The 54733-nt window shown below is 66.8% G+C and carries 57 protein-coding genes and 2 tRNA genes (2 of these 59 only partly in view); 21 read left to right on the top strand and 38 right to left on the bottom strand.

From position 1 onward, the window contains the following. The 6 genes from ACORJG_RS05125 to ACORJG_RS05100 form a co-directional block, all read right to left on the bottom strand. Positions 1-324, bottom strand: the 5' portion of a protein-coding gene (locus ACORJG_RS05125; RefSeq protein WP_427792138.1) for a DUF192 domain-containing protein. 153 nt of this gene lie to the left of the window's left edge; the window shows 324 of its 477 coding nt (coding positions 1-324); the start codon lies at positions 322-324; the stop codon falls past the left edge of the window. Positions 325-362: 38 nt separating this feature from the next. Then, entirely contained in the window at positions 363-887 is a 525-nt protein-coding gene (locus tag ACORJG_RS05120; protein ID WP_427792968.1) for a cold-shock protein, read from the bottom strand. 187 nt (positions 888-1074) lie between these two features. Next, positions 1075-1149, bottom strand: a tRNA-Glu gene (locus ACORJG_RS05115). A gap of 183 nt (positions 1150-1332) precedes the next feature. After that, a tRNA-Glu gene (locus ACORJG_RS05110) sits at positions 1333-1407 on the bottom strand. 116 nt (positions 1408-1523) lie between these two features. Continuing rightward, complete coding sequence (gene recJ, locus ACORJG_RS05105) at positions 1524-3326, bottom strand: single-stranded-DNA-specific exonuclease RecJ (RefSeq protein ID WP_427792136.1); 1803 nt, start codon at positions 3324-3326, stop codon at positions 1524-1526. Between the two features lie 196 nt (positions 3327-3522). Continuing rightward, complete coding sequence (locus tag ACORJG_RS05100) at positions 3523-3984, bottom strand: hypothetical protein (RefSeq protein ID WP_427792134.1); 462 nt, start codon at positions 3982-3984, stop codon at positions 3523-3525. 77 nt (positions 3985-4061) lie between these two features. Between ACORJG_RS05100 and phaC the strand changes: the two genes are divergently transcribed. Both phaC and ACORJG_RS05090 read left to right on the top strand, forming a co-directional pair. Then, positions 4062-6041, top strand: coding sequence for a class I poly(R)-hydroxyalkanoic acid synthase (gene phaC / locus ACORJG_RS05095; RefSeq protein ID WP_427792133.1), 1980 nt, complete (start codon positions 4062-4064; stop codon positions 6039-6041). Further along, a complete protein-coding gene (locus ACORJG_RS05090; RefSeq protein WP_427792131.1) occupies positions 6038-6418 on the top strand; it encodes a hypothetical protein in 381 nt (126 codons plus the stop codon). Before phaC ends, ACORJG_RS05090 begins: the two co-directional genes overlap by 4 nt. Before the next feature lie 150 nt (positions 6419-6568). On the opposite strand, the gene argC is transcribed toward ACORJG_RS05090, so the two are convergent. From argC to ACORJG_RS05040, 10 genes are all read right to left on the bottom strand, one after another. After that, the gene (gene argC / locus ACORJG_RS05085) at positions 6569-7504 is read right to left on the bottom strand and encodes an N-acetyl-gamma-glutamyl-phosphate reductase (protein WP_427792129.1); all 936 of its coding nucleotides are present in this window, start codon (positions 7502-7504) and stop codon (positions 6569-6571) included. A 106-nt stretch (positions 7505-7610) separates the two neighbouring features. Further along, on the bottom strand, positions 7611-8099 hold the full coding sequence (gene rpsI, locus ACORJG_RS05080) for a 30S ribosomal protein S9 (protein WP_427792127.1): 489 nt from the start codon (positions 8097-8099) through the stop codon (positions 7611-7613). 2 nt (positions 8100-8101) lie between these two features. Next, a complete protein-coding gene (gene rplM / locus ACORJG_RS05075; RefSeq protein ID WP_181409293.1) occupies positions 8102-8575 on the bottom strand; it encodes a 50S ribosomal protein L13 in 474 nt (157 codons plus the stop codon). A gap of 358 nt (positions 8576-8933) precedes the next feature. Further along, positions 8934-9365, bottom strand: coding sequence for a molecular chaperone DnaJ (locus ACORJG_RS05070; protein WP_427792126.1), 432 nt, complete (start codon positions 9363-9365; stop codon positions 8934-8936). A 7-nt stretch (positions 9366-9372) separates the two neighbouring features. Then, positions 9373-10206: a division plane positioning ATPase MipZ gene (locus ACORJG_RS05065; protein ID WP_427792124.1), complete on the bottom strand. Its 834-nt coding sequence runs from the start codon at positions 10204-10206 to the stop codon at positions 9373-9375. A gap of 120 nt (positions 10207-10326) precedes the next feature. Next, complete coding sequence (locus tag ACORJG_RS05060) at positions 10327-10926, bottom strand: SPOR domain-containing protein (RefSeq protein WP_427792122.1); 600 nt, start codon at positions 10924-10926, stop codon at positions 10327-10329. A gap of 49 nt (positions 10927-10975) precedes the next feature. Next, positions 10976-11737 (bottom strand): chorismate mutase, encoded by a 762-nt coding sequence (locus ACORJG_RS05055; protein WP_427792120.1) that lies wholly within the window; start codon positions 11735-11737, stop codon positions 10976-10978. 310 nt (positions 11738-12047) lie between these two features. Continuing rightward, on the bottom strand, positions 12048-12614 hold the full coding sequence (locus tag ACORJG_RS05050; protein ID WP_427792119.1) for a prephenate dehydratase domain-containing protein: 567 nt from the start codon (positions 12612-12614) through the stop codon (positions 12048-12050). After that, positions 12611-13981, bottom strand: coding sequence for a class II 3-deoxy-7-phosphoheptulonate synthase (locus ACORJG_RS05045; protein ID WP_427792117.1), 1371 nt, complete (start codon positions 13979-13981; stop codon positions 12611-12613). Before ACORJG_RS05045 ends, ACORJG_RS05050 begins: the two co-directional genes overlap by 4 nt. A gap of 51 nt (positions 13982-14032) precedes the next feature. Beyond that, the gene (locus ACORJG_RS05040) at positions 14033-15088 is read right to left on the bottom strand and encodes an enoyl-CoA hydratase/isomerase family protein (protein WP_427792115.1); all 1056 of its coding nucleotides are present in this window, start codon (positions 15086-15088) and stop codon (positions 14033-14035) included. Between the two features lie 110 nt (positions 15089-15198). Between ACORJG_RS05040 and ACORJG_RS05035 the strand changes: the two genes are divergently transcribed. Beyond that, on the top strand, positions 15199-15630 hold the full coding sequence (locus ACORJG_RS05035) for a hypothetical protein (RefSeq protein ID WP_427792113.1): 432 nt from the start codon (positions 15199-15201) through the stop codon (positions 15628-15630). 51 nt (positions 15631-15681) lie between these two features. On the opposite strand, the gene ACORJG_RS05030 is transcribed toward ACORJG_RS05035, so the two are convergent. Further along, positions 15682-16818: an isobutyryl-CoA dehydrogenase gene (locus ACORJG_RS05030; protein WP_427792111.1), complete on the bottom strand. Its 1137-nt coding sequence runs from the start codon at positions 16816-16818 to the stop codon at positions 15682-15684. A 154-nt stretch (positions 16819-16972) separates the two neighbouring features. Here ACORJG_RS05030 and hemB point away from each other — a divergent pair, with 154 nt between their 5' ends. After that, positions 16973-17974 carry a porphobilinogen synthase gene (hemB, locus tag ACORJG_RS05025; protein WP_313427115.1) on the top strand — a complete coding sequence of 334 codons (1002 nt, stop codon included), beginning with the start codon at positions 16973-16975 and terminating at the stop codon, positions 17972-17974. Positions 17975-18125: 151 nt separating this feature from the next. Here the strand turns inward: hemB and ACORJG_RS05020 are convergent, their stop codons facing one another. Next, positions 18126-18632, bottom strand: a complete 507-nt coding sequence (locus tag ACORJG_RS05020) for a flavin reductase family protein (protein WP_427792110.1) — start codon at positions 18630-18632, stop codon at positions 18126-18128. 130 nt (positions 18633-18762) lie between these two features. Between ACORJG_RS05020 and ACORJG_RS05015 the strand changes: the two genes are divergently transcribed. The 4 genes from ACORJG_RS05015 to recO all read left to right on the top strand — a co-directional run bounded on the left by ACORJG_RS05015 (position 18763) and on the right by recO (position 21758). After that, positions 18763-19665, top strand: coding sequence for a flagellar motor protein MotB (locus tag ACORJG_RS05015; protein ID WP_427792109.1), 903 nt, complete (start codon positions 18763-18765; stop codon positions 19663-19665). Positions 19666-19779: 114 nt separating this feature from the next. Continuing rightward, complete coding sequence (locus tag ACORJG_RS05010) at positions 19780-20517, top strand: arginyltransferase (protein WP_427792107.1); 738 nt, start codon at positions 19780-19782, stop codon at positions 20515-20517. 54 nt (positions 20518-20571) lie between these two features. Beyond that, complete coding sequence (locus ACORJG_RS05005) at positions 20572-21027, top strand: nuclear transport factor 2 family protein (RefSeq protein ID WP_427792105.1); 456 nt, start codon at positions 20572-20574, stop codon at positions 21025-21027. Beyond that, a complete protein-coding gene (gene recO, locus ACORJG_RS05000) occupies positions 21027-21758 on the top strand; it encodes a DNA repair protein RecO (protein ID WP_427792104.1) in 732 nt (243 codons plus the stop codon). Before ACORJG_RS05005 ends, recO begins: the two co-directional genes overlap by 1 nt. A 27-nt stretch (positions 21759-21785) precedes the next feature. Here recO and ACORJG_RS04995 read toward each other — a convergent pair whose 3' ends face one another. Beyond that, entirely contained in the window at positions 21786-22853 is a 1068-nt protein-coding gene (locus tag ACORJG_RS04995) for an NAD(P)H-dependent flavin oxidoreductase (protein ID WP_427792103.1), read from the bottom strand. Between the two features lie 103 nt (positions 22854-22956). On the opposite strand from ACORJG_RS04995, the gene parC reads away from it, so the two are divergent. Together parC and ACORJG_RS04985 are read left to right on the top strand one after the other, a co-directional pair. Then, the gene (gene parC / locus ACORJG_RS04990) at positions 22957-25170 is read left to right on the top strand and encodes a DNA topoisomerase IV subunit A (RefSeq protein WP_427792101.1); all 2214 of its coding nucleotides are present in this window, start codon (positions 22957-22959) and stop codon (positions 25168-25170) included. Between the two features lie 175 nt (positions 25171-25345). Further along, positions 25346-26854 (top strand): acetyl-CoA hydrolase/transferase family protein, encoded by a 1509-nt coding sequence (locus ACORJG_RS04985; protein ID WP_427792099.1) that lies wholly within the window; start codon positions 25346-25348, stop codon positions 26852-26854. A 10-nt stretch (positions 26855-26864) separates the two neighbouring features. Here the strand turns inward: ACORJG_RS04985 and ACORJG_RS04980 are convergent, their stop codons facing one another. Continuing rightward, on the bottom strand, positions 26865-27737 hold the full coding sequence (locus tag ACORJG_RS04980; protein WP_427792098.1) for a DMT family transporter: 873 nt from the start codon (positions 27735-27737) through the stop codon (positions 26865-26867). A gap of 103 nt (positions 27738-27840) precedes the next feature. On the opposite strand from ACORJG_RS04980, the gene ACORJG_RS04975 reads away from it, so the two are divergent. Beyond that, positions 27841-29220, top strand: coding sequence for a PLP-dependent aminotransferase family protein (locus ACORJG_RS04975; RefSeq protein WP_427792096.1), 1380 nt, complete (start codon positions 27841-27843; stop codon positions 29218-29220). Here the strand turns inward: ACORJG_RS04975 and ACORJG_RS04970 are convergent. From ACORJG_RS04970 to folK, 12 genes are all read right to left on the bottom strand, one after another. Beyond that, a complete protein-coding gene (locus ACORJG_RS04970) occupies positions 29217-30470 on the bottom strand; it encodes a serine hydrolase domain-containing protein (RefSeq protein WP_427792095.1) in 1254 nt (417 codons plus the stop codon). The genes ACORJG_RS04975 and ACORJG_RS04970 overlap by 4 nt on opposite strands. A 4-nt stretch (positions 30471-30474) precedes the next feature. Beyond that, complete coding sequence (gene era, locus ACORJG_RS04965) at positions 30475-31440, bottom strand: GTPase Era (RefSeq protein ID WP_303697367.1); 966 nt, start codon at positions 31438-31440, stop codon at positions 30475-30477. Continuing rightward, positions 31437-32153, bottom strand: a complete 717-nt coding sequence (rnc, locus tag ACORJG_RS04960) for a ribonuclease III (RefSeq protein ID WP_427792094.1) — start codon at positions 32151-32153, stop codon at positions 31437-31439. The genes era and rnc overlap by 4 nt, the downstream gene beginning before the upstream one ends. After that, entirely contained in the window at positions 32153-33079 is a 927-nt protein-coding gene (gene lepB, locus ACORJG_RS04955; RefSeq protein ID WP_427792093.1) for a signal peptidase I, read from the bottom strand. Before lepB (ACORJG_RS04955) ends, rnc begins: the two co-directional genes overlap by 1 nt. Positions 33080-33194: 115 nt before the next feature. Further along, the gene (lepB, locus tag ACORJG_RS04950) at positions 33195-33944 is read right to left on the bottom strand and encodes a signal peptidase I (protein WP_427792092.1); all 750 of its coding nucleotides are present in this window, start codon (positions 33942-33944) and stop codon (positions 33195-33197) included. A gap of 52 nt (positions 33945-33996) precedes the next feature. Continuing rightward, positions 33997-34398, bottom strand: coding sequence for a holo-ACP synthase (gene acpS, locus ACORJG_RS04945; protein WP_427792090.1), 402 nt, complete (start codon positions 34396-34398; stop codon positions 33997-33999). Further along, positions 34395-35141: a pyridoxine 5'-phosphate synthase gene (locus ACORJG_RS04940; protein WP_427792089.1), complete on the bottom strand. Its 747-nt coding sequence runs from the start codon at positions 35139-35141 to the stop codon at positions 34395-34397. The genes acpS and ACORJG_RS04940 overlap by 4 nt, the downstream gene beginning before the upstream one ends. Before the next feature lie 33 nt (positions 35142-35174). After that, entirely contained in the window at positions 35175-35759 is a 585-nt protein-coding gene (gene pyrE, locus ACORJG_RS04935) for an orotate phosphoribosyltransferase (protein WP_427792087.1), read from the bottom strand. 45 nt (positions 35760-35804) lie between these two features. After that, positions 35805-36584 (bottom strand): TIGR00730 family Rossman fold protein, encoded by a 780-nt coding sequence (locus tag ACORJG_RS04930; protein WP_427792085.1) that lies wholly within the window; start codon positions 36582-36584, stop codon positions 35805-35807. A 39-nt stretch (positions 36585-36623) separates the two neighbouring features. Next, a complete protein-coding gene (locus tag ACORJG_RS04925) occupies positions 36624-38888 on the bottom strand; it encodes a RelA/SpoT family protein (protein WP_427792083.1) in 2265 nt (754 codons plus the stop codon). A gap of 59 nt (positions 38889-38947) precedes the next feature. Further along, positions 38948-39307 (bottom strand): DNA-directed RNA polymerase subunit omega, encoded by a 360-nt coding sequence (gene rpoZ / locus ACORJG_RS04920; protein WP_427792081.1) that lies wholly within the window; start codon positions 39305-39307, stop codon positions 38948-38950. A gap of 130 nt (positions 39308-39437) precedes the next feature. Next, the gene (gene folK / locus ACORJG_RS04915) at positions 39438-40025 is read right to left on the bottom strand and encodes a 2-amino-4-hydroxy-6-hydroxymethyldihydropteridine diphosphokinase (protein ID WP_427792079.1); all 588 of its coding nucleotides are present in this window, start codon (positions 40023-40025) and stop codon (positions 39438-39440) included. Here folK and ACORJG_RS04910 point away from each other — a divergent pair. After that, a complete protein-coding gene (locus ACORJG_RS04910) occupies positions 40024-40605 on the top strand; it encodes an NYN domain-containing protein (protein ID WP_346532626.1) in 582 nt (193 codons plus the stop codon). The two genes, folK and ACORJG_RS04910, sit on opposite strands and share 2 nt — an antisense overlap. Next, entirely contained in the window at positions 40602-41258 is a 657-nt protein-coding gene (locus ACORJG_RS04905) for a uracil-DNA glycosylase (protein ID WP_427792077.1), read from the top strand. Before ACORJG_RS04910 ends, ACORJG_RS04905 begins: the two co-directional genes overlap by 4 nt. A gap of 32 nt (positions 41259-41290) precedes the next feature. Here ACORJG_RS04905 and ACORJG_RS04900 read toward each other — a convergent pair whose 3' ends face one another. Continuing rightward, positions 41291-42502, bottom strand: coding sequence for an N-acetylmuramoyl-L-alanine amidase family protein (locus ACORJG_RS04900; RefSeq protein WP_427792075.1), 1212 nt, complete (start codon positions 42500-42502; stop codon positions 41291-41293). Positions 42503-42956: 454 nt separating this feature from the next. On the opposite strand from ACORJG_RS04900, the gene ACORJG_RS04895 reads away from it, so the two are divergent. From ACORJG_RS04895 to ACORJG_RS04885, 3 genes are read left to right on the top strand one after another with little or no spacing between them, the layout of a single operon-like run. Then, a complete protein-coding gene (locus ACORJG_RS04895; protein ID WP_427792073.1) occupies positions 42957-45653 on the top strand; it encodes an Rne/Rng family ribonuclease in 2697 nt (898 codons plus the stop codon). Positions 45654-45707: 54 nt separating this feature from the next. After that, complete coding sequence (locus tag ACORJG_RS04890) at positions 45708-47129, top strand: M48 family metalloprotease (protein WP_427792072.1); 1422 nt, start codon at positions 45708-45710, stop codon at positions 47127-47129. A 44-nt stretch (positions 47130-47173) separates the two neighbouring features. After that, positions 47174-47962: a thioredoxin domain-containing protein gene (locus ACORJG_RS04885; RefSeq protein ID WP_427792070.1), complete on the top strand. Its 789-nt coding sequence runs from the start codon at positions 47174-47176 to the stop codon at positions 47960-47962. 140 nt (positions 47963-48102) lie between these two features. Here the strand turns inward: ACORJG_RS04885 and ACORJG_RS04880 are convergent, their stop codons facing one another. From ACORJG_RS04880 to ACORJG_RS04870, 3 genes are all read right to left on the bottom strand, one after another. Further along, entirely contained in the window at positions 48103-48891 is a 789-nt protein-coding gene (locus tag ACORJG_RS04880; RefSeq protein WP_024352990.1) for a thiazole synthase, read from the bottom strand. Positions 48892-49083: 192 nt separating this feature from the next. Further along, a complete protein-coding gene (gene thiS / locus ACORJG_RS04875; RefSeq protein ID WP_427792069.1) occupies positions 49084-49281 on the bottom strand; it encodes a sulfur carrier protein ThiS in 198 nt (65 codons plus the stop codon). Positions 49282-49403: 122 nt separating this feature from the next. Continuing rightward, complete coding sequence (locus tag ACORJG_RS04870; protein ID WP_427792068.1) at positions 49404-49829, bottom strand: hypothetical protein; 426 nt, start codon at positions 49827-49829, stop codon at positions 49404-49406. 207 nt (positions 49830-50036) lie between these two features. On the opposite strand from ACORJG_RS04870, the gene aroQ reads away from it, so the two are divergent. Genes aroQ through aat form a run of 4 tightly spaced genes read left to right on the top strand, consistent with a single transcriptional unit; the run spans position 50037 to position 53093 of the window. After that, entirely contained in the window at positions 50037-50492 is a 456-nt protein-coding gene (gene aroQ, locus ACORJG_RS04865; RefSeq protein ID WP_427792067.1) for a type II 3-dehydroquinate dehydratase, read from the top strand. 40 nt (positions 50493-50532) lie between these two features. After that, on the top strand, positions 50533-51018 hold the full coding sequence (gene accB / locus ACORJG_RS04860; RefSeq protein WP_427792065.1) for an acetyl-CoA carboxylase biotin carboxyl carrier protein: 486 nt from the start codon (positions 50533-50535) through the stop codon (positions 51016-51018). Positions 51019-51023: 5 nt separating this feature from the next. Next, positions 51024-52376 (top strand): acetyl-CoA carboxylase biotin carboxylase subunit, encoded by a 1353-nt coding sequence (gene accC, locus ACORJG_RS04855; RefSeq protein ID WP_427792063.1) that lies wholly within the window; start codon positions 51024-51026, stop codon positions 52374-52376. Between the two features lie 9 nt (positions 52377-52385). Next, entirely contained in the window at positions 52386-53093 is a 708-nt protein-coding gene (gene aat, locus ACORJG_RS04850; protein WP_427792061.1) for a leucyl/phenylalanyl-tRNA--protein transferase, read from the top strand. Here the strand turns inward: aat and ACORJG_RS04845 are convergent. Both ACORJG_RS04845 and ACORJG_RS04840 read right to left on the bottom strand, forming a co-directional pair. Further along, positions 53060-53752, bottom strand: a complete 693-nt coding sequence (locus ACORJG_RS04845; RefSeq protein ID WP_427792060.1) for a DUF2155 domain-containing protein — start codon at positions 53750-53752, stop codon at positions 53060-53062. The two genes, aat and ACORJG_RS04845, sit on opposite strands and share 34 nt — an antisense overlap. Beyond that, on the bottom strand, positions 53749-54141 hold the full coding sequence (locus tag ACORJG_RS04840; protein WP_303718210.1) for an NADH:ubiquinone oxidoreductase subunit NDUFA12: 393 nt from the start codon (positions 54139-54141) through the stop codon (positions 53749-53751). Before ACORJG_RS04840 ends, ACORJG_RS04845 begins: the two co-directional genes overlap by 4 nt. A gap of 232 nt (positions 54142-54373) precedes the next feature. On the opposite strand from ACORJG_RS04840, the gene ACORJG_RS04835 reads away from it, so the two are divergent. Further along, positions 54374-54733 carry the 5' end (the start) of a TSCPD domain-containing protein gene (locus tag ACORJG_RS04835; protein ID WP_427792058.1) on the top strand. Its footprint extends 2265 nt past the window's final position, so the window shows 360 of its 2625 coding nt (coding positions 1-360); its start codon is at positions 54374-54376; its stop codon lies off the right edge, out of view.

Genomic DNA, 54733 nt, shown 5'->3' with positions numbered 1-54733 from the left:
GATGCGGCCCTGAGGGTCGATATAGAGGATGTCCAGCGAACTGGGCGTGTTGCGCATCCAGAAGCTCTGCTCGGTCGCAGCCGGGAACTGGAACAGCATCCCCCGGTCGTCCGGCAGCGGCGGCCGGAACATCAGGCCGCGCTGGCGGCTTGCATCATCGTCCGCGATCTCGACCATGAAGCTGTGCTCGCCTGAGGCCGTGATGACGCTCAACGGCTCAAGCGGGCGGCCCGCAGCGTCCAGCGGCGCCTTCTGGACGCAGGCCGCCATCACCGCCAGAGTCGGAAGCATAAGGGCCAGAAGCGTGCGACGGGTGCGTTTCATGTCATCGTCCTTGCGGCGGACGATGGCGTTCGTCCGGTTTACTGATCGCCCAGCCGGATGTCGGCGACAACCAGGCCCTTGGGTCCCTGTGCGAACCGCACCTGAACCGCCGAGCCCGGCAGCAGATCTTCCAGGCCGCAGCGACGCAGCGTCTCGACGTGGACGAAGATATCGCCAGCTTCGCCATCGCGCACTACGAAACCGTAGCCCTTGGTCCGATTGAACCATTTGACCATGGCGTCTTCCAGCGGGCCGTCGGACAGGCCCTCGAGCCGGGCGTGGGCGGAACTGCGGACCGGCTCCTTGCGCGGAGGCGGCGCGCTGGCTTCCAGGTCGACGATGTTGACCACCTGCCATCCCTTGGAGCGCTTGGCGCATTCGCAGACGATGGACGCGCCCTCGCCCGCCATTTCATGCCCGGCGCTGCGCAGACTGGTGACGTGCAGCAGCACGTCGCGCTCTTCCGTCAGAGACGGCTGGTCAGGAACGATGAAGCCATACCCCTTGCCGCCGTCAAACCACTTGACCTTGCCGACAACCTTTACGGTTTCAATCGGCTCCATCACGTCACAACTCGTCACCTTGAACCCCCGCCCGCTACAATGCAGGTCAGCTAAACTAACACGGTTCGCCTAAAAACGGATATCAGTTTGCCCTCTTTACGCCACATTGTCGACAAGCAAAAGTTGCATGCGGAACGATACGCATAAAAGACGTGCAGATTTCAGGGGGAAGAGCATTCGCTCCGCGTGGCAGTCCCTAGGGGAGTCGAACCCCTCTTTTCAGGTTGAAAACCTGACGTCCTAACCGATAGACGAAGGGACCGCGGCGCGGAGGAGCGGCCTGATAGCCGTCCCTTTTCGGCGATGCAATAGGACTTCGCACGCTTTTTCAAAAAAACGACAAACCCGCCGCCGGACGCCGGTTCGGGCGCACGAAACAGGGCCATAGACGCGCAAGATTGCAGCGAAAAACAGCTTTGATTGTCAGGGGAGAGAAAACTCCGCGTGGCAGTCCCTAGGGGAATCGAACCCCTCTTTCCAGGTTGAAAACCTGGCGTCCTAACCGATAGACGAAGGGACCGCTGCGCGGAGGACCGTGTAGATAGCCGCCGATTCCGCTTATGGCAAGCGCCGTGACGCGGATTTATGCGACTTTTTCAAAGACCTGCGTCGTTTCACGGCCAAGGCTGATGCGGCTTACGCCATACGCGGATCGGCCACGTCCTCGATCTCGAACTGGACGCCGCGACGGCCGTTCCAGTCGTCGGCTTTCAGGCGCCCGACAAGGTTCAGCCCCCCCTGCCCCGCCAGCAGCGCCTTGCCCGTCGGCAGGTCGGCGCAGCGCCAGGCGATGGCCCGCACCGAGGCGCCGTCGGGGCCGACCAGTCGGCACCGCACATGACCGCCGTTCATGGCGACCGGCTCGCGCGCCTGCACGCCCTCCAGCGCGAACAGAGGCTCCGGGTTGGCGGGGCCGTAAGGGGCCAGTTGCTCGAACGCCTCGAACAGGTCGCGGGTGGCGGCGCGCGGGTCGATCAGGGCGTCGATCTCGACCCAGTCCTGAGCCACGGCTTCGACCCGCTCGGACGACAGGCGGTCGTTGAGGAAGGCGCGCAGTTCGTCGATACAGTCGGCCGCCACCGTCAACCCCGCCGCCATGGCATGGCCGCCGCCCGCGATCAGCAGGCCTTCGTTCCAGGCCGCCTGAACCGCCCGGCCCAGATTCATGCCAGGCTGCGAGCGCCCCGACCCCTTGCCCACGCCATTGATGGCGTCGACGCCGATGACGATGACCGGCTTTCGCCAGCGTTCGCGCAGGCGCCCGGCGACGATGCCGACCACGCCGGGGTGCCAGTCTTCGCCGCTGACGACCACGAGGGCGCTGTCGTCGGCGTGCGCGCCGGTCGCCTCGACGCGGCGGACGGCCTGTTCCGTGACCTCGGCCTCGACTTCGCGCCGGGCGAGGTTCAGGGCGTCCAGTTCCTGCGCCAGCATCCGCGCTTCATCGGGATCATCTGTAGACAGCAGCCGCGCGCCCAGATCGGACTTGCCGATACGACCGCCCGCATTGATGCGCGGACCGAGGATGAAGCCCGCGTGATTGCTCTTGGCCGGTCCCAGCTCGGCGCCCGCCGCGGCCAACAGGGCGCGCAACCCCGGATTGCGCCAGTGCGACATGACCCCCAGCCCCAGACTGGTCAGGGCGCGGTTGAATCCGGTCAGGCCCGTCACGTCGCAGATGGCGCCCATGGCGGCCAGGTCCAGCCACTGACGGATGTCCGGCTCGGTCTTTCCCTCGAACAGACCGCGCCCGCGCGCCTCGCGGTTCAGGGCGGCCAGCAGGACGAAGACGACGCCCGCCGCCGCCAGATTGCCCTGCCCCGAGCCGCAGCCCGGCCGGTTCGGATTGACCACGGCAAGGCAGGCGGGCGGCTCTTCGCGCATCATGTGATGGTCGATGACCACGACCTTCAGCCCGATGGCCGCCGCATGGGCCACCGCCTCATTGGCCGCCGCGCCGCAGTCGACGGTGATGACCAGATCGGCGCCGCGCGCCTTCAGCGTGTCGAACGCTCGCGCGCTGGGGCCGTACCCCTCGGTCAGGCGATCGGGGACGTAGATGGGCAGGTCGGCGCCCAGCGTACGGAACCAGCGCACCAGCAGAGCCGCGCTGGACGCCCCGTCGACATCATAGTCGGCAAAGACGTGGATGCTGGCCTGCGCCTGCAACGCGTCGATGATGGCGGCGGCGGCGGCGTCCATGTCCATGAAGCTGGACGGATTGGGAAACAGCGCCTTCAGCGTCGGCTTCAGGAAATCAGCGCCCTGATCCGCCGCCACGCCGCGCGCCGACAGGGCGCGCGCCATCAGTTCATTAAGACCCAGCGCCTGCATATGGGCGCGCGTCGTCGCCGTCTCGGCCGGTCGCTGCCGCCACGCCCGGCCGGACAGGGAGCGGCTGACGCCCAGAAACGCCGTCGCACCATGATCGTCCGCCATCAGACAGCCCGCCCGGCGAAAGAAGCGACGATAGTGTCAGAACGGGCCATACGGACCTTTGCAGCAGATGCGGGCGACGGCCCTGCGGCCGAAGCGTTCAGGATCGCGGGATTCGAGGCGGGATGCGATCTTCGCGCGCCTGTCCTCTAAAGGAAGGCTGCGCCCATTGCGGTCGCGCCCACAAGAACACCGATTGTCAGAAGCGGGGGCGGTCGATCGGCGGCGGCGCCTTGGCGCGACGGCGCAGAGCCTCGGCATAGGCTTCGATCTCTTCGGGCGTCTTCAGGTCGTGCGGCGACATCTGGCCGGCGTCCACACGGCGCAGGGTCTGGTTCACGAAGGCCGAAGGATCAGTGTTGAGCGTCCAGTCGATACGCGCCGTCTCGGCCGTCAGGGCGGCGTTGCGGTTCTGAAGCCGTCCGACATCCGCTGCGACCTGCGCTGGAGCAGGCAATGGCTCCGCGCCATGCGGGAAATCGACCCAGCGCGGGTACTGGCGATTCTCATCGACCAGTTGCTGGATGCGGGGCGCCAGCGGCGAGGTAGGGTCGGTTTTCGGGTCGAAAGCCCCGACGCAGCCGCCCAAAAGCAGGCTCGCCCCCAAGGCCGTGGCCAGGGTCGCCGTCCATCCCGTCTTTTTCAGCACAAGCGCGTTCATTTCGATCCCTGACATATGCCATCATCGCGTCGGGAGGAAGGCGCGCAAATGGGCGCGTCCCCATTCGGAGGTTCGCCATGGCCAAGCGCCCGACCAAGGCTTCATCCCCCAATGCACCTGACGGCGCGCCCGAAAAGGCCGCCCCACGCAAGGCCGGGCGCCCGACCTCGGCCAAACCGCGCGTGAAGAAAACCGTCGCACCGGCTGAACAGCCGCAACCGGCGCCGACCGCCCAGCCCGCAGCCGAGGCGGAAGCGCCCCCCTCCTCCACGCCCGACTTCATGGCCTTCAGCGCCGAACAGCGTCAGCAGCTTGAGACGCTGTCGCTGAATCTGGCCAAGGCGGCGATGATGGCCCAGACGGCGGTGGCCGAGGCGGCCCTGTCGCAGGCCGACCGCCCCGCCGCCCTGTCGCCCGATCCGTTCAATGTGGCCCCGGCCATGTCCTCGGTCATGACCAGCCTGGCCGCCCGGCCCGAAAAGCTGTTCCAGGCCCAGGCCGACCTGTTCGGCCGCTATATGGAGTTGTGGTCGACCACCACCCGCCGGGCGATGGGCGAGACGGTCGACAGCCCCGCCCCGTCCGACAAGCGGTTCCGCGACCCCGCCTGGTCCGAAAATCCCATGTTCGACATGATGCGCCAGTCCTATCTGGCCACCTCGGACTGGATGAACAATCTGGTCTCCAGCGTCGAGGACGTGGACCCGCGCGTGAAGCGCCGGGCCGAGTTCTTCACCCGCCTGCTGACCGACGCCTTCTCGCCCGCCAACTTCCTGGCGTCGAACCCGGCCGCGTTGAAGGCTCTGGCCGAGACCAGCGGCGAGTCTCTGGTCCGCGGGATGCAGAATTTCGCCGCCGATCTGGAGCGCGGCGCCGGGTCGCTGAAGATCAGTCAGGCCGACTATGGCCGCTTTGTTCTGGGCGAGAACGTCGCCACGGCGCCCGGTCAGGTGGTCTGGCGCGACGAACTGTTCGAACTGATCCAGTACGACGCCGCGACCGATCAGCAGCACGCCATTCCGCTGCTGATCTTCCCGCCGTGGATCAACAAATTCTACATCATGGACCTGCAACCGGCGAACTCCCTGATCCGCTGGCTGAGCGCGCAGGGCTTCACCATCTTCGTCTGCTCATGGGTCAACCCGGACCGCGACAAGGCGGAGTTCGGCCTCGACGACTATATGAAGAAGGGCGTCTATCGCGCCGTCGAGAAGACGCTGGAGCAGAGCGGCCAGAAGAACCTCAACGCCGTCGGCTACTGCATCGGCGGCACCATGCTGGGCGCCACTCTGGCGCACATGGCCAGCAAGGGCGACGACCGCGTCGCCTCAGCCACCTTCTTCGCCGCCCAGCACGACTTCGCCGAGGCGGGCGACCTGCTGCTGTTCACCGACGAGCACTGGCTGGCCGAGATCGAGCGGCTGATGGACGAGGCAGGCGGCGTCCTGCCCGGCGCGACCATGGCCGACACCTTCAACGCCCTGAGGGCCAATGACCTGATCTGGTCCTTCTTCGTGTCCAACTATCTGATGGGCAAGGCGCCGCCCGCCTTCGACCTGTTGGCGTGGAACGCCGATCAGACGCGGATGCCCAAGCGGCTGCACCTGCAATACTTGCGCCTGATGTATGGCCAGAACGCGCTATCGAAGGGCGAACTGGAGATCGACGGCGAACGCATCGACCTGTCGAAGGTCCGCATCCCGCTCTATTTTCAGGCCAGCCGCGAGGACCACATCGCGCCGATGAACTCGGTCTATCGCTCGGCGCGGCTGTTCGGCGGGCCGGTGACCTATACGCTGGCCGGATCGGGCCACATCGCCGGGGTCATCAACCCGCCCTCGGCCGAGAAGTATCAGCACTGGGTCAACGCCGCCCTTCCCGAAACGCTTGAGGAATGGCAAGCGGAAGCGGAACAGCACCCCGGCAGTTGGTGGCCGCACTGGGCCGACTGGCTGCACGCCCGGTCCGGCGCGCAGATTCCGGCGCGCGACCCAAATACCGGGCCGTTGAAGCCCATCGAACCGGCGCCCGGCGCCTATGTGAAAGTGAAGTCTTGAAGCGTACCGAGCCCAACCTGCTGCTGGCCGTCGCCACGGCCATTCCGCTGATCCTGCTGATCGCCACGGCGACCCTGTTCGGCGAGCCTGGTCAGTTGCTGAAGTATGTCGTGGTCGCGATAATCGTGCCGGTCGCCTTCGTGCCCATGAAGAACGCCGTCATGCGCGCAAAAATGGGCTGGAACCGTCCGCCGATGATCCACCCCCAGGCCGCCTCGACCGCCGTCTGGGCCAGCCTGTTTCCGGCGCTGATCATTCTGGCGGCAGGCGTGCCGCTGGTCTTCCCCGGCCACGACTACGGCCTGCTGATCATCATCGCCGCCATCTTCTTCGCCCTGACGGTGGAGTCGGCCATCAAGGCTGCGCGGGAGCGCTGAAGCCTCTGCTCCTTTCGTCATTCCCGGGCTTGTCCCGGGGATCCATCGACGCCACGCCAGATGTCAAAGGCGCGGCGCGAACGCATGAAGGCCTGAGTCTATGGATCCCCGGGACAAGCCCGGGGATTACGTAGGGGTAAAAGCCGAGCCTCAGCTGAGGCCGGTCGCCTCGTCCAGACCCAGCATGATGTTGAGGTTCTGGACCGCTGCGCCGGAGGCGCCCTTGCCCAGATTGTCCAGCAGGGCGACCAGACGCGCCTGCTCTCCGCCGCGATCGCCGAAGACATGCAGGCGCATACGGTTGGTGCCGTTCAGGCCCTCGGGCTCGATTCCGGTCATGGCTTCGGTCTGGTCGATCTCGGCGACCTCGACGAAATGCTGGCCCTCATACGCCTCGACCAGGGCGCCGTGCAGCCGCTCGACCGAGGGCGTTTCCGGCAGGGCCGACAGGTGCAGCGGGACCTCGACCAGCATCCCCTGACGATAATTCCCCACGGCAGGCGAGAACAGCACCGGGCGCGACAGCCCGGCGTGCTTCGTCATCTCCGGCACGTGCTTGTGCTTCAGCGTCAGGCCATAGGCGCGGAACGCCGTCGCGGCGCCCTCAGCTTCAAACTCCGCGATCATGGCCTTGCCGCCGCCGGAATAACCGGACACCGCATTGATCGTGACGGGCCAGTCGGCCGGGACCAGCCCCGCCTTCACCAGCGGCCGCATCAGGCCGATGAAGCCCGTCGGATAGCAGCCGGGGTTGGACACCCGCGTCGAGGCGGCTATGGCCGCGCGCTGATCAGCATCCATCTCGGCGAAACCATAGGTCCAGCCATCCGCCACGCGGTATGCGGTCGAGGCGTCGATGACCCGCACCGCCGGATTCTCGATCATCGACACGGCCTCGCGCGCCGCGTCGTCGGGCAGGCACAGGATGACCGCATCGGCGCTGTTCAGCGCCTCGCGCCGCGCCTCGACATCGCGTCGGCGGTCGCCCAGCAGCATCAGTTCCAGATCGCCACGCGCCTCCAGACGCTCGCGGATCTCCAGCCCCGTGGTTCCGGCCTCGCCGTCGATGAAGATGGTGTGGGTCATCTCATGCTCCCCGAATGCCCATTCCTTTGTGGAAGAAGGGCAAAAGAAAAAAGGCGCCTCGGGTTTCCCCGAAGCGCCCTTGTATTCCCAGTCGCGGGTTCGCGACTTAGCGCTTCGAGAACTGGAAGGACTTGCGCGCCTTGGCGCGGCCGTACTTCTTACGCTCGACGACGCGGCTGTCGCGGGTCAGGAAGCCGTGCGGCTTCAGAACCTTGCGCAGTTCCGGCTCGTAGTGGGTCAGGGCGTGCGACAGGCCGTGGCGGATGGCGCCGGCCTGGCCCGACAGGCCCGAGCCCTCGACGGTGCAGATCACGTCGTACTGGGTGGCGCGGTCCGAAACGTTCAGCGGCTGGGCGACCATCATCTGCAGCACGGGACGGGCGAAATACGCAGCCACGTCCTTGCCGTTGACGGTGATCTTGCCGGTGCCGCGCTTAACCCACACGCGGGCGATGGCGTTCTTGCGCTTGCCGGTCGAGTACGAACGGCCCAGGGCGTCGATCTTCGGCTCGCGGACGATTTCCTCGGCAGCAGCAGTGCCCACGCCCTTCAGGGCGTCAAAGCCGGCGGCGGTGTCTTGAGTCACGTCGGTCATGCTCAGGCGCTCCGGGTGTTCTTGGACGACATCGACTTGAAGTCGATGGTCGTGGGCTGTTGGGCTTCGTGTTCGTGGGCCGCGCCGGCGAACAGGCGCAGGTGGGTCATCTGCTTGCGAGCCAGCGGCGACTCCTTGGGCAGCATGCGCTCAACGGCCTTCTCGAGCACGCGCTCGGGGAAACGACCGCCCAGAACCTTCTCCGGTGTGGTTTCCTTGATGCCGCCGGGGTGGCCGGTGTGACGATAGTAGACCTTGTCGGTGTTCTTCTTGCCGGTGAACACCACCTTGTCGACGTTGGTGACGACGACGTAGTCGCCGCAGTCAACGTGCGGGGTGTAGGTCGGCAGGTGCTTGCCGCGCAGGCGGTTGGCGATGAAGGTCGCGAGGCGGCCCACGACGACGCCTTCGGCGTCGATGTGGATCCACTTCTTCTCGACCTCGGCCGGCTTCAGCGAAGCCGTGGTGCTCTTCAGCATGATGAGGGTCCTGGAAGACGAAAATGCGGCCCGAACCAGATGGATCGGGCGGAGGCCGGGGTGATAGAGGGTCACGTGCCGAAGGTCAATGTCGGTTGCTACGGAGATTTTGGCACAAGTAAATGATTTTATTCAATATTTTAAATACGGTATTAAAATACCCAACACAGAGCCACGCACCACGCCTCTCCCTCCCCGTCCCGGGGAGGGTGGTCGCAGCGAAGCGAAGACCGGGTGGGGAGGACTCGGTGATACAGAACGCGCGCTTGAACAGCCTTGCCGCCCCCACCCGGCTTCGCCTTTCAGGTTCAGCCACCCTCCCCGGGACGGGGAGGGAGAAAGCGGGCGCGACGTTTTAGTTCTTCAGCAGCCGGTCGCGCGCGGCGTTGACGCGCGCAGCCAAACCCTCGGTTCCACCCTGATCGGGGTGGGCGCGGGCCATCAGGCGGCGCCAGGCGGCGTGGATCGTCTGGGCGTCCGCATCGGCGGCGACGCCGAGGATGGACCGCGCCTCGGCCTTACTCATGGGCTCAATGGGTTGGGCCGCCCTGCCCGCTACGGGCCGGATCCGCGACTGCACGGCCAGCCAGACACCCGCCGACGCCATGCCCCCCGCAATCAGCCAAGCGCCACGCGCGGCGGCGAACACCGCTCCGGCCAGCAGGGCGGCGCTCAATATGGTGGCCGAGATGCGCCAGTGGCCGCGCCGGGCGCGCTCGGTCTGGCGGCCCAGACGCACCATGGCCCACAGGGCCACGGCGGCCAGACCCAGCCAGATCAGGCCCATGAAACGATCAAGCCGCCGCGTCCATCGCGGCGATGGCGTCGTCCAGACCCAGAGCCTGCATCAGATTACGCATCTCCTGACGCGCAGCGACGTGAGCCAGGGACACCGACACCGGGCGGATGTCGTTCGACAGGTCCGCCACGGTCAGGCCGAAGGGGAAGAGTTCGCGATAGATGACCCGGTCGCGCAGGCCCGGCCCGACGCGGAATCCGACCCGCTTGGCCAGCTTGGCCATGCGCGAGGCCAGACGGCGGCGGTTGCGCGCCTCGGCCACGGCCAGACGGTTGGTGACGACGATCCAGTCGATCGTCACCTGACGACCCTCAGTGATGGCGCGGTGCTTGCGCGCCTCCCAGACGCTTTCGGAATAGATGGACGGCTTGACCAGATCCAGCGTAACCGGGTCCACTTCGCCCAACAGATCGAAGTCGACGAAGCTGTCGTTCATCGGCGTGACGATCTGATCGGCGCGGCCGTGCGCGGCGCGCGACAGGGCCGTGTCCCCGCCCGGGGTGTCGATGACGATGACGTCGGCGACGCCATTCGCCTCGGCATAGGCGGCCTCGAAACGGGCCAACTGCTCCGTCTCATCAGCCTTGTGCAGGGCCTTGCCGTCGCCCATGTCCGGCACGATCGGGTGCGGCAGATCATGGCCGTTGGCCTTGGTCCAGGCGACGCGGTTGGCGAAGAACCGCTCCATCGAGCGCTGGCGCAGGTCCAGATCGATGATGGCGACCTTGCGTCCGGCGTGCAGAAGGCCGGTGACGATGTGAATGGCCAGGGTGGACTTGCCCGCCCCGCCCTTTTCATTGCCGATGACGATGACCTGAGGCTGCGCCATGTGAAATCCCACTGTGATCAGCAGGCGCGACTCATCTTCGTCCGCCGCCCGCCCATGCCGCGCAAGATCAGGCCGCGAAGGCCAATCGTCAACGAAACCTTAAGCGCAGCCTGTGGACGATCAGACAGGCGCGCCGCCCGATCGCGCGCACCACGGGTCGGACGCCGCCAGATCACGGCACAGGGCCTGCACCTGTTCGGCGGAGGCGGCGACCTTCAGACGAACCAGACGGCGCCCCGCGACCTCGACCGCCTCATAGGCGGGCTGAAGCCCCGACAGCACGGCTGCGCCCGCTCCCTGATTCAGGCGCGACCATGCCGCGCGGGCGCTGTCCTCGCTGGAAAAGGCGCCCAGCTGGACATGACGTAAAGTTGCCGACCGAACGGGCGCGCGCGCGGGCGGCGGCGCCTCCGGATCGGGATGGGGCGCAGGGGCGGCGGCCAGCGTGACACGCGCCCTGCCCCCGTCGCGGACATCCCACAGCTCATGCGGGGTCAGCAGTTCGACCTTCAGCGGAGAAGCCTTCCGATCCGCCCGTTGCGGCGCGGCGGCGGGCGCAGCGGCTTCGTCTCCGGACGAAACAGGGATGGAGGCCACCGATTGCGCCATCGCTTCAAAACGGTGCGGGTCGCTCTCGTTCACGCCACAGCCCGCAAGCGTCAGTGCAGCCGCCGAAAGGGCGGCGACGATGCTAAGTCTGTGCAGGACGGGACGGGCCATGCAGCCACCCTCGCCCGCCCTGCTTTGAGACGAAGTTAACGGCGTGATCTCAGCCGATGGCGCCAACGCAGCCTTCGACGTCGCCCGGCGCCACATCGGCGTCGGTCAGGGCCAGGCTCCAGCCGTGATGGGTGTTCAGGCCCCAACGGCGTGCGCCCGAGCCGTCGCCCGCGTCTCCGCCCGCCGTCACCACGACGCGGCGGCCGGTCGGCAGGGCGGGCGGATCGATCTTGCCCACGGCCAGAGACGTCGGCGTCTCACCGCCGTAACCGTCGAACACGCTGAGCATCGACCATTCACGACGCAGACCGATCCACCAGGGATCGTCGCCGCTGATGGACAGGACGGCCACGCCCTTGCCCTCGGCCGCATGGGCAAGCGCCGCCTGCGGATCGAGAACCAGTTTGATGTCGGCGGCGGCGCCGAAGCGCAGACGGGCGCCGTCCACAGCCTTGGACGGGTCGATCGGGGCCCAGACCTGAACCTGCAGGCGGCCTTGACGGGCCAGACCCCAGCCGACGATCTCGCGCCACAGATGCTCGACCGCCTCGCGGTTCTGGGGGTCGCACTGTTTCAGGATGCGGGCCTGCACGGCCTGTTCGCGGTCAGGGCGCAGCTTGGTGTGCGGGCCGGACGGGGCATCCTTGGCCTTGCCGACCTGGGCGGCGACGGACAGGCGGCGCTCGAACAGTTCGAGGATCTGATCGTCGATATTGTCGATTTCGGCGCGCAGGGCGGCCAGCGCCTTCTGTTCGGCGCTCAGTTCAGCGGATTCGGCGGGCCAGACTTGCTGGATGGCGGATTGCGACATGGGAGATGGCTTTCGGCATGAATTTTTTCGATAGGAAGCCGCGTCCGCCGATAAAGATCAGGCAGGGACGCGCAGGAAGGCCGCTTGGGGAGAAGCGGTCGCCAGTGAGACTGTCAGGGGTTGGTTAGAAACCCGACGCCTCAGCCGGCGTATCGAAAGCCGTAATAGCCGTAGCCAAAATAAAAGCCGGCCACCGCGCGCGTGGTGGTTTCAACGGTCATTTGTGCGCGCAGCGAGGACATGTATCCGGTCCGGTTTCTGGATCAGGGTTGATCCGACCGGACCTTAAAGCCGCAAAATTTGTGCGCGGTCAAGCCCGGGGCGCGACGAAGAGGACAAAGCGTGTGCGATTGTCGCTGAAATCCTGCAGATCGTTGCGCAGAACCGACAGTCCATAGACCTCGGCCGCGCGGGCGGGCGCGACGGCGGCGCGGGTCACATCGCCCGCAGCCGCCACGGCCGCCGCCGCGCCGCCGGTGTCGAATACTTCCTGAGCGACAATGCCCATTTCATTCAGGGCGATGGAGCATTGCTGAAGCGCGACCGGATGGCTTTCGGCCGTCTTCACATCCGAAAGACGCGCGCCCGGGACGCCCAGCAGGGCCAGACGGATCGGCCGCCACGCCTCGGTGACCGCGACCAGACCCGCCTGCCGCACCAGCGTCGAGGACGGCTCGACCACGCCCACGGTCGAGTTCTCGACCGGGATCAGGGCGCACTGGCAGTCGCCGCTCAACAGGGCGTCGATGGCGCCCTGAAACGTCTCATGGCCCACCGGCTCGTCCCACGGGCGCAGGTCGAGGCAGGCCTCATGGCTGAAGGCGCCCGGCGCGCCCTGAAAGGCGACGCGGCCGGGCGCGAGGTCGTCTGACGTCATGCAGCCTCGGACCGGGCCTGCCGCCCGGCCTTGAGGCGTTCGGCGACCAGGAAGGCCATCTCCAAAGCCTGATCCGCGTTCAGACGCGGGTCGCAGTGGGTGTGGTAACGGCTGGACAGGTCGTCCTCGGTCACCGCCTGGGCGCCGCCGATGCATTCGGTGACGTTCTGGCCGGTCATCTCCAGATGGACGCCGCCGGGGTGGACGCCCTCGGCCTCGGCCACATCGATGAAGGTGCGGACCTCGGTCATCACGCGGTCGAACGGACGGGTCTTGTAGCCGTTGCCGGCCTTCAGCGTATTGCCGTGCATCGGGTCGATCGACCAGATGACGCGCTTGCCTGCCGCCTTCACCGCCCGCATCAGACCCGGCAGGCGGTCGCCCACCTTGTCATGACCAAAGCGGCCGATCAGCGTCAGGCGGCCCGGGATGTTGTTCGGGTTCAGGGCGTCGATCAGCGGCAGCAGGTCGTCCGCCGTCATGGTCGGCCCGCACTTGACCCCGATGGGGTTGGAGATGCCGCGCATGAACTCGATGTGGGCGCCGTCCAGCTGACGCGTGCGCTCGCCGATCCACAGCATGTGGGCCGAGGTGTCGAACCATTCGCCGGTAGAACCGTCCAGGCGCGTCAAGGCGCTCTCGACGTTCAGCAGCAGGGCCTCGTGGCTGGTGAAGACCTCGACGCGCGACAGGTCGGGGTGCGTTTCGGGCGTGACGCCGACCGCCTCCATGAAGGCCAGGGCCTCGGTGATCTTGTCGGCCAGCTCGCGGTAGGCCGCGCCCGCGCCGTCGTCGGCAAAGCCCAGCGTCCAGCGGTGGATGTTGTACAGGTCGGCATAGCCGCCGCCCGCGAAGGCGCGCAGCAGGTTCAGCGTCGAGGCCGACTGGTTATAGGCGCGGATCAGGCGCTGCGGATCAGGCATCCGCTCTTCCGGCGTGAAACCCATGCCGTTGATGATGTCGCCGCGATAGGACGGCAGCTCGACCCCGCCGATCTCCTCGACCGGCGACGAACGCGGCTTGGCGAACTGACCGGCGATGCGGCCGACCTTCACCACCGGCTTGCGGCCGGCGAAGGTCAGGACCACCGCCATCTGCAGGATCAGGCGGAAGGTGTCGCGGATGTTGTCGGTCGAGAACTCCTTGAAGCTCTCGGCGCAGTCGCCGCCCTGCAGCAGGAAGGCGTTGCCCGCCTCGACCTGAGCCAGATGGTCGGTCAGACGGCGCGCCTCGCCCGCAAAGACGAGGGGCGGCATCGCCCGCAGTTCGTCTTCGACGCGCGTCAGTTCGGCGGCGTCCGGATAGTCCGTCGGCATATGCAGGACGGGCTTGTTTCTCCAGGATTCGGGGGTCCAGCGCTTGGTCATGCCGCCAAGATAGGCTTTTCCCCCGCCCGGAACAATGAAGCTTGCGCGAAATCAGCCCTTAAACGGTTTCCATGCCTCAGCCGACGGCAAAGCTGCGAACAACGCCTCAATCTGAGCGTCGGAAACGCCCGACAGATCGGCGGGCGACCAGAGCGGCGCATTGTCCTTGTCGATGATGACGGCGCGGACGCCTTCCTGGAAGTCGTGGGTCTGAACCACGCGCCCGCCCAGCGCATATTCCATCGCCATGTTGTCGGCGAAGTCGGTCAGGGTGGCGCCCGTGCGGATCTGGCGCAGGCTGACCTTCAGCGACTGCGGCGACTTGGTCTTCAGGATGTCGAGTTGCTTCTGCGCCCAGTCCGAACCGTCAGCCTGAAGCGCGGCGACGATTTCCTCGACCGTGTCGAAGGCGAACAGGCGGTCGATGGCCTCGCGGTGCGGGGCCAACGGCGACGGCCCGGCGTCACCGGCGAGCCGATCAGCAACCACCTTCGGGTCGGCAGGCGCGGCCAGAAGTTCGGCCTTCAGGCCCTCGACAGCCTCGGATGCAATGAAGTGGGTGTGAATGCCCAGCGCCACCGTATCCGCCGCCTTCAGCCGCGCGCCGGTCAGCGCCAGCCACACGCCCGTCTGGCCCGGCAGGCGCGGCAGGAACCAGCCGCCGCCCACATCGGGGAACAGGCCGATGCCCGTCTCGGGCATGGCGTAGGTGGTGCGCTCGGTGGCGATGCGGACACCCGCAGGCTCGCTGATGCCCACGCCGCCGCCCATGACGATGCCGTCCACCACCGCCGTGATCGGCTTGGGATAGACGAACATCAGATGGTTCAGCTGATACTCGGTTCGGAAGAAGGCCTTGGCCTCCGAGGCGTCCCCTGCCCCGCTTTCGGCGATCATGCGGATGTCGCCCCCGGCGCAGAAGCCGCGCTCGCCCGCGTGGTCGATCAGCACCGACTGAACCGCATCGTCCGCGCGCCAGGCTAGCAGCGCCTCGATCATCGCCTCGCACATGGGTCGGTTCAGGGCGTGGATCGCCTTGGGCCGGTTCAGGGTGATGCGGCCGACACCATTTTCGATGCGGGTGATGACTTCAGATTCAGTGCTCATATCTTGGGTCTAGTGCCGGGGCGGTCGTGGGTAAAGCCGCAGAACCGCCTTGCATTCGCGGCGATGCAGCGTTGCTATGTCGCCCGTACTGCTCACGAAGGACATGCCCCATGCTCATCGCCGCGATGACAGCCGTCCTGACCCTGATCGCCGCGCCCGCCGATGAAAGAAGCGCGCAGTGGGTGACGCACGACGTATCGGGCGAAGGGCCGGTGGCCAGCTTCCTGAACTGGAACTTCACCTCGGTCATCACACGTGCGCACTGTGCGGGCGGACGGGTTGCGTTCCAGTATTTCTATGATTTTCCGGGATCGCCCGGCCCCGGCGAGCACGTCCTGGCCGTGACGATCGACAATACAGACTATGCGCTGACGCCCTCGGTCGATGAGATGGACAGGCACGTCTACACCCTGTCGCCCGAAGGTCAGGCCGCCCTGAAACAGGCCCGCAACGTCGACCTCCACGCCCCGAACGAGGCGGACGAGCCCTGGTATCTGGGCCGGTCCGCCGCGCTGGTGAATCTGGCGAGGCGCTGCGGCTGACGCCTAGAACCATCTGGGTTCACATGCGATCGCGTGTGAACCGATTTCGCTCTAGCGCGCCAGCTCGCGCGCCACGATCACACGCATGATCTCATTGGTGCCTTCCAGGATGCGATGAACGCGCAGGTCGCGCACGATCCGTTCCAGCGGGTAGTCCTTCAGATAGCCGTAGCCGCCGTGCAGCTGCAGCGCCTGATCGGCGATCTGGAAGCAGGCGTCGGTGGTCAGGCGCTTGGCCATGGCGCACCATTTGGTCTTTTCCGGATGGCCGGTGTCGATGGCCCAGGCGCCGCGCAGCACCATCAGGCGGGCGGCCTCAAGGTCCGTGGCCATGTCCGCCAGTTCGAACTGGGTGTTCTGGAACTGGCCGATGGCCTGACCGAACTGCTTGCGGCTGGCGACGTAGTCCTGCGCCGTTTCCAGCGCCAGACGCGCCCCGCCCAGCGAGCAGGCGGCGATGTTCAGGCGCCCGCCGTCCAGACCGGCCATGGCGTATTTGAAGCCCGCGCCTTCCTCGCCCACCAGATTGGCGACCGGCACGCGGCAATCGTCGAAGCTAACCACGGCGGTCGGCTGGGCGTTCCAGCCCATCTTCTTCTCATTGGCGCCGAACGACAGGCCCGGCGTACCCGCCTCGACCACGATGGTCGAGATGCCCTTCGGCCCCTCGCCGCCGGTGCGGACCATGACGACATAGACGTCCGACGTTCCGGCGCCCGAGATGAAGGCCTTGGCGCCGTTCAGCACATAGTGGTCGCCATCGCGCACCGCCGTCGTCCGCAGCGCCGCCGCGTCCGAGCCCGAGCCCGGCTCGGTCAGGCAGTAGCTGGCGATCTTCTCCATCCCGACCAGCGACGGCACGAAACGCGCCCGCAGCTCGTCCGAGCCGAAGCTGTCGATCATCCACGTCGCCATGTTGTGGATCGAGATGAAGGCCGCCGTCGCCACGTCGCCGCGCGACAGCTCTTCAAAGATCAGCGCCGCCTCGACCCGGCCCAGCCCCATGCCGCCGTGCTCCTCGCCCGTATAGATGCCGGCGAAGCCCATCTCGGCGGCGGCCTTCAGCACGTCGACCGGGAAGTGCTTGTCCTCGTCCCAGCGGGCCGAATGCGGGGCCAGTTCGGCCTCGGCGAAGGCGCGGGCCGCGTCCTGAATGGCGCGTTGATCGTCGGTGAGGGCGAAGTCCATGAAAGCTCCCGCATTACAGCCTGCCCTCTGACGGGGCGTTCGGGGCGCTTCTAACGGCTGGCGGCGCGCGCGTCACCCCGTCCCGGCTGAGGGATAGCCACGGGTGGACAGTTCGCCTTTTGCCTCTCTGCGCGCTTTGTTTTAAGCCGCGCGCATGACCATGCCCTTCCAGCCCGCCGCCTTCCCCTACGCCCGCCCGCGTCGCCTGCGTTCGCAGCCCTGGGTGCGCCGTCTGGTCGCCGAGACGACCCTGACGCCCGCCGATCTGATCTGGCCGCTGATCGTCCATGACGGCGACGAGGATCGCCAGCCGGTCGCCTCCATGCCGGGCGTCTTCCGCCTGTCGCCGAAGGAAGCCGCCAAGGCCGCCGTCGAGGCGCGCGATCTGGGCATTCCGATGGTGGCCCTGTTCCCGAACGTGAACGACGGGCTGAAGGACAATGTCGCCACCGCCGCCACCGACCCGGACGGCCTGATCCCCGACTGCATCCGCGCCATCAAGGACGCCGCGCCCGAGATCGGCGTCATGACCGATGTGGCGCTGGACTGCTACACCGACCACGGCCACGACGGCGTTCTGGAAGACGGCCGCATCGTCAACGATCCGACGCTGGAGCGGCTGGCCGAGCAGGCCTTCATCCACGCCCACGCGGGCGCCGACGCCGTGGCGCCGTCCGACATGATGGACGGCCGCGTCCAGGCCATCCGGGAGGCGCTGGAAGCCAACGGCCTGAGCGATACGCTGATCATCAGCTATGCGGCCAAATACGCCTCGGCCTTCTATGGCCCCTATCGCGACGCGGTCGGCTCGTCCAAGTCGCTGACCGGCGACAAAAAGACCTATCAGATGGACTTCGCCAACGCCGAGGAGGCCCTGCGCGAGGTGGCGATGGACCTGTCGGAAGGCGCCGACGCCCTGATCGTCAAGCCGGGCCTGCCCTATCTGGATATCGTCCGGCTGGTGTCGCAGACGTTCAAGGTTCCGACCTTCGCCTATCAGGTGTCCGGCGAGTACGCGATGATGCAGGCCGCCTTCGCCAATGGCTGGCTGGACCCTGACCGTGCGATTCTGGAAAGCCTGCACGCATTCAAGCGCGCGGGGGCGTCCGGGGTCATCAGCTATTTCGCGCCGCAAGCCGCGCGGATGATGGGATAAAGCCCTTCTCCCCTTGCGGGAGAAGGTGGGCCCAAAGGGCTCGGATGAGGGGTGTCGGCGGGCGGTATGAAGTGGGAAACGCGAGCGCGCGTCTTCGCACCCCTCATCCGTCCGGCTTCGCCGTCCACCTTCTCCCTCAAGGGGAGAAGGATCAGGCGGTCGGATCGGCCGCCTTGCCGTATTTCCCGCGGAAATAGGTCAAAGCATCGCCCGGCCGGGTGTCGAACGCCTCGACCCGGCCGACGATGACCAGATGGTCGCCCATGACGATGCGGTCATGCGTCTGACAGGTCAGGCGCGTCACCGCATTCAGCAGGCGCGGCGGCTCGGGATCGTCCACGGCGAACTCGTCATCCGACAGGCGGCACACGCCCCAGGCGAAGCGGTCGGACATGGCCTTGTCCTCGACCGGCAGCATGTGGACAGCGAAGCGCTCGGCCCCGGCGAAGGCGTCGTGGCGGTCGGACTTGATGTCCATGCACCACAGCACCAGCGGCGGATCCAGTGAGACCGAGGTGAAGCTGTTCACCGTGATCCCCAGAGGACCGTCGATCGTATGGGCCGTCACCACGCAGACCCCGGTCGCGAACCCGCCCAGCGCCCGGCGATAGGCGCGGGCGTCGAAATCGGCGGCGGGGACGGCGGACGCATCAGACATGGGGCATCAGCTAGGCCGTGAGGCCCGCCTCGGCAAGAGCGCGCGCCTTTCCTTTCACCGCACCGCAACCGCTTCTTAAGCCCCGCGTGGGATGTAAGGCGAACGTACACGGTTAAGACGGACCCGCCCCATGGCGCTGAACGATCGCCCGATCCTGATCAAGAAGGTCAAAAAGGTCGCCGCCGAAGGCCACCACGGCGGCGCGTGGAAGGTGGCCTATGCCGACTTCGTCACCGCCATGATGGCCTTCTTCCTGTTGATGTGGCTGATCAATACGACCGACCCCGAACAGAAGCGCGGCATCGCCGAATATTTCGCCCCGGCCAATGTCTCGGCCTCGACGTCCGGCTCGGGCGGCATTCTGGGCGGCACCTCGCTGGGCGATTCCGAAGGAGCCAAGGGCTCGGGCTCCAACGCCGTCATCGAACAACTGGCTCCCGAGGCGCCCGACGCGCCGCAGGAGGCGGGCCAAAGCTCCAACCTCGCCTCGGCCAGCGAGGCCGCTCTGCGCGCCGAGATCGCCCGGCGTGAGGCCGCTGACTTCGCCAGCGCCGCCGAATCCCTGCGTCAGGCCATGCAGTCCATGCCGGAACTGGCCGAGCTGTCGAAACAGCTGATCATCGACCAGACGCCGGAAGGCCTGCGTATCCAGCTGGTCGATCAGGAAGGCCGCTCGATGTTCGAGAACGGCTCGGCCCGACCCAATCCACGCGCCCAACTGCTGCTGCGCGCCGTGGCCAAGGTCATCAACCAACTGCCCAATCGTATCAGCATCACCGGCCACACCAGCGCCGTCGCCGGGTCCAGCCGCGCCAGCAGCCCCGGCGACTGGCCGCTGTCCTCGGCGCGCGCCGACGCCTCGCGTCTGGCCTTGCAGAGCGCAGGCGTGAATGCCGACCGGGTCTATTCGGTCGCGGGCAAGGCGGGGTCCGATCCGCTGTATCCCGACGACCCGTCGCTGGCGGGCAACCGCCGCATCGCCATCGTCCTGCTGCGCGAAGCGCCGGTCCTGCCGACGGACACCAGCCTCTAGGACGCGAAGAAGGCTTGCGAAAACGGTCGGTTGCGCGCCAAATCATGACATGATCCGCGCGTATCCATCCTGCCGCCCCTGTTCGGGCGCCGACGCCGTCACGGAGCGACAGCCGTGACCCAGCATTTCTTCTCGCGCCAGCTTCGCTTCTTCATGACCGCCAGCGCGCCCTGTCCCTATCTGCCAGGCCGGTTCGAGCGGAAGGTTTTCGCCAATCTGCCCTTCGCCGATGGAGCCGACGTCAACGACGCCCTGACCCACGCCGGGTTCCGCCGCAGCCAGAACATCGCCTATCGCCCCGCGTGCGAGGCCTGCGCCGCCTGCGTCTCGGTGCGGATTCCGGTGGCGGATTTCCAGCTGTCCCGCTCGCGTCGCCGCATACTGGCGCGCAACGCCGACCTGTCGCGCAGCCTGGTCGAGGCCGAGGCGACGATGGAGCAGTTCGACCTGCTGCAACGCTATCTGAACGCCCGCCACCCCGGCGGCGGGATGAGCGACATGGGCTGGCTGGACTATGTGTCGATGGTCGAGGACACGGCCGTGCGCACCCATCTGATCGAATACCGCCTGCCCAGTGAAGACGACGGCCCCGGCCGCCTGATCGGCGTCTGCCTGACCGACCTGCTGCATGACGGCCTGTCGATGGTCTACAGCTTCTTCGACCCCGACATGGAACGCCGCAGCCTTGGGCGCTTCGCCATCCTGGACCATCTGGATCAGGCCGAGACGGCCGCCCTGCCCTATGTCTACCTCGGCTACTGGGTCCAGGGCTCGCCCAAGATGGACTACAAGTCCGAGTTCCGCCCGCTGGAGGCCCTGCGCCCCTGGGGCTGGGAGCGGTTGGAGGAATAGGCGTCACGCGAACAGTGCTTTCGCCAAAACAAGAACAGGACTAGAACATCCGTCATGTTCACCGCCGCCCTGATGATGCTTCAACTGTCCGCCGCTTCGGCCGAGGTCGCGCCGGTCGAGCGCACGCTGGACGTCATGCACGCCGCCGCCTCGGTCGCGGACGGCGAGGCCTATTTCGCGACCTTCACCTCGGACGCCCGCTTCATCGGCACCGATGCGGGCGAGCGGTGGAGCCTGCCGGAGTTCCGCGCCTACGCCATGCCCTATTTCTCGCAAGGGCGCGGCTGGACCTATCGGCCGACGGCGCGGACCGTGACCATCGCCCCCATCGACTGCCGCTGCGTCGCCTGGTTCGACGAGGTGCTGGACAATGACGCCTATGGAACCACGCGCGGCTCGGGCGTGCTGCGCCTGACCGACGACGGCTGGAAGATCGAGCAGTATGTCCTCAGCTTCACCGTGCCGAACGACCGGGCGCGCGCCGTCGTCGACGCCATCAAGGCCGACTGATGGAGGTTCAGGACGACGCCTTCGTGCTGTCGGCGCGGGCGCATGGCGATACGGGGGCGGTGGTCGATCTGCTGACCGAGCGGCATGGCCGCCGCGCCGCCTATGTCGCGGGCGGGGCGTCGCGCCGGATGCGGCCCTTTCTTCAACCCGGCGCGCGGGTCGTGGCCGATCTGCGGTCGCGGACGTCGGATCAACTGGGCTCTGCGCGGTTGGAGCCGGTGGGCGAAGGCCCCGCCGCCCTGTTCGACGACCCGCTGGCCCTGACCGGCCTCAGCGCCGCCGCAGCGGTGGCGCAGGGGGCCCTGCCGGAGCGGGAGCCGCATCCCGGCGCCTTCTATGCCTTCGAGGCGCTGATGGGCGCCTTCGCCGTGCCTGACGTCTGGCCCGCCATCTTCGTGCGGTTCGAGGCCGGGTTGCTGGAGGATCTGGGGTTTGGTCTCGACCTGTCGCGCTGCGCCTCAACGGGGTCGATGGACGATCTGGTCTGGGTCAGTCCCCGCACCGGCCGCGCGGTCAGCCGCGAGGCGGGCGCGCCCTATGCCGACAAACTACTGACGCTGCCGCCTTTTATGCTGGGCGCGCAGGCAGGGCTAGGAGAAGGCGACGTTAAGGCGGGGCTGGAGCTGACGGGGCATTTCCTTGAGCAGTTCGTCTTCCACGCCTTGAACCGACCGCTGCCGCCCGCGCGGGTCTGGATGATCGATAAACTGGGTGACGCCGGGCGGCTGTAACGCCTTCGCCGGGATGAGCGGGAACGGTCAGAAGCGGGCCAGCCCCGCAATCGCCTCGCGCGTTTCCTTTTCCAGCGTCGCGACCAGTTCAGCGGCGGGCAAAGCGCGGCCCAGCGGCGCGGCTTGCCCGGCCCAGTGCGGCGCATAGCCGTTGTCGCCCTTGGCTTTTGCCGCCGCGTTCAACGCCTTGCCGAGATCGTAGGCATAGGGATAGGCGGCGATCTTCGTCTCATCGGCGCGGCGCATGAAGGCGTTCTCCACCCCGCGCGCCGGACGGCCGGAAATGGCCGCGCTGACTCGCGTGCGCCTAGTCTCTGTCCCCGACAAGGCTGCACGATAGGCGCCATCCGCCGCCGATTCCGGGCACGATGCGAAGGCTGTCCCCAACTGCGCCCCGGCGGCGCCCAGCGCCAGCGCCGCCGCGATCCCGGCGCCGTCCATGATCCCGCCTGCCGCGACGACGGGAACCGGCAGGTCGCGCGCCAGCAGGCGCGTCAGAGGCAGGGTCGCAAAGCGAGGATCATCGGCCGGATCGAAGACGCCGCGATGGCCGCCCGCCTCGACCCCTTGGGCGATCACCATGTCGAACCCGGCGGCGACAGCGGCGCGCCCTTCCTCGGGCGTGGTGGCGCTGGCGATCAGGACGCAGCCCGCCGCCTTCAGCGCCACGATCTGATCGGCGCGCGGCAGGCCGAAATGGACGCTGACCACGGCGGGCTTTTCCTCGACCAGCACCGCCAGCTTGGCGTCGTCGGTCAGGAAGCTCTGGTAGATGTCGTTGAGCCGCTCGGGCGGGGCCGCGTCGAACTCGGCGAAGATCGGGCGCAGGCTGTCGATCCAGACGGCGTCGCGCGCCGGATCGGCCGCGATCGGCGCATGGCAGAACAGATTGACGTTGAACGGCCGGTCGGTCAGCGCCTTGACTGCGCGGATGGCCTTGCGGCTCGCCTCGGCGTCTATGGCCCCCAGGGCGATGGAGCCCAGCGCCCCTGCATTCGACACGGCGGCGGCCAGTTCGGCGGTCGAAGTTCCCGCCATCGGCGCCTGAATCAGCGGAATGGACAGGCCGAGGCGGTCGGTCAGGGCGGTCTTCATCGGGACTCCTTCGCGCGTTTCTGCACAGATAGGCGCTGACAATCCCGGCGTCATGCCCCGGCTGCGCTAGACTTTCCTCGTCCGATCATTGATTCGAAGTCGTATGACCATCCACACCCCGACGCCGGACGGCGGCCGCATCGTTGAAGAGCCGATGGGCGAGGCGCTGTCGCGCCGCTATCTGGCCTACGCCCTGTCGACCATCACCAACCGGGCGCTGCCCGACGTGCGCGACGGCTTCAAGCCCGTGCACCGTCGCATCATGTACGCCATGCACCAGATGCGGCTGAACCCGCAGGCGGCCGCGCGCAAATGCGCCAAGGTCGTCGGCGAGGTCATGGGCGGCTATCACCCGCACGGCGACGCCTCCATCTATGAGGCGCTGGTCCGTCTGGCTCAGGACTTCGCCCAGCGCTATCCGCTGGTCGACGGTCAGGGGAACTTCGGCAACATCGACGGCGATAGCGCGGCGGCCATGCGCTATACCGAGTGCAAGCTGACGCCCGCCGCCGTCCTGCTGCTGGACGGCATCGATCAGGACGCGGTCGATTTCCGCCCCACCTATGACGATCAGGACGAAGAGCCGGTGGTCCTGCCGGCGGGCTTCCCCAATCTGCTGGCTAACGGCTCGTCGGGCATCGCCGTGGGCATGGCGACCTCCATCCCGCCGCACAACGTGGGCGAACTGATCGACGCCTGTCATCTGCTGCTGGAACGGCCGGACGCCACGACGGAAGATCTGGTCAGGATCGTGCCGGGGCCGGACTTCCCCACCGGCGGCGTGTCGGTCGAAAGTCAGGCCGCCATTCTGGACGCCTATGAGACGGGTCGCGGCGGCGTGCGCCTGCGCGCCAAATGGGTCGAGGAAAAGCTCGATCGCGGCGCCTATCAGATCATCATCACCGAGATGCCGTATCAGGTGCAGAAGTCGCGCCTGATCGAGGCGCTGGCCGACCTGATCGAGAACAAGAAGGCGCCCCTGCTGGGCGACGTGCGCGATGAGTCGGCGGAAGACATCCGCCTGATCCTCGAACCTAAGAACCGCACCATCGAGCCTGAAATGCTGATGGAAAGTCTGTTCAAGCTGTCCGATCTCGAGGTGCGCTTCCCCATCAACATGAACGTGCTGGACGCCACCGGCACGCCGCGCGTCATGGGGCTGAAGGAGTGCCTGCGGGCCTTCCTAGATCACCGCCGCGTGGTGCTGAACCGCCGTAGCCAGTGGCGCATCGCCCGCGTCGAGAAGCGCCTGCACCTGCTGGAAGGCCTGCGTATCGTCTTCCTGAACCTGGACGAGGTCATCCGCATCGTCCGCGAGGAAGAGCAGCCCAAGGCCGAACTGATCGCCCGCTTCAGCCTGAGCGAGCTTCAGGCCGACTTCATCCTCGACACTCGCCTGCGTCAGCTGGCCCGTCTTGAAGAGATGACGATCGAGAAGGAATTCAATGAGCTGTCGGAAGAACTTGCAGCACTGCAGGCGCTGACGTCCTCCGAGGCGAAACAGTGGAAGGCTATCGGCAAGGAGCTTGAGGCCGTCCGCAAGGCCTTGGTCTCGCCGCGCCGCACCCTGATCGGCGAGGCGGTCGACGCCTCGGCCTTCGTGGCGCCGGAAGCCTTCATCCCGCGCGAGGCGATCACCGTCATCCTGTCGGATCGCGGCTGGATTCGCGCCGCCAAGGGCAAGGTCGACGACCCCTCCGAGCTGAAGTTCAAGGAAGGCGACAAACTGGGCTTCCTGATCCCGGCCTATACGACGGACAAACTGCTGGTCGGGGCGTCGGACGGACGCATCTTCACCATCGGCGCCGACAAGCTGGCGTCGGGACGCGGCCATGGCGAGCCGTTGCGCCTGATGATCGACCTGGACGAGAAGGCCGACATCATCAACGTCGTGGCGCACGAACCGAACGCCAAGCTGCTGATTGCGTCGAAGGCCGGCTACGGCTTCGTCGCGCCCGAGAACGATTTGCTGGCCCAGAAGCGCGGCGGCAAGCAGGTGTTGAATGGTGAGATGCTGGCTATGCTGCGCATCCCCAGCCAGCCGCAGGCTGACCACGTCGCCGTCATCGGCGAGAACATCAAGACGCTGGTCTTCCCCCTCGCTGAACTGCCTGAAATGGGCCGGGGCAAGGGCGTCAAACTGCAGAACTACAAGCAGGGCGGCCTGGCCGACGTAACGGTATTCAACGCCGAAGCTGGGCCGGAATGGGCCGACGGCGGCGGACGCCGCCGCAACTGGCCTGACTGGAAGGACTGGCTGGGCAAACGCGCCGGCGCCGGTCGCCAGGGCCCCCGCGGCCTGCGTAAGTTCCGATAGGGTTCCACACGCCTCCCTGACCGTCAGGGAGGCGTGTTTCGTTTGGAGCGCACATCCGCTAACGCCTTTGTGATCACGGAGTGTTACGACCAAAGCCGTATTGGAATCAGAATGATGCGGAGCCTATCTCCGCCCCTTCCCTGCGCCCTCCCCGGCCACAGTCGTCAGGTTTGCGATGTCCCGTGTTCGTAACGCCGCCCTCAAGTCGAAGATCATGTCCGCCGAGGACGCCGCCAGCCTGATCCCGGCCAACTCAACCGTGGGCATGAGCGGCTTCACCGGCTCGGGCTATCCCAAGGTCGTGCCGATGGCGCTGGCTGAGCGGATCGAGGCCGAACACGCGGCGGGCAATCCCTTCAAGCTGAAGGTCTGGACCGGCGCCTCGACCGGGCCGGAGCTGGACGGCGCCCTGGCCAAGGCGGACGGCATCGAGTTCCGCCTGCCCTATAACTCCGACCCGATCGCCCGCGAGAAGATCAACAAGGGCGAGATGGAATACCTCGACATGCACCTGTCGCAGGTGGCGCCGGTGGCCTGGCAGGGCTTCCTGGGGCCGCTGGAGACGGCGGTGGTCGAGGTGTCGGGCATCCGTGAGGACGGGGCGCTGATCCCCTCGTCCTCCATCGGCAACAACAAGACCTGGCTGGATCGCGCCGATCAGATCATCCTTGAGGTCAACAGCTGGCAGAATGCGGCGCTGGAGGGGATGCACGACATCTATTACGGCACGGCCCTGCCGCCCGCGCGCGTGCCGATCCCCCTGACCAGGCCGACCGACCTGATCGGCGAGACGGTCTTCCGCGTTGATCCGTCGAAGATCGCCGCCATCGTCGAGACCGACAGCCCCGACCGCAATCTGCCCTTCGCCGCGCCCGACGCCAGCGCCACGGCCATCGCCGGCCACCTGATCGAGTTCCTGCAGCATGAAGTGAAGCTGGGCCGCCTGCCCGCCCATCTGCTGCCGCTGCAATCGGGCGTGGGCAACGTCGCCAACGCCGTGCTGGCGGGGCTGGCCGACAGTCCGTTCGAGAACCTGACCGCCTATACGGAAGTGCTTCAGGACGGGATGCTGGACCTGCTGGACTCAGGCAAGCTGACGGTCGCCTCGGCCACCGCCTTCTCGCTCAGCCCCGAGGCGGCGGCTGACCTGAACAGCCGGATGGAGCAGTTCCGCGGCAAGATCATCCTGCGCCCGCAGGAGATTTCGAACCACCCGGAGATCATCCGCCGTCTGGGCTGCATCGCCATGAACGGCCTGATCGAGGCCGACATCTACGGCAACGTCAACTCGACCCACGTCATGGGCTCGCGCATCCAGAACGGCATCGGCGGCTCGGGCGACTTTGCACGCAACGCCTACATCTCCTGCTTCGTCACGCCGTCGACGGCCAAGGGCGGCAAGATCTCGGCCATCGTGCCCATGGCCAGCCACGTCGACCACATCACCCAGGACGTGCAGGTCATCGTCACGGAACAGGGGCTGGCCGATCTGCGCGGCTTGTCGCCCAAGCAGCGCGCGCGGGTCATCATCGCCAACTGCGCCCACCCCGACTATCGCGACGCGCTGAAGGACTATTACGATCGCGCGCTGGAAGGGTCATACGGCCTGCAGTCGCCGCACCTGCTGACCGAGGCGCTGTCGTGGCACCAGCGCTACATCGAAACGGGGTCGATGAAGGCCTGATCCTCCCGTCTCAGGCATAACGGCGGGCCACGGCGACGCTGGCCACTGTCAGGGCCGCCGCCGCGACCATGGTCCACGGCACGGCCTCGTGCAGCACCAGCCCCGCCAGCGCCAGGGCGAAGAAGGGCTGGAGCAGTTGCAGCTGCCCCACGCTGGCGATGCCGCCCATCGCCAGCCCGCGGTACCAGAAAATGAAGCCGATCAGCATCGAGAAGACCGAGACATAGGCCAGCCCGGTCCACGCCGGGACGCCGACCGCGCTCCAGTCGGCGGGCAGGTCCAGCATCATCACCACCAGCATGATCGGCGCCGACAGCACCAGCGCCCAGCAGATGACCTGCCACCCGCCCAGACGCCGCGCCAGTATGCCGCCCTCGGCGTAACCCAGACCGCAGATGACAACGGAGGCCAGCATCAGCAGGTCGCTGGTCCACGATCCGTCGCCGTGGTTGCTGAAGGCGAAGGCGATCACCGTGGCGCTGCCCAGACCCGAGAACAGCCAGAACAGCGGGCGCGGCCGTTCCGCCCCCCTCAACACGCCGAAGATGGCCGTGGACAGCGGCAACAGGCCGATGAAGACGATCGACCGGGCCGAGGTCATGTGCTGCAGGGCCACGGCCGTTATCAGGGGAAAACCGACCACCACCCCGACCGCGATCACCGCCAGCGACCTCAGATCGCGCCGATCCGGTCGCGCCTGCCGCGTGGCCAGCAGCACCAGTCCCGCCAGCGCCGCCGCGATGACCGCCCGCGCGCCCGTCAGGAAAAGCGGCGACAGATCCGCCACCGCCACCCGCGTGGCGGGCAACGAGCCGCTGAAGATCACCACCCCCAAAAGCCCGCAGATCAGGCCGTCGATGCGTTTCTGTTTCGCCGTGTCCATTCCGTCTTCCTCTTCGCCGCCTGATTGGACGTGCGGCGCTGGCGAAGGCAGCCACAGATCGATACACTTCTGACAAACTGTATGGGTTATGGAGCCGGCACGGTTGCCCCGCAGCACACGCACCACAGAGGTCATGGACGCCATCCGCGCACGGATCGCAGGGCGCAGCCTGGCGCCCGGCGACCGCCTGCCGTCGATCCGGCGCTTCGCCGCGACGATGACGGTGTCTCCCTCGACCGTGGTCGAAGCCTATGACCGGCTGGCGGCCGAGGGTCTGATCCGCGCGCGGCCGGGGTCAGGCTTCTATGTTTCAGGGTCCGCCCTGCCCCCGCTGAGTTTCGCCGTCGATCCGGGCCTGCATGACCGCGCCGTCGATCCCTTCTGGGTGTCGCGCCAGTCGCTGGAGGCGCCGCCCGACGCGCTCAAGCCCGGCTGCGGCTGGCTGCCCGCCGACTGGATGCCGACCGAAGCCCTGCGCAAGGCCATTCGCGCCGTGGCGCGAGCGGACGACGCCCTGCTGACCGATTATGGCGAGTTGCACGGGTCCAAGACTCTGCGCCGCATCCTGCTGGGGCGGCTGGCGACCGAGGGGCTGGAGCTGTCCCAGGATCAGGTGCTGCTGGCCGGATCGGGCACCCATGCGGTCGATCTGACGTGCCGCTATCTGCTGCGGCCCGGCGATACGGTGGTGGTGGATGATCCCTGCTACTTCAACTTCCGCGCCCTGTTGCGCGTGCATCAGGTCAAGGTCGTCAGCGTCCCCTATACGCCCAGCGGCCCCGACGTCGAACGATTCGAGGCGGTGCTGAAGGAGGCGTCGCCGCGCCTTTATCTGACCAACGCCGGACTACAGAATCCCACCGGCGCGGGCATGGCGCCGCAGACGGCTCATCGCCTGCTGAATCTGGCCGCCGCCCACGACCTGACCATCATCGAGGACGATCTGTTCGCCGATCTGGAGCCGGAACCCTCCACCCGGCTGGCGGCGCTGGACGGGTTGAACCGGGTCATCCGGATCGGCAGCTTTTCCAAGACGCTGTCGGCCTCATTGCGCTGCGGCTACATCGCGGCCAGCGCCGACAGGATCGCCGATCTGGCCGATCTTCAGGTGGCGACGGGCTTTGTCGGCGCCAACGCCGTGGCGGCTGAGGTGGTCGCCCATGTCCTGACCGGCGGCGGCTATCGCAAGCATCTGGACGAACTGCATCGCCGCCTGACGCGCAAGCGGCGCGAGGCAGCCGCCCGCCTGAAGTCCATCGGTATCGAGCCGTGGATCGAGCCGCGCGGCGGCTTCAACCTGTGGTGCCGTCTGCCTGGCGAGGCGGATTCCGCCGCACTGGCCCGCGCCGCCCTGAAGGAGAACATCGTCCTGGCCCCCGGCGACGTGTTCAGCCCGTCCCAGACCGCCAGCCGCTATATGCGGGTCAATGTGACCCACTGCGACGACCCGCGTCTGATGACCTTCCTGAAGTGGGCCCTTTAAGGCTCCAGCACCGTCGGGAACGGGCGGCCCAGCGCCTCGGCCATCGCCTGCTGATTGATCAGCAGCACCTGATCGCGCAGGTGATAGTTGTTCGACAGCACCACCACCGTCACGTCCTGATCGGGCTGATAGGACACAAGGTTGCGGAACCCGGCCCAGCTGCCGGTGTGATAGACCTGACGGTCGCTGAAGCGCGGCGACACGCGCTCGCCCAGAGCGCTGACATAGATGCCATAGCCGAAGGCGCGGTGCGGACGTCCGGGCTTCTCCCTTTCAGGGTCCGGCGGGGCGTGGTCGGCGGTGAAGTCGGAATAGGCGGCGTCGCTGAGCACCTGTCCCCGGTTCAGGGCGCGGTTCCAGGCCAGCATGTCGTCCATCGTCGAATAGAGGGCGCCCGCCCCCGCCACGACGCTGACATTGGCGATCTTCTGCGGCGTCAGCCCCTGCGGAAACAGACCATAGCCCATGGCCACGCCCTGCGCGTCGTCGTTCACGTCAGAGCCGGTGTCCTTCATGCCCAGCGGCCTGAGCAGAGCCTGCTCCAGATAATCCTCAAACGCCATGCCGCTGGCCTTGGCCACGATCACGGCGGCCAGATTGAAGGCGGCGTTGTTGTAGCGGACCTTGGTCCCCGGCTCGAACTGCAGGCCATAGCGGGCCGAGGTCTCGGTCAGTTCCTGCGGCGTGCGATGGGTGACGCGGATGCGGCCCCACTCGGCCTGCGCCATCAGGTCGGGAATGCCCGAGGTGTGCGACAGCAGGTGATGGATGCGCAGCGGCCGCCACGCCTCCGGGCACGGCTCGATCCACTGACAGACGGGATCGTTCACCGACAGCTTGCCCTCGTCCTGAAGCTTCAGGATGGCGACGGCGGTGAACTGTTTGGACACCGAGGCCAGACGGAAACGGGTGTCCAGCGCAAAGGGCGTATTCTGTTCGTAGTTCGCTTTGCCGTAGACCTGTCGGAACAGGACCTGATCGCCTTTCGACACCAGCACGGCGCCGGTGAACTGTCCCGTCGCCGCCATCGCCTCCAGCCGCGCCTTCAGCTGCGGCAGGTCCTCGACCACCTCGATCGGAGGGCGTTTGGCCAGTTTGGGCTTGGCCGACCGGGCGACCGTGGCGGCCTGGCTTTCGGGCGCGACCGCGTTCAGAAACCACGCCCCCGCCCCGGCTGAAATCAGGCCGAGCGCAACGACAGAGCCCAGAACCCAGGGCCTTCCGCCAACAGTCTTGGGGACAATGAACACGAGACTAGACGTCGAACTCCAGACCGAACTGGGCGTACAATGCCTTTGAGTCCTGCCATTTGGGATCGACCTTGACGGTCAAAAACAGGTGAACAGGCCGATCCAGGATCTCGATCAGCTCTTCACGCGCCTTCTGGCCGATCCATTTCAGAGTCTGGCCGCCCTTGCCCAGCACGATGGGGCGCTGGCTTTCACGCTCGACATAGATGGTCTGTTCGATGCGGGCCGAGCCGTCGGCGCGGTCTTCAAAGCTGGTCGTCTCGACCGCCGCCGAATAGGGCAGTTCCTCGTGGACGCGCAGATAGACCTTCTCGCGCGTGATCTCGGCGGCCAGCACGCGTAGCGGCACGTCCGCAGACTGGTCTTCAGGATACAGCCACGGGCCCTGTGGCATGGCCATGGCCAGCCGGGTCAGCAGATCGTCCACGCCGTCGCCGCTGAGCGCCGAGATCATGAAGACCTCGGAATAGACGCCCGTCTCGAACAGGCGCTGCGACAGGGCCAGCAGCGTATCGCGGCGCATTCCGTCGATCTTGTTCAGCGCCAGAATGACCTTGGTGTCCGTCGCCTGAAGATTGGCGATGATGGTCTCGGTGTCTTCAGCCGAGCGGCGGTCCGCCGGCGTGCCTTCGCGGCCTTCGGCGTCGATGTGCGACTGGGCGTCGATCAGGTGGACGACCACATCGGCGTCCTGCGCCCCGCCCCAGGCCGAGGCGACCATGGCGCGATCCAGACGGCGGCGCGGCGTAAAGATGCCGGGCGTGTCCACCAGCACGATCTGGGCGTCGCCCTTGATGGCGATGCCGCGCACGGGAAAGCGCGTGGTCTGAACCTTCTGGGTGACGATCGAGACCTTGGAGCCCGTCAACCGGTTCACCAGCGTCGACTTGCCCGCATTGGGCGCGCCGATGATGGCGGCGAAGCCCGCGTGCTGGTTGCTGATCTCGGTGGTTTCGGGAGTTTCGGTCAAATCACGCCTTCACGTTTCAAAAGAGCGATGGCGGCGGCCTTTTCCGCCTCCTGTCGCGAACGCCCTTGTGCTCGGGCGGGTTCATATCCGGTCACCGTCGTCTCGACCGTAAAGGTCGGCGCGTGGTCCGAGCCGGTGCGCTGGACCACGTCATAGGTGGGCAGCGGACGGCCCTGGCCTTGCGCCCATTCCTGCAGGGCGGACTTGGGATTGGTGATGGCGGGCGCCGGGGGCGCCGCCAGTTCCTCGGCCCAGGCGCGCTCGAACACGCCCTGAGCCGCGATCAGGCCGCCGTCGCGATAGACGGCCGCCAGGATCGCCTCAACAGCATCGGCGATGACTCCGGCCTTTCTGCGGCCGCCGGTCTTGGTCTCGCCCGGCGACAGACGCAGGGCGTCGCCCACGCCCAGCGCCTCGCCCACGCGGGCGCAGGCGCTCTTGTCCACCAGGGCGTGCAGGCGGGCCGAAAGCTGCCCCTCATCCGCCGCCGGAAAGTCCCGCACCAGACGGTCCGCGACCAGCAGGCCCAGCACCCGATCGCCCAGAAACTCCAGCCGCTCGTTGTCGGGCGGAACCTGCGACCCCGCGCCCTCGCCCACACTGGAGTGGGTCAGGGCGTGTTCCAGCAGGGAGGCGTCCTTGAAATCATGCCCGAGGCGGCGACGCAGAGCCGCCACAGCCTCGGCGCGCACGTTCGTGCGTCCGCCCGCCATCAGTGAAGGATCTTGAAGAACCGGCTGAACCGCACATTGGCGAACCAGCTGACCGGGTTGAACAGAGAGGCGCCCGGCGTCCACGAGAACATAATGATCTCAGCCTTGCCGACCAGGTTCTCGGCCGGGACCATGCCCACGCCCGCCGACATCTCGACACGGCTGTCGATCGAGTTGTCGCGGTTGTCGCCCATCATGAAGTAGTGGCCCGACGGCACTTCATACAGCGGCGTATCGTCCAGTTCGCCGCCCGGACCGAAGTCCTGCGTCATGAAGGTGCGACCGCCCGGCAGTGTCTCGCGCAGTTGCGTCACCGAACGGGCGCCGAACATGTCGGCCATCTGGGCGCGGCTGACCTCGACGTCCTGAACCGGCGCGCCGTTGATATAGAGCTTGTTGGCGATCATCTGCACCTTGTCGCCCGGCAAGCCGATCACGCGCTTGATGTAGTCGGTCTTGTTGTCGCGCGGCAGCTTGAACACCACGATGTCGCCGCGCTCAGGCCCCTTGCCCAGAATGCGGCCCTTGAACACCGGCGGGCTGAACGGGATCGAGTGGCGCGAATAGCCGTACGACCACTTCGACACGACGATGTAGTCGCCCTCATACAGGTTCGGCTCCATCGAGGCCGACGGAATGGTGAAGGGCTGGAACAACAGCACACGCAGCACCAGCGCGATCAGCAGGGCGAAAACGACGGTCTTGATGATCTCGACCGTTTCGTTGCTCGCGGACTTTTCTGTCTTCACTCGTTTGGCTTTCCTGTAGCGCCGCGGCGCATGGATCGGCTTTTCGCTGTCGAGCGCATCCGGATCGTCCCCCATGTCGAAGGGCGCGTCGCCGTCGTCGCTCCAGATCGGTCGGCTGCCCGCCGGATCAAGGGCGGATGCGCCTGAACCGCCGTTCAACTTTGGGTCGTCGTTCATTATCTGCTCGAATCCCCCGCCGCACGCAGGGTCAGAAGGTCGAGGCGTAATCGCTGAACCCGCCGCGGGCAAGACTCCGCATGATGAAGGAACCGCAACCTCTAGGGAGCAAACCCTAGTCGAGGATCTTGAAGAACCGGCTGAAGCGCACGTTGGCGAACCAGCTGACCGGGTTGAACAGAGAAGCGCCCGGCGTCCACGAGAACATGATGATCTCGGCCTTGCCGACCAGATTCTCGGCCGGGACCATGCCCACGCCCGCCGACATCTCGACACGGCTGTCGATCGAGTTGTCGCGGTTGTCGCCCATCATGAAGTAGTGGCCCGACGGCACTTCATACAGCGGCGTATCGTCCAGTTCGCCGCCCGGACCGAAGTCCTGCGTCATGAAGGTGCGACCGCCCGGCAGTGTCTCGCGCAGTTGCGTCACCGAACGGGCGCCGAACATGTCGGCCATCTGGGCGCGGCTGACCTCGACGTCCTGAACCGGCGCGCCGTTGATATAGAGCTTGTTGGCGATCATCTGCACCTTGTCGCCCGGCAAGCCGATCACGCGCTTGATGTAGTCGGTCTTGTTGTCGCGCGGCAGCTTGAACACCACGATGTCGCCGCGCTCAGGCCCCTTGCCCAGAATGCGGCCCTTGAACACCGGCGGGCTGAACGGGATCGAGTGGCGCGAATAGCCGTACGACCACTTCGACACGACGATATAGTCGCCCTCGTACAGGCTCGGCTCCATCGAGGCCGACGGGATGGTGAAGGGCTGGAACAGCAGCACACGCAGCACCAACGCGATCAGCAGAAAGATCGACACGACACGAAACGTGTCGATCCATTCGGCTAACGCCGTCTGCGATTTGCTCATTGTCGGCCCCGATAAAAAAACCAGCGATCTCTATCTAGCCGACACCAGGCAACTAAGCCAACGGCAGAGCTTCGATCACCACGAAGGCCAGGGCGTAGGGGTGTTCGTCGCTGAGGGTCAGGTGAATGCGCGCCTCATGACCCGGCGGGGTCAGGCGGGCCAGATGCTCAGCCGCGTGGCCGGTCAGGGCCAGGGTCGGCTGGCCGGACGGCAGGTTCACCACCCCCATGTCGCGCCAGTAGACGTCAGACCGCATCCCCGTGCCCAGCGCCTTGGCGCAGGCCTCCTTGGCCGCAAACCGCTTGGCGTAGCTCCACGCCGGATCGGCCTTGCGGTCCGAACGGGTGCGCTCCAGTTCGGTGAAGACACGTTGTTTGAAGCGGTCGCCGAAACGGTCCAGCGAGGCCTGTATCCGGCGGATATCCGACAGGTCGGCGCCGACGCCGATAATCACGATGAAGCCTCGTCCATCGCCGCGCGCATCCGGCGGATGGCGGCGTCCAGGCCGACGAAGACCGCCTCGCCGATCAGGAAGTGGCCGATATTCAGCTCGACGATCTCGCGGATGGCCAGCACATCGCCCGCCGTGGCGAAGTCGAGGCCGTGGCCTGCGTGGACCTCCAGCCCCAGAATGTCGGCCTGGGCGGCGGCGGCGGCCAGACGGTCGAACTCGACCGCGCGCTCGGCCGGGTCGGTCAGATGGCAATAGCGGCCGGTATGGAACTCGACCACCTGGGCGCCGACGACGGCGGCGGCCTCGACCTGATCCTCGGACGGTTCGATGAACAGGCTGACGCGGATTCCGGCGTCCGACAGGGCCTTCACCACCGGGGCGATGCGGGCTTCGTGGCCGGCGACGGCCAGACCGCCCTCGGTCGTCACCTCCTCACGGCGTTCGGGCACCAGACAGGCGGCGTGCGGCCGGTGGCGCAGGGCGATGGCCAGCATCTCCTCCGTCACCGCCATCTCGAGGTTCAGCGGCTTGTCCGCGCGGCGGCACAGGGCCGTCAGCACGTCGATGTCGGCGTCGGTGATATGACGACGGTCCTCGCGCAGGTGGGCGGTGATGCCGTCGGCCCCGGCCGCCAGCGCCGCCTCGGCCGCACGGGCCGGATCGGGATGAGCGCCGCCGCGTGCGTTACGAACCGTGGCGACGTGGTCGATATTGACGCCCAGACGAACCCGCTGACGCTTCATCCCGTTCTCTCTTCTCTACTTGGACCGTCTCTTTTACTTGGAAAGGCGGCGGCTGCCCGGATCCTCGACCGGCAGGGCGGCCAGTTCCGGCGGCAGGGCGTCGGCCGGATAGGCCGGCACTTCCATCGAGGCCAGCGCGATCAGGGGCACGCCCACATCGACCTTGCCGCCCGAACGGTCGACGATGCAGGCGGCGGCGACGACTTGGCCGCCCGCCTTCTGGATCGCGGCGATGCACTCGCGCGAGGACAGGCCCGTCGTGACGATATCCTCGACCATGACGATCTTCTCGCCCGGCTCGACCGAGAAACCGCGACGCAGTTTGAACTCGCCGCCCTCGCGCTCGACATACATGGAGCGGACGTTCAGGTGCTTGGCCGTCTCATAGCCGGGGATGATGCCGCCGACGGCAGGCGAGATCGCCGCGTCGACCGGGCCGACCGCAGCCCTGATCTTATCCGCCAGCGCCTTGCACAGGCGCGCGCAGCGGGCGCTGTCCATGAAGACCAGGTTCTTCTGCAGGAAGACCGGGCTGTGCAGGCCGGACGAGAGGACGAAATGGCCTTCGCGCAGGGCGCCGGCGTCGCGGAATTCGTTGAGGACGTCTTCAGTGTTCATGAAGGGCGTCCTTAGACCCTGCAGCCGCCGCCCTCAACCCGCGCCCTATCGGATCTCGCTGTTGGGCTTCAGACCGCCTTCCAGCAGCTTGGCCCACACCGTCTCGGCGTCATCGGCGAAGGCGAACAGATCCATGTCCGACGCCTTGACCATGCCATGCTCGATCAGGGTGTCGAAGTTGATGACCGAGCGCCAGTAGGCCTCGTCGAACAGGACGATGGGGATCGGCGGCGCCTTGTCCGTCTGGCGCAGGGTCAGGATCTCGAACAGTTCATCCAGCGTGCCGAAGCCGCCCGGGAAGACGACCAGCGCATTGGCCCGCATCGCCAGGTGCATCTTGCGCATGGCGAAGTAGTGGAACTGGAACGTCAGTTCCGGCGTCGACCACGGGTTCGGCACCTGTTCGTGCGGCAGGGTGACGTTGAAGCCGATGGACGGCGCCCCGGCCTCGTGCGCGCCCTGATTGGCGGCCTGCATGATGCCCGGACCGCCGCCGGTGGCGATGACGTTGTCGCGCACCTCGCCCGGTTCGCCGCGCAGGGCGCCGCCGCGCTCAGAGGCGATGCGGCCGAACTGGCGGGCCTGATCGTACCAATAGGCGTGGCGACCGTCGCCGTTGACGCCGACGCGGGCGCTGCCGAACACGACGACGGTGGAGCGGACGCCCCACGCCTTCAGCGCCTGCTCGGCCTTTTCGTACTCCATCAGGAAGCGCACGCCGCGCATCGGCTCGCCCAGCAGGAAGTCCTGATCCAGCGCAGCCAGACGATAGGAGGGCGAGGCCAGCTGGGCCTCATTGGCGAGTCTTTGTTGTTCGGGAGACATTTCGACCTTTGAGATAAAACGGATGGCGTCAGCGTCGGCTCAGCCGCGCGCGCGATCGACCGTATCGACGTAAGGATTGGCCCTCAGCGCCGCAATGATCATGGTGGCGTGGCGCGCGTCCTCGACCTCGACGTCCAGATCGACGTCGTAGAAGTCATGCTGCCGGTGGGACATCGACAGGTTCAGGATGTTGCCGCCCGCCTCGCCGATAATGGAGGCGAACTGCCCCAGCACGCCGCGCGCATTGATCAGGGTGGCGTGAAGCTTGACCGAGCCGACGGCGCTGCGCTCGGCCTGCGGCGTCCATTGCAGGTCCTGCCAGACCGAGTCGTCATCGGCGAAATCGGCCAGCGTCTGGCAGTCGATGGTGTGGACGGTCAGCCCCTTGTCCGGCTCAAGAATGCCGACGATGCGGTCGCCCGGCACCGGCGAGCAACACCGGCCGAAGTGGATGCTGACGCCAGGCGTCAGGCCGCCGCCGCGCACGAACAGACGCGGAGATTCCTCGCCGATGCGCTTGCGCTCAGGCCCCGCCTTCAGCTGCCCCTTCAGCGCCGGGAACAGGGTTTCGGCCACGCGGGTCGCGCTCAGACGGCCGCGACCGATGGCGTCGAACATGTCCTCTTCGGACGGCATGGCGAAGGTCTTCAGAACCTCCGTCAGCTTGACGTCGGCCAGCGACTTGCTCCCCCGCTCCAGCGTCTGCTCCAGCGTCGTCTTGCCCAGACGCACGAACTCTTCGCGCTCTGACGTGCGGATGTGACGACGGATGGCGGATCGGGCGCGGCCCGTGACCGTCAGGCTGCGCCAGTCGGTCGGAATCTCGCGCTTGGTCCCGCGGATGATCTCGACCACGTCGCCGTTCTGAAGTGCGGTGCGCATGGGTTTCAGCTCGCCGTTGATCTTGACCCCCACGGCGGTGTCGCCGACCTCGGTGTGGACGGCATAGGCGAAGTCCAGCGGCATCCCGCCGCGCGGCAGGGTGATCAGCGTCCCCTTGGGCGTGAAGACGAAGACCTGGTCCAGGTACATTTCAAGCTTGGCGTGCTCGACCCAGTCCTCGCCCCCCTCTCCGTGCTCGATCACCTGAACCAGATGGCGCAGGTTCAGCAGGGGGTCGCGGCCGCCGTCAGCCTCCATCGCCTCCCGGTCGAAACCGTAGGACTGGTTCTTGTAGCGCCAGTGCGCCGCCACCCCGTCCTCGGCCACCCGGTCCATCGCCTCGGTGCGGATCTGCATCTCGATGCGCAAGCCGCCCGGCCCGACGACCGTCGTATGCAACGAGCGATAGTTGTTCGACTTGGGCGTCGAGATGAAATCCTTGAACCGCTCGGGCACCATCGGCCAGGCGCGGTGGATGACGCCGAGCGCGCGGTAACAGTCGTCCTCGCTCTCGACGATGACGCGGAAGCCATAGATGTCCGACAGGGACGAAAAGCCGACCGTCTTGCGCTGCAGCTTGCGCCAGATGGAATAGGGCGTCTTCTCGCGGCCCTTGACCCGCGCGGTCAGGCCCGCCTCGGCCAGCACCCGCTCGATCTCGGGCGAGACGGCCTCGATGGCGCTGCCGTTTTCCAGCTTCAGGGCTTCCAGACGGCGCTGGATGGCGACGCGCGCCGTGGCGTTCAGATGCTCGAACGCCAGTTCTTCCAGCTCGGCGGCGATGGAGTGGATGCCGATCGATCGGCCCAGCGGGGCGTAGACTTCCAGCGTTTCGCGGCTGATGCGCTCGCGCTTCTCCGGCTTCACGAAGTGAAGGGTGCGCATATTGTGCAGACGGTCGGCCAGCTTGACCAACAGCACCCGCACGTCGCGCGAAATCGCCAGAATGAATTTGCGCAGATTCTCGGCCTGGCGCGTATGCTCGGCCTGAAGCTCCAGCCGGGACAGCTTGGTCACGCCCTCGACCAGAACGGCGATCTCTTCGCCGAACATCTCGGCGATGTCCTCGCGGGTGGCGGAAGTGTCCTCGACAACGTCATGCAGCAGGGCGGTGACGATGGTCGCCGTATCCAGCCGGTAATCGGTCAGAATGCCCGCGACCTGGATCGGATGGGCGAAATAGGGATCGCCCGAGGCCCGCAACTGCGAGCCGTGCATCTTCATCGCATAGACATAGGCGCGGTTCAGCAGCGCCTCATCGGCGGTCGGGTCATAGGCCTTGACCGCCTCGATCAGTTCGAACTGGCGCATGATCGGTGCGCGCTTGGTATCAGACAATGCAGGGCCTTCAGACGACTTCGGCGCCGCCTCGGGAAGAGACGACGCCGATGTGTTGTCCTGCAGATTCGCGGCGGGGTCCATCGGCGTGTCCGTCTGGGGTCGCGCCGCCCGCCTTGCTACCGAAGTGACCAGGTCGGTCGTCAGTAGCGTTCCTCCTGGCCCCCGTCGCGGTCGCTTTGCAGCGCGCGGATCAGTTCAGCCTCGGCCATGTTCATGTGCTGCGGCTCAGCCAGCAGGGCCACGACTTCGGCTTCATCCTCAGCCTCGGTGCGCTCGTCGACCCGTTGCAGGGTGGTGATGATGTTCTCGCGCAGCTCTTCCGGCACGACGGTTTCGTCGGCCAGTTCACGCAAGGCCACGACCGGGTTCTTGTCGTTGTCGCGGTCCAGCGTCAGCGGGGCGCCGTTGGCGATATTGCGGGCGCGGTGGCCGGCCAGCAGAACCAGACCAAAGCGGTTCGGCACCTTTTCGATGCAGTCTTCGACAGTGACGCGGGCCATGAAATTCCTCAGGCGGCAGGGAGAACCGCTCAAAATACAGGGTGGGAGCCGATTGTGCAACGCCGCGGAGGCGGCATTGAGGCGTATCGGCGTCAGTTGCGCCTCCCCTCGCGCGTTCACACGCCCTGCGTCAACCCCTCAACAGGGGATGGGCGTCGCGCGCCACGCTCGCCGAGGCCGCCAGATCGCGCGCGCGCAGACCGCTGACCGGATGAATCCAGTCCGGCGCGATCTCGGCCAGCGGCCCCATGACAAACAGCCTGTCGGCGGCGCGCGGGTGCGGCAGGATCAGCCCGTCCAGATCGCCGCTCAGCCGTCCATAGGCGGTCAGGTCCAGATCCAGCGTGCGCGGCGCATTGCGCGCCGTGCGGACCCGCCCGAACAGATCCTCGATCCGGCCCAGCGTCCGCATCAGTGTCGGCGCATCCTGATCGGTGCTGATGATCGCGACCCCGTTCAGGAAGGGCGGATCGGTCGGATCGGGCCAGGCCAGCGACGACCACCACGACGAACGGGCCAGCACATCCAGCCCCTCGGCGCGGAAACGGGCCAGCGCCGCCTCCAGCGCTTCGCAGGAAGATGACCAGGCGCCCTTGTCATTACAGCCCAGTGCGACGATGACTGCGGCGTCCAGATCGAGGCCGTCCGGGGATTCTCCGGCGGCATCGGTCGGGGCTTTCATTTTCTCGACCATATCGACGGGCTCATATTCCTTCATGACCGACCATCCTGACGACCGCATCGCCCTGTTCATCGACGGGGCCAATCTTTATTCGGCGGCCCGCGCCCTGAACTGCGATCTCGACTTCAAGAAGCTGTCCACTTGGTTTGTGGGCGAAGGCCGGTTGATCCGCGCCTATTATTACACGGCCATCGTCGAGGGCGAAGAATTCTCGCCCGTGCGGCCGCTGGTCGACTGGCTCGACTACAACGGCTTCACCGTAGTGACCAAGCCGGTCAAGCGCTTCACCGACGCCCAGGGCCACAGCCGCACCAAGGGCAATATGGACATGGAGATCGCCGTCGACATGATGGAGTTGGCGCCGCGCCTGGATCAGGCGGTGCTGTTCTCTGGCGATGGCGACTTCCGCCGCGTGGTGCAGGCGCTTCAGGCCAAGGGCGTGCGCGTGACCGTCGTCTCGACCGTCAAGAGCCAGCCGCCCCAGATTTCCGACGACCTGCGCCGTCAGGCCGACGCCTTCATCGATCTGGCCGACGTCATGAACCATGTGGGCAAGCCCAAGACCTCGATGAATCAGGGTCTGAACCGCACGCTGGACCGGACCGACCGCGCGTGAAGCTCCAAGTGGGCGCGGGACTGAACCCCGAACCGGCGCGCGACTGTCCCCTGTGCCCGCGTCTGGTTGAGTACAGGGCCGAGAACGCGCGCCAGAACCCGGACTGGTGGAACGGACCCGCGCCCTCGTTCGGCGACCCGGAAGCGCGCCTTCTGATCGCAGGACTGGCGCCGGGCCGTACCGGCGCCAACCGCACGGGCCGCCCCTTCACCGGGGACCATGCGGGCTGGCTGCTGTACGACACGCTGAAGAAGACCGGCTTCGCCAAGGGAAATTACGACCCCGACGGTCATGACGACCTGACGCTGGTCGACTGCATGATCACCAACGCCGTGCGCTGCGCCCCGCCGCAGAACAAGCCGACCGCAACAGAAGAGAACACCTGTCGGCCCTTTCTGGTCGACCGGCTGACCGCCCTGCCCCGGCTGAAGGTGATTGTGACGCTGGGCGACGTGTCGCGTCGCAGCATCCTGCGGACGCTGGGCTATCCTGGTTCAGCCATTCCGGCAGGGCATGGGGTCGAAGGCAAGGTCGGCGCCTATACGCTGATCAACAGCTACCACTGCTCACGGCTGAACACGAACACGGGCCGCCTGACGGCTGAAATGTTCGAGGACATCTTCAGGCGCGCAAAAGCAGCGCTGGACGCCTAACGCCCTTTCCTCCCCATTTTATGGGGAGGAAATCAGCTACCGGCCACCTCTCCAGCGACCATCAGTGGGGCGGAAGGTTCCCGGAAATAGCGGTCGATACCCTCGGCGACCGAGCGCATCAGGCGGCGGCGCGCGCGCTCGTCGTTCAGGATGCGCTCGTCCTCGGGATTGGTGATGAAGCCCATCTCCAGCAGCACGGCCGGCACATCAGGCGCCAGCAGCACCGCCAGACCCGCATCACGGTGACTGCGGCGTAGCAGGGGATGGTTGTCGCCCTCGATATGGGTCAGCAGCACCCGTGCGAACTGGGCCGAGCGGTTCTGGGTGGCGCGCTGGGTCATGTCCAGCAGGATGCGGTCGACCGAAGGATCGCGGCCCGGCAGGCGCAGGTCGCGCTGCCAGTCTTCGCCCTTGGTGAACTCACGCACCGCGCGCCCGGCGCCCTGTTCGGACAGGGTGTAGACGCTGGCGCCGCGCAGAGCCGGGTCCGTGCCGGCATCGGCGTGCAGGGAGATGAACAGATCCGCCCCGGCGTCGCGCGCCACCTGAACCCGGCGGCCGTGGGCCACATAGACGTCGCCGTCGCGCGTCAGGCGCACGCGATAGCGGCCTGTGCGCTCCAGCGCCGCCTTCAGTTCGCGGGCGGCGGCCAGTGTGACAGCCTTTTCCTGAACGTGCTGGCCCTGGGCGCCCGGGTCGCGACCGCCGTGACCGGCGTCGATGACGATCAGCGGCTTTTCGGCGCGCACCTGCTCGCGGCGCGGCGCAGCGACCGGAACCGCAGCAGCGGCGCCCGTCGCCTTCAGATCAATGACATAGCGATAATAATCCACCCCGTCTCCGGGCGGCAGCAGGAAGCGACGCTCGATCTCGGCGCCGCGCGCCAGATCCAGCCGCACGCGCGATGCGCCGGACGCCGCGCTGACCTCATAGCCGCGCACGAGGCCCGAACCGGAACCCTCCAGCCCGCGCGCCGGGGACACGCCCGCCAGCGACAGGATCACCCGCCCGGCCGAACCGTCCTCGACCACCTGACCGCGCGTCGAGCGGCCCAGATCCAGCACGACCCTCGTCCGCTGGCTGTCGCCGCCGAAGCGCAGGCGCACGATCTCGCCGTCGGGTCCGAAGGCCAATCCGCGCGTCGATGTCAGCACGACAAGGCAGATGACCACGAGCGCAAGCGCCGTCATGGCCCACTCGCGCACGCCCCACCGGCTCAGATTGTCACGCCACCGACCCAACATCAGAGGGAATTCGCCCTACAGTTTACGATCACAGGATGCGCCCATGGTTTAAGGATTTCGTTAAGACCTCTCGCCACGGCGGTTCTTTTATTTTCCGCAACATCTGCCTATTATCGGTTCCGCATGCGAACGATCGCGCCGCCCGTCATTTGCTCGGGCTCAGGCGCGCCCTCCTCGCGGCGCTGAACTTTTCACCAATTCCGAGGATCGCGCGGCCTGGCCGTCGATCCGGAGATACGGGTTCAGGATGCAGCCTTGATCGGCGCGTCCGGGCCCAGGACCGACAACCTTATGGGCCGACCCGCCTGCGCTCCTGAACGGCAAGACCATGCCGCTCTCGCTTTTTGCGAGGGGATGACGCGCGCCCTGGCCCCCATTTCCATTCGGCGAGCCGCCCCTATTCCCGCGACTGTGTTCGCGGCGCACGGCCTGGCGCGCCTGAGAGAGACCATCAATGTCAAAAACCATGTTGATAGACGCGGCGCACGCGGAAGAAACGCGCGTCGCGATCGTGGACGGCCGCCAGGTTGAGGAATTCGATTTTGAATCCCGCGCCCGTCGCCAGCTTCGCGGGAACATCTATCTCGCCAAGGTCACCCGCGTAGAGCCCAGCCTGCAGGCCGCCTTCGTTGAATACGGCGGCAACCGTCACGGCTTCCTGGCCTTCAACGAAATCCACCCGGATTATTATCAGATCCCTGTCGCCGACCGCGAAGCCATCATGGCCGAGGCGCACGACGATGCGGACGAAGACGATCTGGGCCGTGAATCCGACGACGCCGATTCCGACGGCAAGCTGGCCGACGAGGAACGCCTGAAGCGTCGTCTGATGCGTCGCTACAAGATCCAGGACGTCATCAAGCGCCGCCAGATCCTGCTGGTGCAGGTCGTCAAGGACGAGCGCGGCGCCAAGGGCGCGGCCCTGACCACCTGGCTGTCGCTGGCCGGCCGCTACTGCGTGCTGATGCCGAACACCGGCAAGGGCGGCGGCATTTCGCGCAAGATCACCAACACCTCGGACCGTCGCCGCCTGAAGGCCGCCGCCGCCGCGCTGAAGGTGCCGCAGGGCATGGGCCTGATCATCCGCACGGCGGGCGCCAAGCGCACCCGGGCCGAAATCAAGCGCGACTATGAATATCTGCTGCGCCTGTGGGAGACGATCCGCGAACAGACCCTGCGCTCCAACGCGCCGGCGATGATCCACGAGGAAGAGAACCTGGTCCGCCGCGCCGTGCGCGACATGTACGACAAGGACTTCGACGGCATTCAGGTCGAGGGCGTCGAGGGCTTCAAGCAGGCCCGCGACTTCATGCGCGTGCTGATGCCGTCCCAGGCCAAGAAGATCCACCTCTATCAGGGCTCGCGCCCGCTGTTCGCGGCGAACGGCATCGAAGAGGTGCTGACCCAGATTCACCAGCCGGTCGTGCCGCTGAAGTCGGGCGGCTATCTGGTCATCAACCAGACCGAAGCTCTGGTCGCCATCGACGTGAACTCGGGCCGCGCCACCAAGGAGCGCAACGTCGAGGCCACCGCGACCAAGACCAACATGGAAGCCGCCGTCGAGGCCGCCCGCCAGCTGCGCCTGCGCGACCTGGCCGGTCTGATCGTCATCGACTTCATCGACATGGACGAGGGCAAGAACAACCGCGCGGTTGAGAAGGCCCTCAAGGACGCCCTGGCCAAAGATCGCGCCCGCATCCAGATGGGCCGCATCTCCGGCTTCGGCCTGATGGAGATCAGCCGTCAGCGTCGCCGCCTCGGCGTGATCGAGGGCGCGACCGAGGTCTGCGAATGCTGCCAGGGCGCGGGGCGCGTCCGCTCGGCCGAATCGGCGGCCCTGACCACCCTGCGCGCCGTCGACATCGAGGCTGGAAAGAACGGTGCGGGTTCGGTGAACCTGCGCGTCTCGACCGCCGTCGCGCTCTATATCCTGAACCACAAGCGCGATTATCTGCAGTTCCTGCTGGAGCAGCGCGGCCTGAACGTCATCATCCAGATCGACGACAGCCTGGCCCAGGGCGAGCACTCGATCGAGCGCACCGAGACGAACGAAGACTTCGTCGCCCCCGAAAGCCACATCGACCTGGCCGACCTGGACGACGGCTTCGACGACAACGCCCATGACGACGAGGATGAAGACGCCGAGGACGAAGACGACTTCGGCGACGACGAGGACGAAGCCGAACTCGACCGTGAGGACGAGGACGACGACGAGGCCCGCGCCCGCGCCGAACAGGATGACGACAGCCGGGGCGGCCGCCGCCGTCGCCGTCGCGGCGGGCGCCGTGACGAAGAGACCGAAGCCGCCGCTTCCGACGATGACGACGACAGCCGGGGCGGCCGCCGCCGCCGGGGTCGTCGCGGCGGGCGCCGGATGCGTGAGGAAGGCGAACGCGACGTCTACGCCTGGGTGCGCGGCCGCACGCCGTCGCTGCAGGACCCCTACGTCTGGTTCGACCCGATCAACCCGGTCGCGCCTCATCCCGAACGCAAGGATGAGCGCAAGCCCGAGGCCGCTGGCGAGGACGCGGCTCAAGACGTCGGTCTGGATCAGATCGCTGCTTCGGAAGAAGGCCGCAACGGCCGTTCGCGCCGTCGTCGCGGCCGCGGCCGGGGTCGCGGTCAGGGCGAACTGACCCACGAGACCAAGGTCGAGGACCGCGCCGCCAATGAAGGCCTGCCGCCCGTCGGCTCGACCGATACGCCGATCGCCGTGGTGATCGAAGGCGAAACGACCGAGGTGCCTGCCGCCGAAGCCGCTCCGACCGTCGAACAGGCCGAAGCGCCCAAGCGCCGCCGCGTGCGCCGCAAGGTCAGCACCGCCGCCGTGGAAGAAGCGACTGAGGCCGCCCCGGCTGAGGTCGAGGCCGAACAGCCGGCTCCTGCCGAGCTCGACGTGCCGCCCGCCGTGGCCGCCCGCGTCGAAAAGGCCATCGAGGAAGCACTCGAGGAGGCTCTGGGCGAAGCACCGGCCTCCGCCGAGACCGTTGTCGAGACCGCCGTCGAAGCCGTGATCGAAGACGCTGTCGTTCTGACCGAGCCGGTCCCTGCCCCGGCCGCCGAGGTCGACATCGCGGCCATCATCGCCGAGGATCCGAACCAGATCAGCGCCCCGCCCGCCAAGCCGAAACGCGGCTGGTGGCGCCGTTGATCGGACACGATTAGACTGGAAGCTGCGGGGGAGACTATCGCTCTGGAGTTCGTCATGACCAGGACGCCCCCCGCTGCAACCCGTTTCCGGCGCAATCTGGCCGCAGGCCTGAGCGCCCTCGCGGTGCTGGCCTCGGCCGCCGCCGCGCAGGCGCAGAGCCTGATCCGGGACACCGAGATCGAAGGCATCATCCATGAATGGTCCGAGCCCGTGCTCGACGCCATGGGCCTCGATCCCAAAGAAGTCGAGATCCTGCTGGTCAACGACAATGACCTGAACGCCTTCGCCACGCGCGGGCGGATCATGGGATTGAACACCGGCCTGATCCTGCGGACCAAGAACCCCAACCAGCTTCTGGGCGTGATCGCCCACGAGGCCGGGCACATCAAGAACCGCCACACCCTGCGCGACGGCGCCCAGAACGCCGGGATGCAGCCGATGATCATGACCATGGCGCTGGGCGCCCTGGCCGCGATCGCGGGCGCACCGGACGCGGGCGCGGCGCTGCTGGCCTCCAGCCAGTATTTCGGCACCCTGGGCGCCCTCCGCTATATGCAGAGCCAGGAAGGCGAGGCCGACATCACCGGCGCCCGCGCCCTGGAGCGCGCCGGGGAATCCGGGCGCGGCATGGTCGAGTTCTTCGAGAATTTCCGCGCACAGGAAATCTTTTCGGACCAGCGCCGCTATCCGTATTTCCGCAGCCACCCCCTGTCGTCGCAACGGATCGACGCCCTGCGTCGCCCGGTCGAGGCCGCCTCGAACTACGACAAGCGCGACAGCGATGAGCGGATGGCTCAGCACGCCCTGGTCGTGGCCAAGATCCGCGCCTTCATGGACGCGCCCAACGCCACCTTGCGCGACTATCCGTCCAGCGACGTCTCCCTGCCCGCCCGCTACGCCCGCACCATCGCCTGGTATCGCGACGGCCAGACGCAGAAGGCGCTGGACGCGGTCGACGTCCTGTTGGCCGAACAGCCCGAAAATCCCTATTTCTGGGAGCTGAAAGGCCAGATCCTGTTCGAGGAAGGCCGCCCGTCCGAAGCCCTTGAGGCGCACCAGAAGTCGGTGCAGCTGAAGCCCGACGCCCCCCTGCTTCGCATCAATCTGGCCCACGCCCTGATCGAGACCAGCGACCCGACCCAGCTGGCCGAGGCGGAGAACCAGCTGAAGCGCGCCCTGGCGCTGGAGCCGGACAACACCATGGGCTGGCGCCTGCTGTCCCAGGCCTACGCCAGTCAGAACAAGGAGGGCGAGGCGCGACTGGCCTCGGCCGAATACTGGTTCGCCCTGCGCCGCCCGGATCAGGCCGCCCAGTTCGCCATGCGCGCCCGCGACATGCTGGACCGCAGCTCCATCGAGTGGCGCCGCGCCACCGACATCGTGCTGGCCTCGGGCGCCACTGAAAAAGACATCACCGACGCCGAGCGCCGCAATGAACAGCGCAGCCGCTCCGGCGTCATCCCGCCCGGCGGCTGATCCATTCAGGCCGCCCCTCCCCCCTGTCGACCGACGAGTTCCTGATGACTGACGACGCTCCGGGCCAGACGCCCTCCCCCGCGAACAAAGGCCGGTTCGCCCTGTCAGGCCCGGTGCTGGGCGGGGTCGCCGTGGCTCTGTCGGCCATCGCCCTGGCCCTGTCGGCGGCGCCCTATGTCGGCGACAGCTTCGGCGGCAAGGTGCGCGACTATCTGATCCGCAACCCGCAGGTGCTGGACGAGGTTCTGGCCGCCCGCGAGGCGATGCAATCCCAGTCGCGCGTCCAGGCCATCAACGCCGCCGCCGCCGCCAACCCGGCCCTGCTGGCCGTCGATCCGCGCGACCCGGCCTTCGGCCCCGCGAACGCCAAGGTGACGGTGATCGAATTCTTCGACTTCCGTTGCCCCGGCTGCAAGGCGGTGGCCCCCGACTATCGCGCCCTGATGGCCGCCCATCCCGACGTGCGTTTCGTCTTCAAGGACTGGCCGATCCTGGACCGGGGCGAGGACGTGACCTCGCAATACGCCGCCCGCGCCGCCCTGGCCGCGCATCAGCAGGGCAGGTATCTGGCCGTCTATGACGCCCTGATGAGCGAGCGTTCGCTGGATCGCGCCGCCATCGACCGCATCCTGGCCGACAACGACGTCGACATGGCCAGCGCGACCGCCGCCATCTCCGCCCCCGAAATGACGCGCCACGTCACCGACATCCACGCCGCAGCGGCGGCTCTGGGCCTGCAGGGCACGCCGACCTTCTTCATCAACGGCGTCGCCAGCCCCGGCATCGACCCGCGCGAAGTCGGCGCCCTGATCGAAGCGGCCAAGAAGGGCTAGGTCGCCATTTTCCTCCCCCCTTCATGGGGAGGGGGACCGCGAAGCGGTGGAGGGGCTTTGCAACGGCGGAACCAAGCGGCCCCTCCGTCACGTCGCCTTCGGCTCCGCGCCACCTCCCCACGCAGTGAGGAGGAGAAATCCTAGATCAGCCCCGCCAGCGGCGATGATGGATCGGCGTAGAACCGCTTCTTCATACGCCCGGCCAGATAGGATTCGCGCCCGGCGATGACCGCGTGCTTCATGGCGCTGGCCATCAGCAGCGGATCGCGCGCCTCGGCGATGGCCGTGTTCATCAGCACCCCGTCGCAGCCCAGTTCCATGGCGATGGTCGCATCCGACGCCGTGCCGACGCCCGCATCGACCAGCACCGGCACCTTCGATTGCTCGACGATCAGGCGAATGTTGATCGGGTTCTGCACCCCCAGCCCCGAGCCGATCGGCGCGCCCAGCGGCATGATGGCCACGGCGCCCGCGTCCTCCAGCTTGCGCGCATAGACCGGGTCGTCGGTGCAATAGACCATGACCTCAAAGCCTTCGGCGGTCAGCAACTTCAGCGACCGCAGCGTCTCTTCCATGTCGGGGAACAGGGTCTTGGGGTCCGCCAGAACCTCCAGCTTCACCAGGGTCCAGCCGCCCGCCTCGCGCGCCAGGCGCAGGGTCCGCACGGCGTCTTCGCCGGTGAAGCAGCCCGCCGTATTCGGCAGATAGGTGTATTTCTTCGGATCGATGAAGTCCGTCAGCACCGGCTGGTTCGGATCGGTCAGGTTCACCCGGCGCACGGCCACGGTGACCATCTCGGCACCCGACGCCTCGGCCGCCGCCGCGTTCTGGGCGTAGTCGCGATACTTGCCGGTGCCCACGATCAGGCGCGAGTTGAAGGTGCGGCCGGCGACGGTCCAGCTATCGGTGCGGGGAGCGGTGTCAGTCATGTCTAGGGAAGTAGCGCCGCCCGTCGCCGGGGGGAAGCGGCGTTGCGGGAATTGATGAGTCGCCACACCCCTTCCCGCTCATCCCGGCGAACGCCGGGATCCAGTGAGAACCTCACGCGCAACCTTTGAAGGGCGAACCTGTCGCCAAAGGACTGGATCCCGGCGTTCGCCGGGATGAGCGGAGCTGTAGGGTCAGCCCCCGCCCACGAACTGCACCAGTTCGATCCTGTCGCCCTCTGCCAGCGCCGTCTCGCCATGCAGCGAGCGCGGCACGATCTCCAGATTGCGCTCGACCGCCACCTTCTTAGGGTCCAGCGACAACTCCTGAACCAGACCCAGAATGGTCGTGGCGGCGGTCTCCCGCGCCTCGCCGTTGACTTCGATACGCAAACTGTTCGCTCCAGGGCATGCAGGGTGGAGAGGCAAGGCCTCAGTCGGAGACGTTAGATAATGCGGGTTCCGGCGCGGGACATCAAACCCAAGTCCTAAGCCCGCTCTCGACCCTTTGGGGCCTATGGGACCAAGCCCGGCCGAGGGCGATCATGCATCTCAAGAGAAATGGCGGCGAAAAGCAAAGCCAACGAAATCATCATAGTCACATTTGCTGCGTTTGGCGCGACAATGTCTGCCGGAATTTCAGGCAGTGAAATGACGGCGTCAACAATCCGGATGAGCAGAAAAACAGCGTAGCCGCCTAGCATGATCGGCGGAGTGAGCGCGCTGAATAGCGCCATGCCCGACTGCATTCGCCCTCTGGCAAGGAACGCCAGCAAGCGTGTCGCGATTATAACCGCCGCGACTCCCGCGATGCTTATTACTGCTGCAGGCTCAAGCGTGCGCAAGAAAAACACCACGCTGATGTCGGGTGCCCAAAGCGCGAGTATGCCCCACGTAGCAACACCGAACGCAAATCCACCAACGGCGAGTACAACTTTCATGCTAACCGCTCCGGTCCCGCGACAACCATGGGGATCTTGACCCGCATTAGGTCCGCTCACCACTCTTAGCGGACTTCCACAAGGCCCGCTCCCAGTCGCCAACCTCCCCTTACGTCACCCTTTTCACCCGCCCGCTTTGCGCCGCGCGCCACCTGGGCTACAACGCGCGCTCGATTCCGCGCGGCGGCGCGCCTGTTTTGCGAGCGAATGCCCGAAACTCTCACCCTGTATGTCCTGAATGGGCCGAACCTGAACCTGCTGGGGGTTCGGGAGCCGGAGATCTATGGCCGCGAGACGCTGGCCGACGTTCAGGCCATGTGCGAGGCGGCGGCTGACGGCGCCCGCGTCGTCTTCCATCAGTCGAATCATGAAGGCCAGTTGGTCGACTGGATTCAGGAGGCCAGGACTGAGGCTGACGCCCTGGTCATCAATCCCGCCGCCTTCACCCACACCTCGGTGGCCCTGCTGGACGCGCTGAAGACGCTGAGCATCCCCGTGGTCGAGTGCCACCTGTCGAACCCCGCCGCGCGCGAGGCGTTTCGGCATCACTCCTATGTGTCCCTGGCCGCGACCGGCGTGATCGCCGGCTTCGGTCCCCGCAGCTATGAATTGGCCGTCCGGGCCGCTCTGGACCTGGCGCGCCGCGCCGGGGCCAAGGGCTGACCGCCGCGCGCCGTCTGAAGATCAAGTAGAAGAGACCCCTATGTCCGACGACAAGAACAAGCACATCGACGCCGAACTGGTCCGCAGCCTGGCCGACATCCTGAACGACACCGATCTGACCGAGATCGAGGTCGAGCGCGGCGATCTGAAGATCAAGGTCAAGCGCGAAGTCACCGTCGCCGCCGCGCCGATCCAGTACGCCGCCGCCCCGGCCCCGGTCGCCCACGCGGCTCCGGCCGCCGCCCCGGTCTCAATGCCGTCGGACCCGGCGACCATCGTCGCCCGCTCGGGCGAAGAGGTGAAGTCGCCGATGGTCGGCACCGCCTATCTGCAGCCCGCGCCGGGTTCGGACCCCTTCATCAAGACCGGCGACAAGGTCAAGAAGGGCCAGACTCTGCTGATCGTCGAAGCCATGAAGACGATGAACCCGATCCAGGCGCCGCGCGACGGCGTCGTGGCTGAAATCCTGGTGGGCGACGCCCAGCCGGTCGAGTTCGGCGAAGCCCTGGTCGTTCTGGAAGCCTGAGCCCCATGTTCACCAAGGTCCTGATCGCCAACCGGGGCGAGATCGCGCTGCGCATCCACCGCGCATGCAAGGAGATGGGAATCTCCACCGTCGCCGTTCACTCCGAAGCCGACCGCGGCGCCATGTGGGTGCGTCTGGCCGATGAGAGCGTCTGCATCGGCCCGGCGCCGGCGGCCAAGTCCTATCTGAACATCCCCTCGATCATCGCGGCGGCGGAAATCACCGGCGCCCAGGCGATCCACCCTGGCTACGGCTTCCTGGCCGAAAACGCCCGCTTCGCCGAGATCATTGAAGCCCACGGCATGACCTTCATCGGTCCCAAGCCGGACCACATCCGCATCATGGGCGACAAGATCACGGCCAAACAGGCGGTGAAGGAGGCGGGGATTCCCGTCGTTCCCGGCTCTGACGGCGAGGTCGAGACGGTCGAACAGGCCATCGAGGCGTCCAAGGCCATCGGCTTCCCGCTGATCGTCAAGGCGGCCGCCGGCGGCGGCGGTCGCGGCATGAAGGTGGCCCAGACGGCTGACGATCTGGTCGAGGCCGTGCAGACGGCTCAGGCCGAGGCCCTGGCCGCCTTCGGCAACGGCGCCGTCTATATGGAGCGCTATCTCCAGAAGCCGCGCCACATCGAGATCCAGGTCATCGCCGACAGCCACGGCAACGTCGTCCACCTGGGCGAACGCGACTGCTCGCTGCAACGCCGTCACCAGAAAGTGCTGGAAGAAGCCCCCTCGCCCGCCCTGTCGGCCGAGGGCCGGATCAAGATCGGCGAGACAGTCAACAAGGCCATCGCCGCCATCGGCTATCTGGGCGCCGGGACCATTGAGTTCCTGTGGGAGGACGGCGAGTTCTTCTTCATCGAGATGAACACCCGCCTGCAGGTCGAACACCCGGTCACCGAAATGATCACCGGCGTCGATCTGGTGCGCGAACAGATCCGCATCGCTGCGGGCCTGCCGCTGTCGTTCACGCAGGAAGACATCACCTTCGAAGGCCACGCCATCGAGGTGCGGATCAACGCCGAAAACCCGGACACCTTCACCCCGTCGCCGGGCACGATCACCGAGTTCCACGCGCCGGGCGGTCTGGGCGTGCGTCTGGATAGCGCGATCTTCGCCGGCTATTCGATCCCCCCCTATTACGACAGCCTGATCGGCAAGCTGATCGTGCACGGTCGCGACCGTGAGGAAGCGCTGGCGCGTCTCAAGCGCAGTCTGGGCGAGACGGTCATCAGCGGCGTCGACACCACCATCCCCCTGTTCCAGAAGCTGTTGCAGGAGCCGGACATCCTGTCGGGCGACTATGACATCCACTGGCTGGAGAAGTGGGCGGCGGCGCAGAAGGCCAAGGCCTAAAGGCCCGCCTTGCCCAAGGCTCCCGACGAGCCCGGTTTCAGCGCGAGCGGCCCCTCTGACGTCTTCGGACCGGAGGCGCTGCTCGCCTGCTACGCGCGGGGCGTCTTCCCGATGGCCGAGGCGCACGACGATCCGCGCGTCTTTCTGGTCGAGCCGGACCAGCGCGGCCTGATACCGCTGGATCGTTTCCACATTCCCTCACGCCTGCGCCGCACCGTGCGGGGCGAGCCGTTCGACGTGCGGGTGAACACCGCCTTCGCCGCCGTTCTGGACGCCTGCGCGGCCTCCGCGCCGGGGCGTGAGGACACCTGGATCAACGCCCCGATCCGCCGGCTCTATGTCGAATTGCATCAGCGCGGGCACGCCCACAGCATCGAATGCTGGCGGGACGAGACGCTGGTGGGCGGGCTTTACGGAGTGACGCTGGGCGGCGCCTTCTTCGGCGAGAGCATGTTCAGCCGGGCGACGGATGCGTCAAAGGTCGCGCTGGTCCATCTGGTCGCGCGACTGAAAAAGGGCGGCTGGCGATTGCTCGACGCGCAGTTCCTGACCGAACACCTCAGCCAGTTCGGCGCCGTCGAGACGCCGCAGGAAGCTTACTTACGGATGCTGCCCTGGGCCTTGCAGGCGACGCCCGACATCGACGCCTTCACGGCGTCCCTAAGCGGGGCCGAGGCCGTATCTTACGCCTTACAGCCGACCACCCAGGCGTCGTAGACCGGGTGCTGCAGCCCGCTGACGCTGGGCGATGAAGCGAACATCCAGCCCTTGAAGACCTGACGCGCCTCGGTCGGCGCCGCCAGACCGCGCGGCTGAACCCCGACCTCCATATAGGCGATGGCGTCCTCGGTCATTTCGTCGGAGGCCGAGACCTCGCAGGCGCGGGCCTTGAACAGAAGGGTCCTGCCGAACCGCACCGGACGGCCGCCCACCTCGACCTCGAATCGCATGGTTTCAGCCGTGGTCTTGTCCACCGCCTGAATAACGGCGATGCGGCGGCGCTGGCGCACCCCCGGAGGTGAAGCCGGTTCGGTAGGCGCAGGCGCGACTTCTTCAGACGGAATTTCTTCGGGCAATTCTTCCTGAACCGCGACTTCCTGCCCCTGCGCTACAAGGATAGGCGTGGAAGGCGCAGCAGCGGGGGCCGTCGGCATGACGATGGCCGGGCTGTTCGGCTGGGCCTGCGGCTGCTGCGCCGGACCCTGCGGATTCTGCAGCGGCGTGCGGCTGGTGTCGCGTAGCATGTCGCCGATCGGATCGGCAGGCGCAGGCGTTGCGTCCTGCGGCAGATCCATCAGGACGCTGGTCAAACCGGCGCCGGATATCGCCAGTCCCGCGACGACCACCCCGGCCAGCAGGACATGGCGAAGGGTCATTCCGGGCTCCAGGCCTGATAGTCGCCGGTGGCGGCCGGGCGTTGGCCCAGGGCGGCCAGCGAACCCTGCGGACGGCGCGCCATCGGCGTGCCGGTCAGGTTCGGCAGATGATCCTTTTCCCACGCCTGACGCGGCAGCGGGCGCTCGGCCGGCGTCTCGTCATAGGTGTAGCGCAACCAGCCCTGCCATTCCGGCGGCACCTTGGTCGCCTCGGCATAGCCGTCATAGATGACCCAGCGGCGCTTGCGGCCGTCATAGCTGACGGTATCGCGGGATTCGTAATAGCGGTTGCCGAACTCGTCCGTGCCGACCTGCTGGCCGCGTTTGCCAACGGTGAACAGGGTGCCGATCGTGGCGCCGTTCCACCAGGTGAAGATCTTGCTCAGCACGTCGTCGAACTCACTCGAATCCACCGCCCCGGGGAGGTCCGGCGGCGCAGCCCGATCATAGAAACCGCGACGCCCTACGTCCAGCGCGGAGCGCAAGGGAAAAGCCTCAACATCTTGTGGGCAACACCCCTTCCAGCCGCAACATCTATTGAATGGCGTCAACAGGCCCCGTTAAGCTGCATCCAGGACACGGTCTGGCCCTCCAGTCTGGCCTCAAGCGTGGGAGACCCCGATGCGCTTCAAGCCCCTGTTTGCTCCGCTGGCCGCCGCCATAGCCATGGAGCCGCGCGAGATCGAGCGCACCGATGCGATCGACATGACGCTGGCGCCCGTCGCATGGCCCGACGCACAGGTCGAGGCGTGGCTGGACTGGGCTGACGCCTCCGCCGCCGTCCGCCCCGATCTGCCGCTGAACGGCGCCGTTCAGGACTGGGCCGCGCGCCTCGCCGCCGCAGGGCATGAGGGCGGCGCCTTCGCCGACGCCGCCGAAGCCGACCGATTCGAAAATGAACTGACATCCGCCGTCCTGCTGGGGCTGGCCGCTATCGGCGCTGCGGGCGGCCACAGCATCGCCCCCCTTCGTCTGGATCTG

Origin of the sequence: Brevundimonas diminuta, from assembly GCF_050310045.1 — a bacterium.
Classification (GTDB): domain Bacteria; phylum Pseudomonadota; class Alphaproteobacteria; order Caulobacterales; family Caulobacteraceae; genus Brevundimonas; species Brevundimonas diminuta_F.
The sequence above is the reverse complement of the archived record's forward strand: the minus strand, read 5'-3'. Positions and strand labels throughout refer to the sequence as shown.

Excerpts from the sequence above, each read along its gene's own strand:
- ACORJG_RS05120 (WP_427792968.1), bottom strand. The coding sequence starts at position 887 with ATGGAGCCGATTGAAACCGTAAAGGTTGTCGGCAAGGTCAAGTGGTTT.
- recJ (WP_427792136.1), bottom strand. The coding sequence starts at position 3,326 with ATGGCGGACGATCATGGTGCGACGGCGTTTCTGGGCGTCAGCCGCTCC.
- ACORJG_RS05100 (WP_427792134.1), bottom strand. The coding sequence starts at position 3,984 with ATGAACGCGCTTGTGCTGAAAAAGACGGGATGGACGGCGACCCTGGCC.
- phaC (WP_427792133.1), top strand. The coding sequence starts at position 4,062 with ATGGCCAAGCGCCCGACCAAGGCTTCATCCCCCAATGCACCTGACGGC.
- argC (WP_427792129.1), bottom strand. The coding sequence starts at position 7,504 with ATGACCCACACCATCTTCATCGACGGCGAGGCCGGAACCACGGGGCTG.
- rpsI (WP_427792127.1), bottom strand. The coding sequence starts at position 8,099 with ATGACCGACGTGACTCAAGACACCGCCGCCGGCTTTGACGCCCTGAAG.
- ACORJG_RS05070 (WP_427792126.1), bottom strand. The coding sequence starts at position 9,365 with ATGGGCCTGATCTGGCTGGGTCTGGCCGCCGTGGCCCTGTGGGCCATG.
- ACORJG_RS05065 (WP_427792124.1), bottom strand. The coding sequence starts at position 10,206 with ATGGCGCAGCCTCAGGTCATCGTCATCGGCAATGAAAAGGGCGGGGCG.
- ACORJG_RS05060 (WP_427792122.1), bottom strand. The coding sequence starts at position 10,926 with ATGGCCCGTCCCGTCCTGCACAGACTTAGCATCGTCGCCGCCCTTTCG.
- ACORJG_RS05055 (WP_427792120.1), bottom strand. The coding sequence starts at position 11,737 with ATGTCGCAATCCGCCATCCAGCAAGTCTGGCCCGCCGAATCCGCTGAA.
- ACORJG_RS05050 (WP_427792119.1), bottom strand. The coding sequence starts at position 12,614 with ATGACGTCAGACGACCTCGCGCCCGGCCGCGTCGCCTTTCAGGGCGCG.
- ACORJG_RS05045 (WP_427792117.1), bottom strand. The coding sequence starts at position 13,981 with ATGACCAAGCGCTGGACCCCCGAATCCTGGAGAAACAAGCCCGTCCTG.
- ACORJG_RS05040 (WP_427792115.1), bottom strand. The coding sequence starts at position 15,088 with ATGAGCACTGAATCTGAAGTCATCACCCGCATCGAAAATGGTGTCGGC.
- ACORJG_RS05035 (WP_427792113.1), top strand. The coding sequence starts at position 15,199 with ATGCTCATCGCCGCGATGACAGCCGTCCTGACCCTGATCGCCGCGCCC.
- ACORJG_RS05030 (WP_427792111.1), bottom strand. The coding sequence starts at position 16,818 with ATGGACTTCGCCCTCACCGACGATCAACGCGCCATTCAGGACGCGGCC.
- hemB (WP_313427115.1), top strand. The coding sequence starts at position 16,973 with ATGACCATGCCCTTCCAGCCCGCCGCCTTCCCCTACGCCCGCCCGCGT.
- ACORJG_RS05020 (WP_427792110.1), bottom strand. The coding sequence starts at position 18,632 with ATGTCTGATGCGTCCGCCGTCCCCGCCGCCGATTTCGACGCCCGCGCC.
- ACORJG_RS05015 (WP_427792109.1), top strand. The coding sequence starts at position 18,763 with ATGGCGCTGAACGATCGCCCGATCCTGATCAAGAAGGTCAAAAAGGTC.
- ACORJG_RS05005 (WP_427792105.1), top strand. The coding sequence starts at position 20,572 with ATGTTCACCGCCGCCCTGATGATGCTTCAACTGTCCGCCGCTTCGGCC.
- recO (WP_427792104.1), top strand. The coding sequence starts at position 21,027 with ATGGAGGTTCAGGACGACGCCTTCGTGCTGTCGGCGCGGGCGCATGGC.
- ACORJG_RS04995 (WP_427792103.1), bottom strand. The coding sequence starts at position 22,853 with ATGAAGACCGCCCTGACCGACCGCCTCGGCCTGTCCATTCCGCTGATT.
- parC (WP_427792101.1), top strand. The coding sequence starts at position 22,957 with ATGACCATCCACACCCCGACGCCGGACGGCGGCCGCATCGTTGAAGAG.
- ACORJG_RS04985 (WP_427792099.1), top strand. The coding sequence starts at position 25,346 with ATGTCCCGTGTTCGTAACGCCGCCCTCAAGTCGAAGATCATGTCCGCC.
- ACORJG_RS04980 (WP_427792098.1), bottom strand. The coding sequence starts at position 27,737 with ATGGACACGGCGAAACAGAAACGCATCGACGGCCTGATCTGCGGGCTT.
- rnc (WP_427792094.1), bottom strand. The coding sequence starts at position 32,153 with ATGGCGGGCGGACGCACGAACGTGCGCGCCGAGGCTGTGGCGGCTCTG.
- lepB (WP_427792093.1), bottom strand. The coding sequence starts at position 33,079 with ATGAACGACGACCCAAAGTTGAACGGCGGTTCAGGCGCATCCGCCCTT.
- lepB (WP_427792092.1), bottom strand. The coding sequence starts at position 33,944 with ATGAGCAAATCGCAGACGGCGTTAGCCGAATGGATCGACACGTTTCGT.
- ACORJG_RS04940 (WP_427792089.1), bottom strand. The coding sequence starts at position 35,141 with ATGAAGCGTCAGCGGGTTCGTCTGGGCGTCAATATCGACCACGTCGCC.
- pyrE (WP_427792087.1), bottom strand. The coding sequence starts at position 35,759 with ATGAACACTGAAGACGTCCTCAACGAATTCCGCGACGCCGGCGCCCTG.
- ACORJG_RS04930 (WP_427792085.1), bottom strand. The coding sequence starts at position 36,584 with ATGTCTCCCGAACAACAAAGACTCGCCAATGAGGCCCAGCTGGCCTCG.
- ACORJG_RS04925 (WP_427792083.1), bottom strand. The coding sequence starts at position 38,888 with ATGGACCCCGCCGCGAATCTGCAGGACAACACATCGGCGTCGTCTCTT.
- rpoZ (WP_427792081.1), bottom strand. The coding sequence starts at position 39,307 with ATGGCCCGCGTCACTGTCGAAGACTGCATCGAAAAGGTGCCGAACCGC.
- ACORJG_RS04910 (WP_346532626.1), top strand. The coding sequence starts at position 40,024 with ATGACCGACCATCCTGACGACCGCATCGCCCTGTTCATCGACGGGGCC.
- folK (WP_427792079.1), bottom strand. The coding sequence starts at position 40,025 with ATGAAGGAATATGAGCCCGTCGATATGGTCGAGAAAATGAAAGCCCCG.
- ACORJG_RS04900 (WP_427792075.1), bottom strand. The coding sequence starts at position 42,502 with ATGTTGGGTCGGTGGCGTGACAATCTGAGCCGGTGGGGCGTGCGCGAG.
- ACORJG_RS04895 (WP_427792073.1), top strand. The coding sequence starts at position 42,957 with ATGTCAAAAACCATGTTGATAGACGCGGCGCACGCGGAAGAAACGCGC.
- ACORJG_RS04890 (WP_427792072.1), top strand. The coding sequence starts at position 45,708 with ATGACCAGGACGCCCCCCGCTGCAACCCGTTTCCGGCGCAATCTGGCC.
- ACORJG_RS04885 (WP_427792070.1), top strand. The coding sequence starts at position 47,174 with ATGACTGACGACGCTCCGGGCCAGACGCCCTCCCCCGCGAACAAAGGC.
- ACORJG_RS04880 (WP_024352990.1), bottom strand. The coding sequence starts at position 48,891 with ATGACTGACACCGCTCCCCGCACCGATAGCTGGACCGTCGCCGGCCGC.
- ACORJG_RS04870 (WP_427792068.1), bottom strand. The coding sequence starts at position 49,829 with ATGAAAGTTGTACTCGCCGTTGGTGGATTTGCGTTCGGTGTTGCTACG.
- aroQ (WP_427792067.1), top strand. The coding sequence starts at position 50,037 with ATGCCCGAAACTCTCACCCTGTATGTCCTGAATGGGCCGAACCTGAAC.
- accB (WP_427792065.1), top strand. The coding sequence starts at position 50,533 with ATGTCCGACGACAAGAACAAGCACATCGACGCCGAACTGGTCCGCAGC.
- accC (WP_427792063.1), top strand. The coding sequence starts at position 51,024 with ATGTTCACCAAGGTCCTGATCGCCAACCGGGGCGAGATCGCGCTGCGC.
- ACORJG_RS04845 (WP_427792060.1), bottom strand. The coding sequence starts at position 53,752 with ATGACCCTTCGCCATGTCCTGCTGGCCGGGGTGGTCGTCGCGGGACTG.